A 54,933-nucleotide genomic window follows, 5' to 3' on the forward strand; every position below is an offset into this window, starting at 1 on the left:
CGCCCGAGACGGGGCCGCTTCACTCCGCGCTGCCTCCAAGGGTGTCCGCGCGGACGCCCGAGCCTATAACGCAAGGCCCGGCGACAGACAAGGCGCGCACACCGCTTGAACGAAAACGCCCGCCGCTTCGCTCGGGAAGGGCGGGCGTCGGATGCTGGGGGCGGGTATCAGCCGCCGAAGATCGCTTCCAGCAGACCAGGCTGACGGACCGGGCCGATCTCGGCATACACGTTGCGCGCGCCGCGGCCGTCCGGTCCGATGACGACGACCTTCGAGCCGACCGGGACGCGGCCGTAGAGATGCTCGACGTCTTCGTTCATCATGCGGATGCAGCCCGACGACATCATCTGTCCGATGGTCCAGGGCTGGTTGGTGCCGTGAATGCGGAACATCGAATCACGGCCGCCGCGGAAGAGATACATGGCGCGCGCGCCGAGCGGATTGCCGGGACCGCCTTCCATGTAGGCCGGCAGCTCGCGGCCCTTGGCGCGCTCGCGCTTGACCATGGCCGCCGGCGGCGTCCAGCCGGGCCATTCGGCCTTGCGTCCGACCTTCATCGTGCCCGACCAGCCGAAGCCTTCCTTGCCGACGCCGACGCCATAGCGCGTCGCCATGCCGTTGCCCTCGACGAAATAGAGGTAGCGCCGGCTGGAATCGACGATGACCGTGCCGGGCTTCTCGTCGGTCTGGATGCGCACCTCGCGGCGCATGAATTCGGCCGCCGGCTTGCGGGCGAGAACCTGCCGCATCCGCGCCGAGGGCGCATTCGCGTCGACCTCTTCCCAGGAAAAGGTCGCGTAATTGTAGCGGCGGACCGTCTCCGCCGAGGCCTCGGCAGCGAGGGACGCCACCATGCCGGCCGCCGCCAGGCCCAGGACGAGCTTGTTCAGGGTTTTCATCGATTTCTCTCCAGCCGTATCGCCCGCTCGACCGGCGGGCTTTTCAGTTGTCTCGGCCACGGTCGTTGCCGGTGGCCCGCATTCGGAGATCGGTGCTTTCGGCCGATCGGCCGGCCCTTCCGGGCCGGCGATCCGCGTCATCGCACGACCATGTTTTCGCCATGTTTCAAATGCGCATCGTCGATGGTTCGATCCAAGCCGAAGTGGTCCCGGGTCATAACATTTTCGTGAGCTCGGGGCGCCGCGCCGTCGGTTCCGGGCCGGCGCCTCTGCCCGCATGCATGCGACCCCAACGGAGCGATGCTTCAGAGGACGACTACTTTCGTTCCCACCGGAACCCGTCCGTAGAGGTCCGTGACGTCTTCGTTGCGCATGCGGATGCAGCCCGAGGAGACGTTGCGGCCGATCGTCCAGGGCTGGTTCGTGCCGTGGATGCGATAGAGCGTCGAGCCGAGATACATCGCCCTTGCGCCGAGCGGATTGGCCGGGCCGCCGGGCATGTGGGCGGGCAGGATGCGGCCCTTCTTCTTCTCGCGGGCGATCATCTGGGCGGGCGGCGTCCAGCCCGGCCACTCGGCCTTGCGGCTGACGCGATGGGTGCCGGACCAGCCGAAGCCCTCCTTGCCGGTGCCGACGCCGTAGCGACGGGCGGTGCCTTTCTCGCCGACGAGGTAGAGGAAGTGCGATCTCGAATCGATGACGATGGTGCCGGGTTTCTCGTGGCCTGTGTAGGCGACGTCCTGGGGCAGGAATTTCGGGTCGATGGCGTGGCGGGGATCGACCGTGCGGGCGCTCGTGCCGGGTTGAGCTGCAAGGGCAGCCGACTGGAGCCCGGCCGAACCGTCCGGCGTGCGGGCGCCGAGCACCACGCCGCTGGGTGAGCCGAATTCCATCACCCAGGGGCCGCCGACGCCAGGGGCGATGCGCACGGCGGGACGCCAGCCGTTTCGCTCCTGCGCGCCGGCAGAAACCATGCAGAACGCCAGGCTCGTGCCGACGGCGAGGGCGGCGAGGGCTGCTTTTGAAAGCATCGGTGTCTCCTCATGTGACGATCGGCCGCGTCTCATGCGACCGCTTCGACTTCGGAGGCTCGCGCGAAAGACCGAGCGATTGGTTAACCGCAAGCGCCTGACCGCTAACGATCTTTCGAAACCGTTCCCTAGGGTTAACGAGGGGTTGTCGCGCCTCTGTCGCCCTCTCGCGGGCGCCGGCGAGGCAGCGGCAGCCTCGTGCAAGCAATCGATGAAACCATAGGCAATATGAAAATAGCCCAATTCGAGGGCATTGTGCAATGCAGCAGAGCTGCTAGCATAGTCGTGCCTGCCGGTTCCACTGGCATGGCCAAGGCCGCCAAGGCCACGCGACGCCGGCCCATCCGAGGCCGGCAGATCTGGGAAGCGTTCGACAGGGTCATGTCCGGCCAAGGGGACGGACCACCATTCACCACGCCGCCAGGGAGGAGCGGCCCAGCACGCGGAGCCGATCGATGATCGCCCTCACCTTGATCATGTGCCTGAATGCCCAGCCCGCCAACTGCCACTCGGAGGACGTCGCCTTCGACGGCTCGATCATGCAATGCGCCATGTTCGGCCAGGCGGTCGCCGCCAACTACATGAACGGCCGCCCGAAATGGTCGCTGCAGCGCTACCGCTGCTCGTCGCGGCGGCTGAAGGACGCCTGAGACCGGCAGGCGGAAGCACCGGCATTCCTGCCGCCGGCCCGAACTCGGCGGCAGTGCGGGCGCTTGCCAGCCGCCGCGCCGACTGACATGAACTGTCGGCCATGAAAGCCGATCACGACATCGCAGACGGCCCCATCCCAGACGGATTGATCCGCCGGGACGACGGCTCGCTCGCCTGCGCCTGGCATGGGGCCGATCCGCTCTATCGCCGCTATCACGACGAGGAGTGGGGCCGGCCCACGGCCGACGACGACCGTCTGTACGAAAAGCTCTGCCTGGAAGGTTTCCAGGCCGGGCTCTCCTGGCTGACGATCCTGAGGAAGCGCGAGGCTTTCCGCGCGGGGTTCGAAGGCTTCTCCATCGCGCGCGTCGCGCGGATGGGCGAGGCCGATGTCGAGCGTCTGGTGAAGGATCCCGGCATCGTCCGCCACCGCGGCAAGATCGTTTCGGCGATCAACAATGCGAGGCGCGCCGCGGCGATCCAGAAGAGCCATGGCTCGCTGGCGGCGTTCCTCTGGTCCTTCGAGCCCGAGGCGCGCGAGCGCCCCGAGACCGTGACGGTGGATTTCATCCGCGCGACGCCTTCGAGTGCGGCCTCCACCCGCCTGTCGAAAGCCTTGAAGAAACAGGGTTTCAGTTTCGTCGGTGCCACCACCGTCTACGCCTTCATGCAGTCCATGGGCTTCGTCGACGACCACGTCGAGGGATGTTCCGTCCGGGCGGACTGCGAGGCGGCGCGGGCGGCGTTCGAGCGGCCACGCTGAAGCGGACGCGCCGGGGCGGGCGGCAAGGGATCGGCATCGAGCCGTTCGACGCAAACTCACGAGGGCCGGTTGACGGAACCGAAGCCCTCGAACAACAGATGGATCCGAGCCGTTTCGCAAAAGGGCAGGAGCCGGCCGTCGGTCGGGCATCCTGCGGCTCGTCGGCACCTGGATGCGACCGCATATGCCCATAGGCGCCAAGCGCCTTCGGGATGACTGAAACGTGGAGGGGAAGATGGACGCAGCACGGACGAAGCGGCTGTTGGAGGAGATCTTCGGTGCCTGCGTCGCCGCCGCGCATCCGGCGAAGATCCTGGCGGCGCATCTGCCCGAGCCGCCGCAAGGCCGGATCGTCGTGCTCGCAGCCGGCAAGGCGGCGGCGTCGATGGCGTCGGCCGCCTTCGAACATTACAGCAACGCCTGCGGCCTCGACCCCGCCCGGATCACCGGCGTCGCCGTGACGCGCGAGGGGTACGCTTTGCCGGCCGGGCCGATTCGCGTCGTCGAGGCGGGCCATCCGCTGCCGAACGAGGCGGGCCTTACGGCGACCGAGGAGGTGCTGGAGCTGGCGGCCGGCGCAGGGCCGGACGATCTGGTGTTGGCGCTGATCTCCGGCGGCGGCTCGGCCAACTGGCTGGCGCCGGCTGCCGGGGTTTCGCTCGCCGACAAGCAGGCCGTGACCAGGGCGCTGCTGCGCAGCGGCGCCGGGATCGGCGAGATCAATACGGTGCGCAAGCATCTGTCGCGGATCAAGGGTGGGCGGCTCGCCGCCGCCGCGCGGGCGAACGGGGCGCGGCTGGTGACGCTGGCGATCTCGGACGTTCCGGGCGACGATCCGAGCGTCATCGCCTCCGGCCCGACGGTGCCGGATGCGTCGACGCTCGCCGAGGCGCGCGCGATCGTCGAAGGGCGCGGCATCACGTTGCCGGAAAGCTGCCGCGCGGCGCTGAACGACCCCGCTAACGAAAGCCCGAAGCCGGGCGATTCAGCCTTCGAAGGCGCCGAGTTTCACATCGTCGCGACACCGGCCGAGGCGCTCGCTTCCGCCGCGCAGACGGCCGAAGCGGCCGGCTACAGGGTCGACAATCTCGGCGCCGACGTCGAGGGCGAAGCGCGCGACGTCGCGGCCGAGCATGCGCGGCTCGCCTTCGAGGCCAAGGCGCGCGGCGAAAAGCTCGCGATCCTCTCCGGCGGCGAACTCACCGTGACGATCCGCGGCGAGGGGAAGGGCGGCCCGAACCAGGAATATGCCCTGGCGCTCGCCGTCGCCCTCGACGGCGCCGCCGGCATCGCCGCGCTCTCCGGCGACACCGACGGCACCGACGGCGGCACGGGCCTCGCCACCGACCCGGCCGGCGCCTTCGTCCTGCCATCCACCCTGGAGCGGGCGCGAGCAGCCGGCCTCGATCCGGCGGCGGCGCTGGCAAACAACGATTCGACAGGCTTCTTCACGGCGATCGGCGACCTTCTGGAGCCGGGGCCGACGCATACCAACGTCAACGACTGCCGGGTGATCTTGGTGGGGTAGTCAGGACGAGCAGCCGGTGTCTTCTCAGTGCCGCGACCGGGCTTGTGAAGGAATTTGATCGTCACTACAAATAAAGTGATGATGCGCCTCGGCTATGACCCCGCCAAGCGTGAAATTACGCTCGACAATCGCGGCCTCGACTTCGAGGATGCAGTCGAGGTTTTCGCCGGCATCACCTTCGATCGACGCGACGACCGACGCGATTACGGCGAAGATCGGTTTGTGACCGTCGGATGGTTGCGAGGCAGAATGGTCGTCCTGGTTTGGACGCCCCGTGGCGAAACGCGCCACATCATTTCGATGAGGAAGGCCAATGAGCGCGAACAGGCCCGATACCGGACCCATCTGGACTGATCCCGACGACGCCCCCGAGCTGACCGACGAGTGGTTTGCCGGAGCGACCGTCCACAAGGGCGGTGTCGTCAAGCGGCTTCCAGGCAAGCGCGGGCGCGGGCGAAAGCCGGCAAAGGAGTCCGTGACGCTGCGCCTCGATCCTGAGGTTCTGGCGTTTTTCAGAAACACCGGACCCGGCTGGCAGACCCGCCTGAACGAGGCGCTGAAGGGCTTCGTGAGCGAAACTTCAAAGGGACGCCATTGAAGACCTCCGCTCGGGTCAACGGCAGAATGCCGATCTTTCGAGCGTCGTTCGACTCGGATCGATGTCTTTCGCGCAGTCATCGGGGGCATTTTTCGATCGCGCCAGTCCCGAAGATGGCGAGGCTGGCCCGTCGGGGAGATTGCTTCTTGCGCGCTTGCGGAATTTCGAGACCGGCCCGTCCGGCCCTCGCGGAAGACTGCAGCGACGCTTCGCGATCCTGTGGAAAGCCGAACCTGCGGCCGTCATGTGACACCCCGGCGTGCTAGTCTGACCCGCGGTGCCGGTCGCCCTCTGGCAGTCCTCGCGCCGCCCCGCCGAACCTTCGTCCGATCCACCCGAAAGGCAGATGATGACCGTCGCCGTCGATCTCGGCACGACCCAGAACGGGGAGCCGGCCGAACTCGATCTCGAAGAGCTCCTGTCGACGCGCCTGCTCGTCCAGGGCAATTCCGGCTCCGGCAAGTCGCATCTCCTGCGCCGTCTGCTCGAGCGCAGCGCCGGCCACGTCCAGCAGGCGATCGTCGACCCCGAGGGCGACTTCGTCACGCTGGCCGAGCGCTACGGTCATGTCGTCGTCGACGCCAACCGCACGCCGGCCGAGCTGACGCGCATCGCCGGCCGCATCCGCCAGCATCGCGCCTCCGTCGTCCTCAACCTCGAAGGTCTCGACGCCGAGGTGCAGATGCTGTGTTCGGCGGCCTTCCTCAACGGGCTCTTCGAGGCGGATCGGGCGTTCTGGTTCCCCATGCTGATCGCCGTCGACGAGGCGCATCTCTTCGCGCCCTCGATGTCCGGCGAACATTCCGAAGAGGCGCGCAAGGCCTCGCTCGGGGCGATGACCAACCTGATGTGCCGCGGCCGCAAGCGGGGGCTCGCCGGCGTCATCGCCACCCAGCGCCTCGCCAAGCTCGCCAAGAACGTCGCGGCGGAAGCCTCCAACTTCCTGATGGGCCGGACCTTCCTCGACATCGACATGGCTCGCGCCGCCGACCTCCTCGGCATGGACCGGCGTGCCGCCGAGCGGTTCCGCGATCTCAATACCGGCGAGTTCGTCGCCCTCGGGCCGGCGCTCTACCGCCGCCCGGTGCCGATCCGGATCGGCACGACCGAGACCCATTCGAAGGCCGGGCGGCCGACGCTGGCGCCGCTGCCCGAACTCGCGCCGGAAGACCTCGCCGATCTGGTCTTCACCGCGACGCCGGAGGAGCAGGAAGCCGAGCGCCGCCAGTCGCGGCGCCAGACGCCGGGCTTCCCCCCACCGTCCGCCCCGGCGCGCGTCGAGCCGGCGGATGGGGTGGTGCCGACCCGGGCGATCCTCGAACGGGTCAGCCAGAGCCCCTCGGTCTCCGAGCCCGTCGAGGACGAGGATCCGCGGTCGGCCGAGGAGCGGGCCGCCGCGGTCGATGCGATCTTTGCCGAAATGCTCGATGATCCGGAAGCCGCCTTCCGGCCGGTGCCGGTGCTCTATCAGGAATTCCTGACTCACTGCCGGCTGAAGCGGATATCCGGCGCGGCGACCGACATGACGGCCTTCCGCCGCCGCTTGTCGCTGGCGCGGGCGGGGATCGGCGAGGCCACCGACGACCCCGAATGGCAGGCGGTGATCGAACGCGCCGGCGAGCTGCCGGAAGAGATGCAGGGCGTCTTCATGATGCTGGCGAGAGCCGCGCGGGACGAGGCCGAATGCCCCTCGGACGAGGCGCTCGCTCGAGCATACGGCAGCCATTCCCCGTCGCGCGGCCGATTCCTGCTGTCGTTCATGGACGAACGCGGGCTGATCAAGGCCGACCGGGACTTCCGCGGCAACCGGGTCGTGACGATCGCCGGCACCGACTGGCGGACCAAGCTGCCGGAGGTGAGGCTCGACAGCATCGACGAGGCGCGGGCGAGAAGGGCGGCCCGGCTGGCGCGGCAGGGCGGCTGAGGCCGCTCCGTCCTCAGCCCCGGAAGAGTTTCAGCGTTCCGAGCACGAAGCCGTCGCCGATGACGAGTTCGATCGTGAGATCGAGCGCCACGGCCAGAATGACGGTCGCTCGGGCCGGAAGTTTCGCCGCAACGAAGAAGCCGGCGAGGACGAACAGCGTGTCGCCGCTCGCATTGAGGATGGAGTCGCCGAAATAGTCCGGCGAGTTGGGCGAGCGGCTGAAGGTCGCGATGAGGAGCGGGGTATTTTCCATCGCCTCCCAGGCAGCGCTCGAAAGCACCGCGAGAACGGCGCGCTTGGCGAGCGGCCAGCGCGGCGCCATCGCCGCCACGAAACCGTAGAGCGCCATGCCGAAGATCAGATGGAGGCCGGAGTACCAGTCGGAGAACTGCTGGCTGTTCTGCTCCTGCGTCAACCCGCCGTTCCAGATCTCGACGGTTCCACAAGGGCAGATCCAGGGGCGACCGAGGATGCGCAGCCACAGGACGAGACCGACAAACACGGCGGTGCCGGCGAACAGGCTGACGGCAAGGGAGCGGAAGATCGATGCTTCCTCCGACAACCGGCGCGGCGCGCGGTGCCGCCCATCGATGGACCGCACCGGCCCCGGACGAGGGATCGGCTCGCTGGTGGCCGCAAGGGAAATGTCGTCGGTAGGAACGGACAAGGTCGGTGGCTGGAGCGGCAGAGCGGAAGGGATGAGAATGGCGCCCACGAGAGGCATCGCCTAAGGATGAGCTTCCGTCCAGGCGTTTCAAGCCATGTCCGTCCCCAACTTCGTGCCCGATGACCGAAATCGCCGTCGTCTGCCCGCCCTATTACAGCCATCTGCGCCTCTTCGAAGCCCTGGCGGAAGAGTTGCGAGGCCGCGGCCATGGCGTTCACTTCATCGTCAATGCCGGCGCAGCCGGGATGATCACTGCCGGCGGCGAGGGGATCTTCGTCCACGAGGTCGGCCGGCGATCGCGCCATGATCTCGACCGGTTGATCACCCGCGCGGCCGGCGGCGGTACGCCCCTGTCGGTGCTGAGGACGGTGCGCGACGCTGCAAGGCTGACGGAGGATCTCTGCCGCGAGGCTCCGGCGCTGTGCCGCGATCTGCGGATCGGGGCGATGGTCGGTGATCAGATGGAACCGGCCGCCGGCCTGATTGCCCGCCATCTCGGCCTGCCATTCGTCTCGGTCGCCTCGGCGCTGCCTGTTCATGACGATCCGACGGTGCCGCTGCCTTTCCTCGGCTGGCCCTACGATCCGAGCGAGGCGGGGCTGAAGCGCAACAGGGGCGGGGTGACGGTGGCCGGGCTGCTGCTGGCCCGGCAGAGGAAGACGATCGCCCGATGGGCCGATGAATTCGATCTGCCGAACCTCGCGACGCTCGCCGGTTGCCTGTCCACCACCTGCCAGATCAGCCAGCTCACCTGGAGCTTCGACTTCCCGCGCGAGCCCTCGCCGATCCGCCATGCCGTCGGGCCGATCCGCCGCCGAGGCCGCGACGAGGCGGCGCCGGCGATCCGGCGCGATCCCGGTCGCCCTCTCGTCTTCGCCTCCTTCGGCACGTTGCAGGGGCATCGGCTGCGGCTGTTCCGCAGGATCGCCAGGGCCTGCGAGCGCATCGGCGCGGACTGCGTCGTCGCCCATTGCGGCGGGTTGACGGAAGCCGAGGCATCGACGATCGGCGCCCGCCACGTCACCGATTTCGTGCCGCAGCGCGCGATGCTCGCCGAAGCCGACCTCTGCGTCACCCATGCGGGGATGAACACCGTCCTCGACGCGCTGGAGGCGGGAACGCCCATGCTGGCAATCCCGATGGCCTTCGACCAGCCGGGCGTCGCCGCCCGCATCGTCCATCACGGTGTCGGCGAGAGGCTCACGCGCGGCCATTTGTCCACGCGATCCATCGCCACTCGTCTTGAGCGATTGCTGGGAACGTCTAGTTTCACTGACAATGCATCGCGCATCGGGCGCGACATTCAAGGGTCTGGCGGAGCGAAGTTGGCGGGAGACATCATCGAGCGGGCATTGGCAGCGTCTGGCGACTTCGAGCGACCGGCCGGACGGGACGGCCATGGCCCGACCTGAACGCCTCGACATCGCGCTCGTCGGAGGTGGGCTCGCCAACGGCCTCATCGCTTGGCGTCTGTCGGAGCTGCGGCCGGATCTCAGCTTCCGGCTGATCGAGGCGGGGCCGGACGTCGGCGGCAACCATACCTGGTCGTTTCACCAGGGCGACCTGACGGCGAGCGAACACGGCTGGATGGCACCGTTCGTGACCTATCGCTGGAGCGACAACGAGGTACGGTTTCCCAACCGGCGCAAACGCCTCGGCACCGGCTATTGCAGCGTCTCCTCGGAGCGGTTTCGGGACTTGCTGACGGGGCGGCTCGGGGAGCGGATCCTCTGCAATGCGCCCGCGCGGGCCGTGACGCCGACGCGTGTCGTTCTCCAGGACGGCGCCGAGATCGAGGCCTCATGCGTCGTCGACGGGCGCGGACACGCGCCGAGCCGGCACATGCGGCTCGGCTTCCAGAAATTCCTCGGCCAGGAGATCGAGATGACGGCGGCCCACGGGGTGGACCGGCCGGTGATCATGGACGCGACGGTGCCGCAGTCGGACGGCTACCGCTTCGTCTATCTCCTGCCGCTGACGGCGACGCGGCTGTTGATCGAGGATACCTACTATGCCGACGGAGCCGATCTCGATCGCGCGCGTCTCGCCGCCTCGATCCGGCAATACATGAACGACCACGGCTGGACGGCCGGAGAGATCGTCCGGGAGGAGGAGGGCATCCTGCCGATCGCCATCGACGGCGACATCGAGGCATTCTGGGACGAGAAGGCGGGCGTCGCCGCGTCCGGCCTCGCAGCCGGGCTGTTTCACCCGACGACCGGCTATTCGCTGCCGGACGCGGTGAAGCTCGCCGACCGGCTGGCCCGGCTGCCGGATCTCGGCGCGGCCGCCGTCTACGCCGAGACGCGCGCCCACTCCGTCTCGACCTGGAAGGAGCGCGGCTTCTTCCGCATGCTCAATCGGCTTCTCTACTTCGCCGGCGACGCCTCGCAGCGCTACCGCATCCTCGAACATTTCTACCGGCTCGACGCGCCGCTGGTCGCGCGGTTCTATGCCGCCCGGCTGAAGACGCGGGACAAGCTGCGCATCCTCACCGGCAAGCCGCCCGTTCCCTTCGGCAGCGCCATTCGCGTCCTGGCCCGCCACCGGCTGACGGGAGATCTCGCATGAGCGCCGCGACCGACGTCAGGGGAGCGGAGACGGCGGCTGGCGGGCGCCGGGCCGTGGTCGTCGGCGCAGGGTTCGGCGGCCTCGCGCTCGCCATCCGCCTGCAGGCTGCGGGCATCGAGACGGTCCTCGTCGAGAAGCGCGACAAGCCCGGTGGCCGGGCCTACGTCTATCAGGATGCCGGCTACACCTTCGACGCCGGGCCGACGGTGATCACCGACCCGACGGCGCTCGAAGAGCTGTTCTCCGCGGCCGGCCGCAGGATGGCCGACTATGTCGAGCTCCTACCGGTCTCGCCCTTCTACCGGCTCTGCTGGGAAGACGGCCGCTCCTTCGACTACGTCAACGACCAGGCCGAACTCGACCGGCAGATCCGCGACTTCGAGCCGGCCGACGTCGAAGGCTATCGCCGCTTCCTGGCCTATTCGAAAGACGTGTTCCGGGAGGGCTACGAGAAGCTCGGCACCGTGCCCTTCCTCAATTTCCGCGACATGGTCCGCGCCGGACCGCAACTGGCGCGGCTGCAGGCCTGGCGCAGCGTCTATTCCAAGGTCGCCGACTTCATCAAGGACGAGCATCTGCGCCAGACCTTCTCTTTCCACTCGCTGCTGGTCGGCGGCAATCCGTTCGCCACCTCCTCGATCTACGCCCTCATCCACGCGCTCGAACGGGAATGGGGTGTCTGGTTCGCGCGCGGCGGCACCGGGGCGCTGGTCAACGGGCTCGTAAAGCTCTTCACCGACATCGGCGGGCGGATCGAACTCTCCGCCGAGGTCGCCGAGATCGAGATGGCGGGCGGCCTCGCCCGCGCCGTGCGGCTGAAGGACGGGCGCCGGTTCGCGGCCGACATGGTCGCATCGAATGCCGACGTCGTTCACACTTACGGCCGGCTGCTCGGCGCCAGCGCCCGCGGCGCATCGCAGGCCAGGCGGCTGGCGAAGAAGCGCTTTTCCATGTCGCTCTTCGTCATCTATTTCGGGCTTAAGACCCACCGGCCGGACATCCGCCACCACACCGTCTGCTTCGGCGCGCGCTATCGCGAGCTGATCTCCGAGATCTTCAACGGCCGGGACCTGCCCGGCGACTTCTCGCTCTATCTGCACAACCCTTGCGTCACCGACCCCTCGCTGGCGCCGGACGGGGCCGGCGCCTTCTACGTCCTGTCGCCGGTGCCGCATCTCGGCAATGCCGACATCGACTGGGAAAAGGAGGGACCGGTCTATCGCGACAGGATCCTCGCCTATCTGGAGGAGCGTTACATTCCCGGCCTTCGGGGCGATCTCGCCACCTGCCGGATCTTCACCCCGGCCGACTTCAAGTCGGAGCTGAACGCCCATCTCGGCTCGGCCTTCTCGCTCGATCCGGTGCTCACCCAGAGCGCCTGGTTCCGGCCCCACAACCGCGACGACGAGATTGCGAACCTCTATTTCGTCGGCGCGGGGACGCATCCCGGCGCCGGCGTGCCCGGGGTCGTCGGCTCGGCCAAGGCGACGGCCGGCCTGATGATCGCGGATGGTGCGGGCTGAGGCGATGTCGATTGCCAGCGAACCGATGCCGCCGCCGCTCGCCCGCACCGACAGAGCCGAACTCGCCGCCCTTGCCGAGGACACGATCGCCAGGGGCTCCAAGAGCTTTGCGGCGGCGGCCAAGCTCTTCGCGCCCGAGGTCCGCGAGAGCGCCATGATGCTCTATGCGTGGTGCCGGCACTGCGACGACGTCATCGATGGCCAGCATCTCGGCCTCTCCAGGCGGCCCGCCGTCGAAGAGCCGGAGCCGATGCAGCGGCTGAACCATCTCCTCGTCGAAACCCTGCGGGCCCTCGACGGCGAGGAAGCGGTGGATCCCCCGTTCCTGTCGATGGCCGAAGTCGCCCGTCGGCACCGCCTGCCGACGCGGCTCTTCGTCGAGCATCTCGAAGGCTACCGCATGGACGTCGGCGATGAGCATTACGAGACGATCGAGGACACGCTGTCCTACTGCTATCGCGTCGCCGGCGTCGTCGGGGTGATGATGGCGACGATCATGGGGGCGAAGGGCGAGCGGACGCTGGACCGGGCGAGCGATCTCGGCATGGCCTTCCAGCTCACCAACATCGCCCGCGACATCGTCGAGGACGCCCGCAACGGCCGCGTCTACGTTCCTGCCGCATGGCTCGCCGAAGCGCGGCTGGAGGCAAAGGACCTCACGGATCCTGCCAGGCGCGAAGAGGTCGCGGCCCTGGCGGGGCGGCTGGTCGATTTCGCCGAGCCCTATTATCGCTCGGCCTTCGTCGGCTTGAGCGCGCTTCCCGCCCGGTCGGCCTGGGCGGTGGCGACGGCGCACGGCGTCTATCGGCAGATCGGCCTCGACATCAGGGCGCGGGGTGCCGGCGCCTACGGCCAGCGGGTCTCGACCAGCCGGGCGGCGAAGCTGCGCCATGTCGGTCTCGGCGCCCTCAAGGTCGCCGCGACGCGCATTCCCTGGCCGGTCGGGCGCTCGCCGAAGCTCTGGACGCGACCGCGCGGGGGACCGACCGGTGCCGAGCGGAGCTCAGGAGACCGACGCACGCGTCTCTGACGGCTCGGCCTTCTGCGCCTGCCGCTCGGCCGCGACCGTTCCGCGGCGCCGCAGCTCCGAGGAGAGTTGCTCCACCGGCGGCGCGTAGAGGAACCCGAAGGAGACGCAGCCCTGCTTGCCCTCGACGGCGTGATGCAGCCGGTGCGCCTGGACGAGCCGCTTGGCATAACCCTTGTGCGGAATGTGCCGGAACGGCCAGCGCTGATGAACGAGACCGTCGTGGACGACGAAATAGAAGACGCCGTACATGGTGATCCCGACCGCGACGGCGAACACCACCGGATGGCCGTTGGAGCCGACGACGAAGAGGGCGATGGCGAGAACCGAGAACACCACGGCGTAAAGATCGTTCTTTTCGAACACGCCCTCGGTCTCTTCGTGATGGGACTTGTGCCACCCCCAGCCGAAGCCGTGCATGATGTATTTGTGCGCCGCCCAGGCGACGCCCTCCATGATCAGCAAGACGACGAGCGCCACTGCCGCGAGGCCGAGAAATTCGATCGTCGTCATCACCTTCTCCATCGCCGGCGGATCGTCTGTCGCGCCGTCCTCCGCACGCCCGCGCCCTTGGCGTGGTGTCGCCGCGGCGCCGCGTCCGGCCTATTTCGCGCCCACGTCCGCGGGGGTCTTCCCTGCACGCGCGGCGGGCATCGCCTCTGCGAAGATGACGTCGACGCAGCCGTGCATCAAGCTCTCCGGGCCGACCGATTCGTCGAGGAGGGCGTGCGCCCTCGCCACGTGAGCGCCGATGCGACCGATCACCGAATCGCTGCCGATGACCGAACCGATGGTCGACTTGCCAACGTCCTTGCCGACGTCCTTGCCCGTGCGGCCGGCGTTGACGTCCTCGTCGAGCAGGTCGTCGAGGAGCTGAAAAGCGTGGCCGAGTTCGGTCGCGAAGTTGCGAAGCGAGATCCGCACCCGGTGGTCGGCGCCGGCGACGGCCGCGCCGATTTCCACCGCGGCGGAAAACAGCGAGCCGGTTTTCAGGCTGTTGGTCGCGGCGATGTCGGTCACGTCGCGCTGATGGGCGCCGTCGCGCAGATCGGCGAGCTGGCCGGCGACGAGGCCGGAGACGCCGACGGCACGGGTGAGGATCGCGACGCTTTCCGCCCGCACCTTGTCGCTCGTGCCGGAGAGTTTCGCCAGCGTCTCGAAGGCGCCCGAAAGCGCGGCGATCGCGGCGAGGATGGCGACATCCTCGCCATAGGCGGCATGGACGGCGGGCCGGCCGCGCCGCATCGTCGCGTCGTCCATCGACGGCAGGTCGTCGAGGGTGAGCGAGGCGGCATGCACCATCTCGACCGCGCAGCCGGCGTCGACCGCGGTCTCGACGTCGCCGCCGAGATCCATGGCGACGAGGACGGTCATCATCGGCCGCAGCCGCTTGCCGGGCGCAAGGACGCTCGCCGCGATGGCCTCGTCGAGCGCGGTCTGGCCGGGCAAAGCACGGGGAACCAGGGATCGAAGCCGCTGATCGATCAGATCGCGCTGCCTGGTCAGATCACGGAGCAGTTCAGGCGACATGGCCACCTAGACATCTCGAAGAGCCGGCCGGGGGGAGGGCGGCCGAAGGAGGGGGCGCGAAATCTGCGAGCATTGCTATCGTCTTGAACTCCATACCGCATCGGCAATCGGCGACGTTCGACTGAATCATTAACCGGAAAACGACCTTGTCGACAGTCTTTGCTCGCCGTAAACGCGTTGTATGTGCGGCGCTTTCCCGTCTGCGGCGATGATCATCGTCGCAAACGAATCCGCCGAGGACAATAGCCGCATCGGCAGGCCGCGAAAGCGTTTGCCCCGAGGCTGCGACGATAGGACCAGCGCCCTTGACGAAGCGACGAGAGCCCGGCGACGGCCCGGGGGCGCAAGGCGGCGACATCGCCGGCCGCAAGAGCGACCACATCGACATCGTGCTCGCCGCCGGCCCCTCGGGGGGCGGCCGGATCGCCTCGGGGCTCGATGCCGTCCGTTTCGAGCATTGCGCGCTTCCCGAGCTGTCGTTGGCCGAAATCGATCTTTCGGCGGCGTTTTTCGGCAAGCGGCTGAAGGCGCCGCTGCTGATCTCCTCGATGACCGGCGGGCCGGAGCGGGCGGCCCGGATCAACGCCCATCTGGCGGAAGCCGCCGAGGACCTCGGTATCGCGCTCGCCGTCGGCTCCCAGCGCATCGCCATCGAGGGGCGCGCCAGCGGCGGGCTCGACGCCTCGCTGCGTCGCCTTGCGCCCTCGATCCCGATCCTGGCGAACATCGGCGCCGCGCAGCTCGGCCTCGGCTATGGCCGGGACCAGGCGATGCGGGCCGTCGAGATGATCGGCGCCGACGCGCTGATCGTCCATCTCAACCCCCTGCAGGAGGCCGTCCAGGCCGGCGGCGACACGGACTGGCGGGGGATCCTCGACAGGATCGGGGCGCTGGCGCGAGACCTGCCGGTGCCGCTGGTCGTCAAGGAAGTCGGTGCCGGGATCTCGGCATCGCTCGCCCGGCGGCTCGTCGACCTCGGCGCCGCGGCCATCGACGTCGCCGGCGCGGGGGGGACGAGCTGGGCGGCGGTCGAAGCCGAGCGGGCGGAGGACGCGCGGCTGAAGAAGACCGCGATGGTCTTCGCCGACTGGGGCATCCCGACGGCGCGGGCGATCGTCGACGTGCGGGCCGCATGCCCGGATACCATGGTGATCGGCTCGGGCGGCCTGAGGACCGGTCTCGACGTCGCCAGGGCGATTCGCCTCGGCGCCGACGTCGGCGGCCAGGCGGCGGCCTCGCTGGCGGCGGCGGACCGTTCGACCGAGGCGGTGGCGGCGCATTTCGCCGGCGTCGTCCAGGAATTGCGGATCGCCTGCTTCTGCACCGGCTCGGCCGATCTCGCGGCGCTGAAACGGGCGCCGCTGATCGATGCGGGCGGGGCGTGACGCCGGATCGTCATTGGCGCAGGCGTCGCGCCAAGGGGCCAAGGACGATGCAGCGCCGAACTGGATGGGCCTCGATTTCATGCGCGGCGGACGACAGCGCCCGGGTATGGCGCAGCGATTGCCGAGGGATGCGCCGCGTCGCCTCGTGGCACAGCTCTTACTGGGCCTCGATCGTCTCTGCCGGATAAAGCCGGTCGAGCAGCGGCAGGTGCTTCGCCCCCCGTTCCACCAGAAACTGCTTGAAGGCCCGCTCCGCCGGGGCGGCGATGCGCTCCTTGCGGCAGACGGCGAACCATTTTCGCCGGATCGGCATGTCGGCGACGTCGAGCACGGCGAGCCGGCCCATCTCCACCTCGAAGGCGATCGTGTGGGCCGAGATGAAGGCGATGCCGAGCCCGGCCATCACCGCCTGCTTGATCGTCTCGTTGGAGCCCATCTCGACGCTCCGCTCGGCCAGCCGATCGGGATGCTCGGCGAAGAAGCCTTCGAGCGCCGCCCGCGTCCCCGAACCCTGTTCGCGGATGATGATCGTCTCGGCGAGAAGCCGGTCGCGCCCGATTTCCCGCTGGCGCACCAGCGGATGGGCCGGGTGGGCGATGATCACCAGCGGATGGTCGCCGAAGAAGGTGGATTCGACCGGAAACTCGATCGGCGGGCGGCCCATCAGCGCGATGTCGAGCTTGTAGTCCTTGAGGTCGGCGATGATGTCGTGTCGATTGCCGACCTTGAGCTTCACCTCGATCTGGGGATAGGCCTCGCGGAAGGAGGCGATCAGGCGCGGCGCGAAATATTTCGCCGTCGAGACCACGCCGAGATGAATGGTGCCGGACCTGACGCCCTTGATCGAATCGATTTCCTCGGAGAGCCCCTTCAGCGTCGTCTCGATGGCGTTGGCGGCGGCCAGCACGGCGACGCCGGCCATCGTCAGCCGCATGCCGTCGCTCGTTCGGTCGAACAGAGCGAGTCCGACGTCGTCCTCCATCTGTTTCACCTGTAAGGTCACCGCCGGCGCCGTCAGCCCTAATTGTCTGGCGGCCGCGGCGATGGTGCCGTGCCGGCTGATCGCCTGGACCGACCGCAATTGGCGCAAAGTGAGGTTCCGCATGACCCCTTAGTTATTTTGATTTACGGCTTGCGTAAAGATAATAAATTTTACTTACCCGTCCCGGGTGCCCATGCTGCCTCCATCAGAGCCAGCCGGGCGAAGAACCCGGCAGCTCCATGGAGGAAAGCATGGCATCGTCCCTCGACGCTCATCTCGAATCGCAATGCGGCAACGACCCGCTGAAGCGTCAGGTCGGCACCACGATCCGCAATCTCGCGACCGCCGCGGTCAAGCTTCGCAACAAGATCACCGCCGGCGGCGAGGGCCTCGGCCAGGCGAAGGGCGGCACGAACGCCGGTGGCGACGTGCAGAAGGAGCTCGACGTCGTCGCCGACAAGATCTTCATGGAGGCCGCCGAGGCCTCGCCGCTCGCCTTCTTCGGCTCCGAGGAGCAGGACGATGCGGTGCTCCTGAAGCCGGACGCCGGGCTGGCGATGGCGATCGATCCGCTCGACGGTTCGTCCAACATCGAGACCGACGTCACGATCGGGACGATCTTCTCGATCCTGCCGGTCGAGGAGGAGCACCGGGCGGACCCGTCGAAGGTCTTCCGTCAGAAGGGCTCGCGGCAGCTCGGGGCCGGGTTCTTCGTCTACGGCCCGCAGCTGCTTCTCGTCATGTCGATGGGCAACGGCACCCACGTCTTCATCTTCTCGCCGGGCTTCGGCGGTTTCGTCGAACTGAACGCGTCGATCGCGATCGCCGACAAGGCGAACGAGTTCGCCATCAACGCTTCGAACTACCGCCACTGGGACCAGCCGATCCGCAGCTACATCGACGATCTGCTGGCCGGCAGCGAAGGCCCGCGCGAGCGCGACTTCAACATGCGCTGGGTCGGGTCGCTGGTCGCCGACTGCTACCGCATCCTCTTGCGCGGCGGCATCTTCCTTTATCCGGGCGACGGCCGGAAGAACTATGCCAAGGGCCGGCTGCGGCTGGTCTACGAGGCCAACCCCGTCGCCTTCTGCGTCGAAAATGCCGGCGGCAGGGCGACCGACGGGACGACGCCGATCCTCGACATCGAGCCGGAGGGCCTGCACGACCGCACGCCGCTGGTCTTCGGGTCCGGGCGCGAGGTCGAACGGGTCGCGCGCTACATCGCCGATCCCTCGGCGCTCGCCGAGCGCTCGCCGCTGTTCGGCAAGAGGAGCCTGTTCAGGGCGTGAAGACGGTCGGCCCGTTGCGTGGGGAGGCGCATCGGGCTTCGGGAGGAAAACGAGATGTCCGCCAAGCATCCGATCATCGCCATCACCGGCTCGTCCGGGGCCGGCACGACATCCGTCAAGAAGATCTTCGACCAGATCTTCCGCCGCGAGCACGTCCGGGCCGCCTTCATCGAGGGCGACGCCTTCCACCGCTACGACCGCCGGGCGATGAAGGCCAAGATGCTGGAGGAGGAGGCGAACGGCAATCGCGACTTCTCCCACTTCAGCCCGGAGGCCAACATCCTGGAAAGGCTGCAGGAAGTCTTCCAGGACTTCGGCCGCAAGGGCAGGGGGGAGACGCGCCACTACATCCACGACCAGGACGAGGCGCAGCTCTACGGCGGCGAGCCCGGCACCTTTTCCGACTGGGCGCCGCTGGAGGAGAGCGACCTGCTCTTCTACGAAGGCCTGCACGGCTGCGTGAAGACCGAAACGGTCGATCTCGCGCCGCTGGTGGATCTCAAGATCGGCGTCGTGCCGGTGATCAATCTCGAATGGATCCAGAAGATCCACCGGGACAAGGCGACGAGAGGCTATTCGACCGAGGCGGTGATGGACACGATCCTGAGGCGCATGCCCGACTACGTGAAATACATCTGCCCGCAATTCGCCCGCACCGACATCAACTTCCAGCGCGTGCCGATCGTCGACACCTCCGACCCGTTCATCGCCCGCTGGATCCCGACGCCGGACGAATCGATGATCGTCATCCGCTTTGCGAAGCCCCGCGGCATCGATTTTCCCTATCTTCTGTCTATGATCCACGGGAGCTTCATGTCTCGCGCCAACTCGATCGTTGCGCCGGGCAACAAGCTCGACATAGCCATGCAGCTCATCCTGACGCCGCTGATCCTCCAGCTGATGGAAAAGAAACGCCGGGCGTCCTGAGCTCGAACTTAAATTCCAAGGAAGACATCATGTCTCAATCCGCCGAACAAATGCCCCACGAGATGGCGGGCGTCTCCCTCCGCGACATGGCGAACGCCATCCGCGCCCTGTCGATGGACGCCGTCCAGAAGGCGAATTCGGGCCATCCCGGCATGCCGATGGGCATGGCCGACGTCGCGGCCGTCCTGTTCTCGAAGTTCCTGCGCGTCGATCCCTCGAAGCCGGACTGGCCGAACCGCGACCGCTTCGTCCTGTCGAACGGCCACGGCTCGATGCTGCAATACTCCGTCATGCATCTCCTCGGCTTCCCGGAGATGACGATCGAGGAGATCGAGAACTTCCGGCAGCTCGGCAGCCGCACCGCCGGCCATCCGGAATACGGCCATGCCGCCGGCATCGAGGCGACCACCGGCCCGCTCGGCCAGGGCATCACCATGTCGGTCGGCATGGCGCTGGCCGAACGGATGCTCGCGGCCCGCTTCGGCGAGGATCTCGTCGATCATTACACCTACGTGTTCTGCGGCGACGGCTGCCTGATGGAGGGCATCTCCCACGAGGCGATCGACCTTGCCGGCCATCTGAAGCTGAACAAGCTGATCTACTTCTTCGACGACAACCACATCTCGATCGACGGCGACACCAAGCTCGCCACCTCGATCGACCAGCGCGAGCGTTTCGAGGCCCATGGCTGGAACACCTGGGCGGTCGACGGCCACGATCCGGAGGCGATCGAGAAGGTGATCGAAGAGGCCCGGGCGAGCGATAAGCCCGCCTTCATCGCCTGCCGCACCATCATCGGCTACGGCGCGCCGAACCTGCAGGGCACCGACAAGGTGCACGGCAACGCGCTGGGCAAGGACGAGGTCGCGGCGACGCGCAAGCATCTCGGCTGGACGTCCGAGGCCTTCGTCATTCCCGACGCGATCACCGAGGCCTGGCACGCGGCGGCGCAGAAGGGGCGCGAGGCGCGCGAGGCCTGGGAGAAGACCCGCGACGCCGCGCCGAAGCGGGCCGAGTTCGAGGCGCAATATGCGACGACGCTGCCGGAGAACCTCGCCGAGCTGATGGCCAAGGCGCGGGCCGACGTCGTCACCGACAAGCCGAACGTCGCCACCCGCAAGGCGTCCGAAATGGCGCTCGAGGTGATCAACGGGGCGAGCGAACTGACCATCGGCGGTTCGGCGGATCTGACGCCCTCGAACAACACCAAGACCAAGGGCCTGAAGGACGTCGCCCCCGGCGATTTCGCCGGCCGCTACGTCCGCTACGGCGTGCGCGAGCACGGCATGGCCGCGGTGATGAACGGCCTGGCGCTGCATGGCGGCTTCATCCCCTATGGCGGCACCTTCATGTGCTTCACCGACTATGCGCGCGGGGCGATCCGCCTGTCGGCGCTGATGGGGATCCGGGTCGTCTACGTCATGACCCACGATTCCATCGGCCTCGGCGAGGACGGCCCGACGCACCAGCCGATCGAGCATCTGGCGATCCACCGCGCGACCCCCAATCTCCTCCTGTTCCGGCCGGCCGATGCGGTCGAGACCAACGAGGCCTGGGAAATCGCCCTGGGCGAGTTGAAGCGCCCGTCGGTGATGGCGCTGTCGCGCCAGGGCGTGCCGACGGTGCGCTCCGGTTCGGTCTCGGAGAACAAGACCCGCAAGGGCGCCTATGTGCTCAAGGATACCGACGGCCCGCGGGACTTCACGCTCCTTTCGACCGGCACCGAAGTCTCGCTCGCCCTCGAAGCCGCCGAGAAGCTCAAGGAAAAGGGCCTGAAGGTCGCCGTCGTCTCGATGCCCTGCTGGGAGCTCTTCGAGGAGCAGGACGCGGCCTATCGCAAGTCCGTGCTCGGCAACGCGCCGCGCATCGCCATCGAGGCGGCGGCGCGGCTCGGCTGGGACCGCTGGCTCGGCGAGGACGGCCGCTTCATCGGCATGAACACCTTCGGCGCCTCGGCGCCGGCGCCGGAAGTCTACGCGAAGTTCGGCATCACCGCCGAGGCGGTGGTTGCCGCGGCGGACGAGATGCTGAAGCAGTAAGCGCCGCCACGGCGCATGGGCCGGCCGGGGAGGCCGGCCCCCGATACCGAGTGACGGCATGGAGACGACATGGCGCGGGGAAACCCTTCCCCGCGCACGGGAAAGACGTGTGCGAAAGAGGAGGCCGCTGCGCCATGGCCAAGATCACGCTGAGACAGTTGCTCGATCACGCCGCCGACGGGGGTTATGGCGTGCCGGCGTTCAACATCAACAACATGGAGCAGGGTCTGGCGATCATGGAGGCGGCCGCCAGGAGCGACGCGCCGGTCATCATGCAGGCCTCGCGCGGGGCGCGGTCCTACGCCAGGGACATCATGCTGGAAAAGATGATGGACGCGCTCGTCGAGATGTTTCCGCAGATCCCGGTCTGCATCCATCAGGACCACGGCAACAACGAGCAGACCTGTCTCACCGCCATTCGCCACGGCTTCACCTCGGTGATGATGGACGGCTCGCTCGAAGCCGACATGAAGACGCCGGCCTCCTACGACTACAACGTCACCATCACCGAACGGGTGACCCGCATGGCCCACTGGGTGGGCGCGTCGGTGGAGGGCGAGCTCGGCGTCCTCGGCTCGCTGGAGACCGGCGAGGGCGAGAAGGAGGACGGCGTCGGCTTCGAGGGCAAGCTGTCCCACGACAGGCTGCTCACCGATCCGGATCAGGCGGTCGATTTCGTCCGCCGGACCAAGGTCGACGCGCTGGCGATCGCCATGGGTACCTCCCACGGCGCCTACAAGTTCACCCGCAAGCCGGACGGCGAGATCCTCGCGATGCATGTGATCGAGGAGATCCACGCCAAGCTGCCGAACACGCATCTCGTGATGCACGGCTCCTCCTCGGTGCCGGAGGATCTCCAGGAGCTGATCAACCGCTATGGCGGCAGGATGCGGGAGACCTATGGGGTGCCGGTCGAGGAGATCGTCCGCGGCATCCGGCACGGCGTCCGCAAGGTCAACATCGACACCGACTGCCGGATGGCGATGACGGCGCAGTTCCGCAAGGTGGCAATGGAAAAGCCGGAGGAGTTCGATCCGCGCAAGTTCCTGACGCCGGCGATGGACGCTCTGAAGAAGCTCTGCCTCGAACGCTACGAAGCCTTCGGCTGCGCCGGGCAGGCGGCGAAGATCAGGCCGCTGCCGCTCGACCAGATGGCGGCGCGATACCAGTCGGGCGAACTCGAACCGCGCATCGAGGTCACCGCCGCCGCGGCCGCATAGGCGGGCGATGAATCCGGCTCGAAAGAGCCGGGACGAAACGACGACAGACCAGAACGGCGACGACGCGAGGCGAGGCTTTGCGGCGACGGGGAAGACTTTGTCCGCACTCCGGGTCCGGGGCGATCGGGCGAAGCCGGAATTCACGAAGAGGAGAAGGCAAGATGGACACGGGATCGCAGACCGTCACCGGCAAGGAGCGCTACAAGTCCGGCGTCATGGAATACAAGAAGATGGGCTACTGGGAGCCCGACTACCAGCCGAAGGAGACCGACGTCATCGCCTGTTTCCGGATCACGCCGCAGGACGGCGTCGATCCGATCGAGGCGGCGGCGGCGGTCGCCGGCGAGAGTTCGACGGCGACCTGGACGGTGGTCTGGACGGATCGCCTCACCGCGGCCGAAAAATACCGTGCGAAGGCCTACCGGGTCGACAAGGTGCCGAACACCACCGACCAGTATTTCGCCTACATCGCCTATGATCTCGACCTGTTCGAGCCCGGCTCGATCGCCAACCTCACCGCCTCGATCATCGGCAACGTCTTCGGCTTCAAGCCGCTGAAGGGACTCCGCCTCGAGGACATGCGGCTGCCGACCGCCTATGTGAAGACTTTTCAGGGACCGGCGACCGGCATCGTCGTCGAGCGCGAGCGCCTGGACAAGTTCGGCCGGCCGCTGCTCGGCGCGACGGTCAAGCCCAAGCTCGGCCTGTCGGGCCGCAACTACGGCCGCGTCGTCTACGAGGCGCTGAAGGGCGGGCTCGACTTCACCAAGGACGACGAAAACATCAACTCGCAGCCCTTCATGGATTGGCGCGAGCGCTTCCTCTACTGCATGGAGGCGGTGAACAAGGCGCAGGCCGCCACCGGCGAGATCAAGGGCACCTATCTCAACGTCACCGCCGCCACCATGGAGGACATGTACGAGCGGGCGGAATTCGCCGCCGAACTCGGCTCGAACATCGTCATGATCGACCTCGTCATCGGCTGGACGGCGATGCAGTCTATGGCGAAGTGGGCGCGCAAAAAGAACATGATCCTGCATCTCCACCGGGCGGGTCACTCCACCTACACCCGCCAGAAGACCCATGGCGTCTCCTTCCGCGTCATCGCCAAATGGGCACGTCTCGCCGGCGTCGACCACATCCATGCCGGCACGGTGGTCGGCAAGCTGGAAGGCGATCCGGCGACGACGCGGGGCTATTACGACATCTGCCGCAACGAGTTCACCGAGCAGCGGCTCGAAAACGGCATCTTCTTCGACCAGCCCTGGGCCTCGCTCAACAAGATGATGCCGGTCGCCTCCGGCGGCATCCATGCCGGCCAGATGCATCAGCTGATCGACCTCCTCGCCGAAGACGTCGTCCTGCAGTTCGGCGGCGGCACGATCGGCCATCCGATGGGGATCGCCGCGGGCGCGACCGCCAATCGCGTGGCGCTCGAATGCATGATCCTCGCCCGCAACGAGGGCCGGGACATCGTCCGGGAGGGGCCGGACATCCTCAACGAGGCCGCCAAGACGTGCTCGCCGCTGAAGGCGGCCCTCGATACGTGGAAGGACGTCACCTTCAACTACACCTCGACCGACTCGCCGGACTACGCGGTGACGGCCACGGCTGCCTGAGCCGTGGCGTGAGGGCCGGGGCGGGTTTTCCTCCCAAGGCCCGTCCCGGCCGCTTCACGCCGCCGCTTCAACCTTCTCAGAGGAATCGACGCCATGCGCATGACCCAAGGAACGTTCTCATTCCTGCCCGATCTCACCGACGAGCAGATCGGCCGGCAGATCCAGTACTGCCTCGACAACGGCTGGGCGGTGAATCTCGAATACACCGACGATCCGCATCCCCGGAACACCTATTGGGAGATGTGGGGCCAGCCGATGTTCGACATCGCCGATGCCGCCGGCATCATGATGGAGCTCCAGAGCTGCCGGAAGGCCTATGGCGACCGCTACATCCGCCTGTCGGCCTTCGATTCCACCCATGGCTGGGAGTCTGTGAAGCTCTCCTTCATCGTCAACCGGCCGAAGGAGGAGCCGGGCTTCCGCCTCCGCCGCCAGGAGGGCAACGGCCGCAACATGCGCTACACCACCGAGCCCTACGCCGACGCCAGGCCGGAGGGCGAGCGCTACGCGGTGTGAGGCCAGATCTGTGAGGTCGGCGCCGAGGGGGTATCGCGGGCGAGGCGTCGACCCTGCAACCATTCAGCGAGAGGTCATTCGATGAGTTATCTCGATCAGTTGGGCAAAGGTGCCACGCCTGAGAAAGCGGCCGGACAGCCACAGCCGGCAGCAGCCTTCCCTACCAATCAGGACGAGAATCCGGTCGCTGACGAAGTCGCCTCGGCGCCCCCCACCACCGTCGACCTCCGGCGCGAATACGAAGACGCCGGCGTGCGCGAGGTGCTGGAGGAACTCGACCGCGAGCTCGTCGGCCTGAAGCCGGTCAAGAAGCGGATCCGGGAGACGGCGGCGCTCTTGCTCGTCGAGCGGGCGCGGCGGCGGCTCGGCCTCGCCCACGAGACGCCGACGCTGCACATGAGCTTCACCGGCAATCCCGGCACCGGCAAGACGACCGTCGCCCTGAAGATGGCGAACCTCCTCCACCGGCTCGGCTACATCCGCAAGGGCCATCTCGTCTCGGTCACCCGCGACGATCTCGTCGGCCAGTATATCGGCCATACGGCGCCGAAGACCAAAGACATCCTGAAGAAAGCGATGGGCGGCGTGTTGTTCATCGACGAGGCCTACTACCTCTACCGACCCGAGAACGAGCGGGACTATGGCCAGGAGGCGATCGAGATCCTCCTCCAGGTGATGGAGAACCAGCGCGACGATCTCGTCGTCATCCTCGCCGGCTATGCCGACCGGATGGACAGGTTCTTCGAATCCAATCCGGGTTTCCGCTCGCGCATCGCCCACCACATCGACTTTCCGGACTATTCCAACGACGAACTCCACAAGATCGCCGTCGGCATGCTGGAGCGCCAGAACTATCATCTGACCGAGGATGCGACGGCGATGCTGTCGCGCTATATCGAGCACCGCCGCGGCCAGCCGCATTTCGCCAATGCCCGCTCGATCCGCAACGCGCTGGACCGGGCGCGGCTTCGGCAGGCGAACCGGCTGTTCGAAGCCGAGACCGGCCCGCTCGATGCGGCCGCCTTATCCGAGATCGCGGCGGAAGACATTGCGGCGAGCCGGGTGTTCCTGCAAAAGCCCGGTCGGAACGCCGAATACGTGCACCCCGAATCCGAGCGCGGCGACGTCGCGGCCTTCGGCAACGGGGAAGAGGAGACCCGTCCATGACACGCCCGATCGTCATCGCCCCGTCCATTCTGTCGTCGGACTTCTCCCGCCTCGGCGAGGAGGTCGCGGCGGTCGACCGGATGGGGGCGGACTGGATCCATCTCGACGTCATGGACGGGCATTTCGTACCGAACATCACCTTCGGTCCGCCCATCGTCAAAGCCGTGCGCGGAGCGTCGGCGAAGGTGTTCGACTGCCATCTGATGATTACGCCCTGCGACCCCTACATCGAGGCCTTCGCCGAGGCCGGCTGCGACGTCATCACCGTCCATGCCGAGGCGACGACCCATCTCGACCGCTCGCTCCAGGCAATCAAGGCGACCGGCAAGAAGGCCGGCGTCGCGCTCAATCCGTCGACGCCGGAGGACGCCATCGCCTACGTGCTCGACCGGCTCGACCTGGTTCTCCTGATGACCGTCAATCCCGGCTTCGGCGGCCAGGCCTTCATTCCGGCGGTCGTCGACAAGATCCGCAGGGTCAAGGCGATGATCGGCGACCGGCCGATCGACATCGAGGTGGACGGCGGCGTGACGCCCGAGACGGCGCCCCGGGTGATTGCGGCCGGGGCCAACGCTCTCGTCGCCGGCTCGGCGGTGTTCAAGGGCGGGACGCCGGAGCACTACGAGCGGAACATCGCCGCCATCCGCGATGCTGCGGAAGGTGCTGCGGCAAAGGCGACGTGAGCTGCGTATCCAAAAGGGGGCCGGCGAGAGGTCGCGCAGCCCTTGGGATATTCTGGTCGGGACAGTTGATGCGGGATCAGCTCTCGCCGTCGCTGACCCGTTTGCTCTCACCCTGCAGAAGGTCGATCAGCTTCGAAGCGTCGGCCTTGTTGAGGCTCTCGTCGAACGGGTGACCGGTCTCTTCGCACAAGGTCTTCAGATAGGAGGCCTGCGCCCCGGTCATCGGCTCGCCGCCGGTGGTCCAGTCGGACGGGTCCTTCTCGGTGTTGGAGGCATCTTGGGTCTTGGCGTCGAGATTGCTCATGGATCGTCTCCGGAACGGTGGTTTCGTTCTTGAAATGTTCCGTTTGCGGATTGGTTCCGATCACATAGCCGGGCGACATGTCGCTCGCAGCAAAGACTGCGATGCATTTTTAGAAAACCACTGGCTCGGCCCACCTCGCCACATGGGCTCCATGACATCTGCAAACATGAATGCACGCATTTATCGCTTCGTCATTCGCGGGCCCCGTTTCTCCCGCATTCACACGTCCCATCCCGGTCCAGCGATCAGCGGATCGCGCGGCGCATCGACCTTGCAGAATGGGTGGAGGCATCAAGACCTCGTCATCCCGGCCTCCGAGCCGGGATCCATTCCAAATCGTTGCCGTCGTTGTGGCGGCCGTTCCGAAAGCATTGTTTTATCTGCATCGAACAGGCCGCTTCACCGCTGAGGAATGGATCCCGGCTCGGAGGCCGGGATGACGAGGCTTCAATCTTGGCGACCGCTCCTCCACGCCGAGAAAGTCCATCCAAATGCGTGAATCTCGTTGGCCTCCATGCCGAGGATCTGCAGACAAATGCCACGGCATCGGCCGCTTCTGCTCCCTGCAGCTTTCGTCGATAGAGTTCCACGATCCCTGGAGTCTCGGGACGGAGCCCGAGAAAGACGAGGTGGTGGGGGCGGCGCCATCCAATCCGGCGCCGCGAACTCCCGACGCAAAACCCGCCCCGTCGCAAGCCTCAGCCCTTCATCGCCTTTTTCGGATCGACACCGCTCATCTCGCAGACATGGGCGAACTCCGCCTCGGTCACCGGCTGCACCGACAGGCGGGAGTTGTTGACCAGCACCATGTCCTTCAGCGCCGGCTCGCCCTTGATCCGGTCGAGCGACACCGGTTCCGGGACGTCCATCACCGCCTTGATGTCGACGCACTCCCACTTCGGGTCGTCGGCGGTGGAATCGGGGTGAACCTCCTTCACCACCTCGACGATGCCGACGACTTCCTTGCCCTCGTTGGAGTGGTAGAAGAAGCCGCGGTCGCCGCGCTTCATCTCGCGCATGAAGTTGCGGGCCTGGTAGTTGCGCACGCCCGTCCATTCCTCGCCGACCTCGCCCTTCGCCTTCTGCTGGTCCCAGGACCAGGTGGCGGGCTCGGACTTGTAGAGCCAGTATCGCATCTCACGCGGCGTCCGGGTTCTTGACCGACCAGTTCCAGCGCCTCACCGTCACGCTCTCGAAGAGCCCGGCCCTGGCATAGGGATCTTCGGCGGCGAGCGCCTTCGCGGCATCGAGCGATTCCGCGTCGATCATGACGAGGCTGCCGTTCGGCTTCTCGTCGTCGCCGAGGAACGGGCCGGCGAATTTCAGCTTGTCGCCGAGGGAATTGAGAAACTTCAGATGCTCCGGACGATTGTCCAGACGGACCTGGAGATGATCCGGCTTGTCGGTGCAGAGGATGGCGAACAGCATGGACGTTTCCCGAAGGTTGGTCGGCGCCTGAGACGCGGCGGCGACGGACGGCAAAGGCTTTCCGGGCGAGGAGCTATCGCGGGAACGCCCGGCTTTCAACCGACTTCGCGCTTCAACGGGCGCATCAGGAGGCGCTGGGCCGCCTCGTCCACCGAAAGCTCGCCCGAGAGAAGTTCCGCAACCGTCTCGACGATCGGCGCCTCGATGCCGCTTTCGCCGGCCAGTCTCGCCGCGATCGCCGCGGTGAAGACGCCTTCGGCGAGCTTCAGGCCGGACAGATCCTCGCCCCGTCCGAGCGCCGCGCCATAGGCGAAGTTGCGCGACTGCGGCGAGGAGCAGGTGAGGATCAGGTCGCCGAGGCCGGAAAGGCCCATCAGCGTTTCCGGCCGCCCGCCCAGGGCCTCGCCGAGCCTGCGCAACTCGACGAAGCCGCGGGTGACGAGCGCCGCCTGAGCGGATGCGCCGAGGCCGCGGCCGATCACCACGCCCGCGGCGAGCGCCAGCACGTTCTTCAAGGCGCCGCCCGCCTCGACGCCGCGCAGGTCGTCGCTCGCATAGCAGCGGAAGCTCTCGGTCGACAGACGCCGGGCGAGCGCGTCGGCGGCCTCGCCGTCACTCGCGGCCACGGTCACCGCGGTCGGCAGGCCGCGGGCGACGTCCGACGCGAAGCTCGGCCCGGACAGGACGCCGACGAGCCGGTCGGGCAGGGCGTCGGCGACGATGTCGGACATGAAGCGGCCGGTGCGCCGCTCGATCCCCTTGGCGCAGAGGACGAGCGTCGCATCGGCCGGCAGGGCTTCGGCGAGCGTGGCCGCGAGCCCGGCGAGGCTCTGCGCCGGAACCACCAGGAGGACGACGTTCGCTCCCGCGAGCGCTTCGCCGGCGTCGGTCGTGGGACGGATCGACGGAGGCAAGGGGATGCCCGGCAGATAGCGCGGATTCTCGTGGCGCGTTTCGATCGCGGCGATGGTTTCGGCGTCCCGGCCAAAGAGGCGGACGGGCGCTCCGCCCCGGGCATGGAGCGCGGCGAGCGCCGTGCCCCAGGCGCCGGCGCCGAGGACGGCGATCGCGCTCATGCCTTGGCTCCCCGCCTGCCATGGCCGACGAGCGGCGCCGATCTTTCGTCGAGCGGCCAGCGCGAGCGCACGGGTGCATCCAGCCGATCGGTCCGCCCGGCTTCGAGGCGTTCGAGGCCGGCATAGGCGATCATCGCGCCGTTGTCCGAGCACAGTTTCAGCGGCGGGGCGACCAGCCTTGCGCCTGCGGCCTCGCATTCGGCCAGCAGCGCGTCGCGGATCGCCTGATTGGCGCCGACGCCGCCCGCGACTCCGAGGACGGGATCGGCGAGGGCCGGGAAGGTCTCGCGGAAGCGGATCAAGGCGCGCCGGACCCGGTCGGCGACCGTCTCGGCGGCGGCGCGCTGGAAGCTGGCGCAGAGATCGGCGACGTCGTCGTCCGAAAGCGGGGCATGGGCCTCCGCGACCAGCCGCACCGCGGTCTTCAGCCCCGAAAACGAGAAGTCGAGCCGCGCTTCTCCCTTCATCGGCCGGGGGAGGGCGAAGCGCTTCGGATCGCCTCTCGCCGCCATCGTCTCGACGTTCGGCCCGCCGGGATGGGGCAAAGACAGGAGCTTCGCCGTCTTGTCGAAGGCCTCGCCCAGCGCGTCGTCGATGGTCGAACCCCAGCGCTCGTAGTCACCGAGCGCCCGGACCAGCAGGATCTGGCTGTGGCCGCCCGACACCAGGAGCAGGAGGTAGGGATAGGCGACGCCGTCCGACAGCCGGGGCGAGAGGGCGTGGCCTTCGAGATGGTTGATGGCGAGGAAGGGCAGGCCCCGTGCGGCGGCGATCGCCTTGCCGGTCATCGCTCCGACGAGCAGCCCGCCGACGAGGCCGGGCCCGACCGTCGCCGCGACCGCGTCGATGTCCGCAAGGGTCATGCCGGCCTCGATCAGGGCCACTTTGACGATGCCGTCGAGGGCTTCGACATGGGCCCGCGCGGCGATCTCCGGCACGACGCCCCCGAAGGCCGCATGTTCCTCGATCTGCGACAGGACGACGTTGGACAGGATCTCCGCCGCGCCCGACGGCGACCGGCGGACCACGGCCGCGGCGGTCTCGTCGCAGCTCGTCTCGATGCCGAGGACCACGGCGCGGTCGCCGGCGAGGGGGGTGCCGGGCATCGGTATCGTTTCGCTCGACGTTTCGCTCGAAGACAAGGGGCGCCCGTTCGCTGGCTGAGGCAACTCGCTTCAGATAGGCGAAAGCGCCTGCCGATGCCAACCGGGCGGTCTGCCGCTCGGCTCTCTCGAGCCCGGCCGCCGTGGCTGTGGTTCGAACGGGAATGGGGGAACGGCGAACGAGCCTCCGGCGGCCTTCGTCAAAAAAGGCAAGGCGGATGGTTCCGGTCGGCGGTCGCGCGACTTAAGTTGCGGCGTCGACGAGAAACGTATTCAGGGGCGGAAAAGCAGGCGATGGCGAGCGACAGGACCATCCGGATCGGGACGCGCGGCAGCCAGCTCGCGCTGGCGCAGGCGAGCGAGGTGCGGGCCCGGCTGATGGCGGCCCATCGGTTGCCGGAGGATGCCTTTGCGATCGAGGTGATCTCGACCTCGGGCGACCGCATCCTCGACCGTCCCCTGTCGGAGGTCGGCGGCAAGGGTCTGTTCACCAAGGAAATCGAACTGGCGCTGATCGAAGACCGGATCGACCTCGCCGTTCATTCCTCCAAGGACATGGCCACCGCGCTGCCCGACGGGCTGGAGATTTCGGCCTTCCTGCCGCGCGAGGACGTTCGCGACGTCTTCATCGGCCGGGCGGCGCCGACCATCGCGGAGCTTCCCTCGGGCGCGGTCGTCGGGACCGCGTCGCTGCGGCGCCAGGCGATCCTCAAGCGCATGCGGCCGGATCTCGAGGTCGTCATCTTCCGCGGCAACGTCCAGACGCGGCTGCGCAAGCTGGGCGAGGGACAGGCCGACGGCACGCTGCTCGCCATGGCCGGCCTCAACCGGATGGAGATGGCAGCCGTCGCGACGGAGATCCTCGATCCGGGCGTCTTTCCGCCGGCGCCGGGGCAGGGCGCCATCTGCATCGAAAGCCGCCGGGGAGACGAGCGGACCCGACGCCTCGTCGCCGCCATCGCCGATCGGCCGACCACCGTCGCGCTCCTCGCCGAACGGGCCTTCCTCGCCGAACTCGACGGCTCCTGCCGCACGCCGATCGCCGCCCATGCCACGGTGAAGGGCGATGGCACGATCGCTCTTCACGGCATGATCCTGAAGCCCGACGGCAGCGAGATGCACCAGACCCGCCGGGAAGGCGTCGCCGAGGATGCCGAACTGATCGGCCGGCTCGCCGGCCGCACGGTGCTCGAAGCGGCCGGCCCCGGCTTCTTCGACGGCTGGGCGACCTGACGCGAGCGGCCGTGGGACACGCGCGCGTCCTCATCCTGCGCGAGGCGGGCGAAGCGGAGCGGACCGCCCGGCAGATCGCCGAGCGCGGCCATCGACCGCTGGTCCTGCCGCTGGAGCGAAGCGTCGAACTCGATATGCCGGCCGGAGCGGTGGAAGAAGGCGCGGCGCCGGCCGGCTTCGCGCTGACCAGCGCGAGAGCGGTTCCGCCTCTTGTCCGGCGTTTTCCACGCGATTTGCGGCCGGTGTTCTGCGTCGGCGGTACGACGGGCGATGCGGCGAAAGAGGCGGGGTTTGCCAATGTCCACGTCGCCGAAGGCGCGGCGGCGGAGATGGGACGCCTGGCGCTCGCGGCCGGCATCGGGCCGGGCGAGACCCTGCTCTATGCCGCTGGCCGACGGCGCACCGGAACGCTCGAACGCGCGCTGTCTGCGGCCGGCATCGCCTGCCGGATCTTGGAGGTCTACGACGTCGTGCCGGTGGCGTGGTCCACGCCGATGGTCGGGAGCGTTCTCGTCGGTGGCCCGCCGGATGCGGTGCTGATCCTGTCGGTCGGCCAGGCCGAGGGCTACCGGCGCCTGTTCGAGGCGATGCCGCAGCTGTTCGATCCGCCGCCACGGCTTCTGACGCTGTCGGCCCGCATCGCCGACGCTTTGCCGCAAGGATTGCGGGCGACCACGCATATTGCGGCGGAGCGGAACCTCGCCTCGCTTTTCGAATGTCTCGGCTAACCTACATCACGATCCAATGTGTACTCGACGCTTGCGCCATGCGCGCGAATGAAGGACCAATGAGCCAGGAATATCGCGCCGGGGGTGATCCCGACCCATGGCCGCGACCCGCGAGCATGGAGCCGACGCTATGACCAACCGTCCCCGGCGATCAAGACCGACCAAGCCGCGCAGCCAGACGATCGATCTCAAGGCGGAAAAGAAAACGACAGTGAGCGAAGGCGACAAGACCAAGGCGGCGACGTCCGCCAATCCCGGCGATGCAGCCACGCCCGCCGGCGATCCGGCGACGAGAGCGCAGGCCGCGACGTCGGCAGCCGGCGCCGCTGTGGCACAGCCTGCGGCCCCGTTGAAGAGCGGCGCTCCGACGAAGAGCGGGGCGAGCGAATCGCGTTCCGGCGCCACCTCGACCGGCGGCACGTCGTCCGCGACGACGCCGGCGACCGGCGGCAGCGCGGCTGCCACCGCGAGTGGTGCGGCGAACGCCGCTTCGTCGGCCGAAAGCGCCTCGAAGGCCGGGATCGCCAGCGCTGCCGGCAATCCGGCGAAGATCGCAGCGGGCAGTTCGCCGAAGGCGGCGTCCCCGGAGACCGGCAAGCCGAGCGGCAGCCCCGCCGCGGCGCCGTCGGCGGGGACGACCGCTGCCAGGGGTTCGACGCCGACGAGCGGGGCGACGCCCTCCACTTCGTCGTCGAAACCGGCCTCGGGCGCTGCGGCAGGCGCCGCTTCCACCGCCGGAACCGCCGGCGCAACCAGCGGGACGAAACCTGCGGACACTTCCGCGGGGCGGTCCCACGCGTCGTCCGGCTCCACGAGCGGCACGAGCGGTATGGCCCGCAGCGAAACCGGGCGGGCATCGCCGCCGCCGCCGAGCCGTTCCGGCGGCGTCGGCGCCGGCGGGGTGATCGGCGCCGCGCTGCTCGGCGCGGTGTTGGCACTCGGCGGTGCCTGGGTCCTTGCCGCCAACGGCGTGCTGCCGGGCTTCAGTGCCGCCCCGCAGGCTGAAGATGGCGACTACGCGACCACAGACGCGCTGAATGGCGTCAACGAGGAAGTCGCCAGGCTGCGCGACCAACTCGCGGCAGGAGAGTCCGGTGAAGCGGCCCCGGCGGTCGATCTCGCGCCCCTCGAACAAAGGATCACGGCGCTCGAAAATTCGACCGCCGATCTGACGTCCCTCAGGCAGTCGGCCGAGGAGGCCAGCCGGACGGCGACCACCGCGCAAGAGGGCGTTCAGGGGGCGACGGAGGCGAGTGAGCGGAGCTCCCGCGATGCCGCCGACGCGCTGAAACAGGCGTCCGCGGCGAACCAGACCGCCGGCGCGGCCCAGCAGGCGGCGACCAACGCGCAGCAGACCGCCAATTCCGCCCAGTCGACGGCGCAGTCGGCGCTGGAAGCCGCCGAGTCCGCCGCCGAGAATGCAACGTCCGCGAACGAAGCGGCCTCCGCGGCGAGCTCCAAGGTCGACGGCGCGGTGACGGATCTCGGGCAGCGGCTCGCGGCGGTCGAGGAGGCCAACAAGCGGGCGGCGACCGCGCTCGCCGCCGCCAATCTGAAGTCGGCGATCGACGCCGGCGGTCCTTTCGCCGAGCAGCTCGAAACCTATGCCACGACTGCGGGCGCCGGCGAGGCGACCGAGAGCCTCAGGACATTCGCCGCCGAGGGCGTCCCGTCGGAGCGGCAGATCGCCCAGCAGTGGCCGGAGGTCGAGAGCAGGATTTCCGCGGCGCTCTCGCCGCCGAGGCCGAATGCGCCGGTGGGCGATCAGTTCATGGCGGGGCTGCGGTCGCTGGTGAACGTGCGCTCCTCCGACACGCCGCCGCCGGCCGACCAGAGCGACAGCGCCGTCCTCGCCCGCCTCGATGCGGCGATCCGTTCGGGAGACCTCGAGGGCTTCGTGTCGGAGTGGGACGAACTCCCGGAGAATGCCAAAGAGGCCAGCGCCGACTTCGCCGACAACGTCAAGGCGAGGCTGACGGCCCAGCAGATCGTCTCGTCCACGCTGCAGGACGCGATCACGGGTTCCGAGCCGGCCTCGACGGACGCGCCCACCACCGCCGAACCCGCCAACCAGGGCTAGCCCGGGAAAGACTCAATGCTGCGAATCCTCGCCTTCCTCCTCGTCATTCTGGCGCTCTCCCTGGGCTTCGGCTGGCTGGCGGACAACCCGGGCTCGGTCACCTTCGACTGGCAGGGACAGACCGTCCAGACCAGCCTGATGGTCTTCCTGCTCGCACTCGTCGTCGTCATCGCGGCGGTCATGCTCGTCGTCTGGCTGATTTCCGCCTTCTTCCGGACGCCCCACACGATCAACAGCTACTTCGCGGCTCGGCGCCGCGACAAGGGCTACGCGGCGTTGTCGAACGGCATCATCGCCGCCGGCGCCGGCGACGCGATCGAGGCGCGGCGGATGACCAAGCGCAGCCAGAAGCTGCTCGACAGGCGCAGGGAGCCGCTGATCCGCTTCCTCGATGCCCAGACGGCGATGATCGAGGGCGACCATGCCCACGCCCGCTCGGTGTTCCAGAGCATGGAGGGCGATCCCGAGACGCGTCTCCTCGCCATGCGCGGCCTCTATCTCGAGGCGGAGCGGGTCGGCGACGAGGATGCCGCCCGTTTCTATGCCGAACGGGCGGCCCGCCTGGCACCGCACGTTCCCTGGGCCGGCGGCGCGGTGCTCGAAGGCAAGTCGCTTGCCGGGGACTGGGACGGCGCGATGCACGTTCTCGAAGCCCAGAAGAACACCCGGCTGATCGATCGCGACGAATCCAAGCGTCGCCGCGCCGTGCTTCTGACCGCCAAGGCGATGGAACGTGCCGAGGCGGACCCGAAGACGGCCAAGGCGGCGGCCCTCGAAGCCCATAATCTCGCGCCGGAACTGGTTCCCGCCGCGCTCGTCGCGGCGCAGGCCTGCATTCGTCTCGGCGATCTGCGCAAGGCCGTTAAGGTGCTGGAAAAGAGCTGGACCTACGGCCCGCATCCGGAGGTCGCCGATGCCTATGTCTCGGCACGGGCCGGCGATTCCGTCGAGGACCGGCTGAAGCGGGCGCGCCATCTGGCCAGCCTTCGTCCGGGCCACGTCGAATCGGCGATCTGCCTCGCCCGTGCGGCGCTCGACGCCCGCGATCTGAAACTCGCTCGCAAGTCGGCGCTCGAAGCGGCGGAGATCGAGCCGCGCGAGAGCATCTATCTCCTCCTCGCCGACATCGAGGAAGAGGACACCGGCGAGGTCGGGCGGGTTCGCGAATGGATGGCCAAGGCGATCCGCGCGCCGCGCGATCCGGCCTGGACGGCGGACGGCGTCGTCTCCGAGCACTGGGCCCCGCTGTCCCCGGTCACCGGGCATCTCGATGCGTTCGAGTGGAAATCGCCGCCGCATCGGGTGATTGCGGCGCAGGCGCACGTCCTCGACGAGACCAGGGTGGTTTCGGGTTCGACGGGGGAACCATCCGGGACGAAAGCGGCCTCGCATCCGGGCAAGGGTGAAGGCGGTGCGACCGCCGAGCCCGTCGCAGAAAGCCGACAGTCCGATACGGCCCGGCCGGCGGGGTCGCGACTGGAACCGTCCGCGACCAAACCGGCAGACGCGCCGGTGAACGGTAGCACTGCGGCATCGCCGAAGAAAGCCGAGATCGGCAAGCCTGCTCCGACGCCCAAAGCGGAATTCGGTCCCAGCAGCCCTGAGCGCAAGGAAGCGCGGTTCGGCTGATCCGCCGGACTGCAGGAGCGTCGCGGCCGAGCGGACCGCTTCGAAAACGCCCGTGCGGGCTGGCCACGACGACGAGGACGCATGTTCGAGCAGATCAAAGAGTTCTTCCGCTCCGTTGCCGCCGGCGAGGAGAGCGGCGAAGACGGTCGCGAGCATCAGGTTCGCGTGGCGAGCGCGGCGCTGCTCTTCCACATCATCGAGGCCGACGGCATCGTCACCGACGATGAGCGCCGGCGTCTGATCGGCGTCCTCGGCGAGGAGTTCGGCCTTTCGGTCGCGGAGGCCGAGCGCCTGGCGGGGGAGGGCAAGCGGGCCGACCAGCAGTCCGTCGACCTCTACCAGTTCACCTCGGTCCTCAAGCGCGAGCTGGGCGAAGACCACCGCATCCGCTTCGTCGAACTCTTGTGGGAAGTCACCTATGCCGACGGCGAGGTGCACGAGCTCGAGGACAACCTCATCTGGCGGATCTCCGAACTGCTCGGCGTGTCGACCCGCGAGCGCATGCTGATGAAGCGCGAGGCCGCCGGCCGCCGGGGCGGATAGGCCCGGCGCGCGGAGGCACTGCGGGGAGCATGACAACGGCATGCGGCTTGCTTACCTTGTCGTGGAGTTCTTCGCGCGCCAGCCCGAAGGACGCTGAAACCGTCTCCTTCCGACGCAACGACCGGGTTGCAGCACAGAGCCATGGCATTTCATCAGAATTCGTCGGCCAATGATTCGGCGCCGAGCCCGAATTTGGGTCAACCGGACTACGTCCTCGATGCGGCCGACGCCCGGCCGGTGCTGATCGTGCTGCATCAGGAAACCTCGACTCCGGGCCGCGTCGGCCAGGTTCTGCAGCGTCATGGCGTCGCGCTCGACATCCGCCGGCCGGTGCTCGGCGACGCGCTGCCGGAAAGTCTCGACGACCATCGCGGCGCCATCGTCTTCGGCGGGCCGCCGAGCGCCAACGATGCGCACGACTACATCAAGGCCGAGCTCGAATGGATGAAGGTGCCCCTCGCGGAGGAGCGACCGTTCCTCGGCATCTGCCTCGGGGCCCAGATGCTGGCGAAGCATCTCGGTGCCGGCGTCGCTTCCCATCCGGAGGGGTTCGCCGAGGTCGGCTACTATCCGCTGCGCGTCACGCCGCACGGCCGTCAGGTCCTGCGGCACTGGCCGGAGATGGTCTATCAGTGGCACCGGGAAGGCTTCGATCTGCCGCGCGGCGCCAGGCTGCTCGCCGAAGGCGACTGGTATCCCAACCAGGCGTTCCAGTACGGGCCGGCAGCTTTTGGCGTGCAGTTCCACGCCGAACTGACGCTCGCGATGATGCATCGCTGGACGACCCGCGGACATGAGCGACTGCGCCTGCCGGGCGCCCAGGGGCGCCGCGCCCATTTCGATGGCCGCGGCATCTACGACGCGCCGATCCTCCGATGGCTGGAGGCCTTCCTGGCCCGCAGTTTCGGCCGCCCGGTCGAGGCCGGAAAGCCGGGCTGAGGCCCTGCGGTTTGCCGGCCCGGCAAGCCGAAGCCGCTTCAGGGCAGCGAAGACGACGGCTCAGCTTCTGGCGTTCGCCGCGATGATCTCGGCCGCGCGCAGCAGCGCGAAATCATAGCCCTTCGTGCCGAAACCGGCGATCACGCCCTCTGCCCGCCCCGAGACGAAGGAATGATGGCGGAATTCCTCGCGCCTGTGGATGTTCGAGATGTGGACCTCGAAGACGAGGCCGTCATAGGCGTTGAGCGCGTCGAGGATCGCGATCGAGGTGTGGCTGAAGGCGCCGGGGTTGATCAGGATCGCCCCTGCCGTCTCGCGGGCCTCGTGGATCCAGTCGATGATCTCGTATTCCCGGTTGGACTGGTGGCACCGCAGCTCGTGGCCGACTTCGCCCGCAATCCGCTGCAGCCGCGCCTCGACGTCGGCGAGCGTTTCGCGGCCGTAGACCTCGGGCTGACGCTTGCCGAGAAGGTTGAGGTTCGGTCCGTTGATGCAGAAGATCGTTGCCATGGAGGCGGGTTACCGGTCGTGCGGGTCGATTGCAAGGCTGGGGCCGCCCCGCGCGGCTTCGAAGATCGGCAGACCGGTCACCCGGCCGAAGGGGCAGTCTCGGCCCACCGGCATCATCGCCGCGACAGCGTGTCCCCCAGCCATTCGCGGGCGATCCTGGCGAGGTTCCGCGAGCGGCTGCCGCGGGCGATCCCCTTCACGGCCGCTTCCACCGCCTTTTCGCTGCCGGGACGAAGGCCGACGACGTGGGTGGCGATCGGCAGGCGCTCCGGCCAGAAGCGGTTCATCACCAGATTGTCGGGCATCGCGCAGGAATCGGCGGCCTTGATGGCCGGATCGGCGACCAGGGCGCGGGTCGTCTCGTCGATCAGTTGCTGGCCCGGCGAAGCCTTGGCGAAGGTCTCGTCATAGGCCATTTTCCAGGCAAAGGCCTGGCCCGCCTGGATCAGGACGACGAGGCTCGCCACCGGCCGCGTCCCGGCGAGCAGCGTATAGATCCGGGCCCGCCCGTCGGCGGCGATCTCATTGACGGACTCCCGCGCGAAGGCTGCGCGATAGCGGTCGAGCACCATCGCGCTTCGCGCCTTGCCCTTCCAGCCGCTGGCTTCGAGCGAGAGAAACTCCTCGAGCGCGGCTCTGACGCATGGTGCGTCGCGCGATACGCGCAGGCTGATCGGGCCATGCGTCTCGAGGAGGCGGCGCTGACGCTGCAATTCGCGCCGGCGGCGGGGCGAAACCGACGACGACAGATAGTCGGCCGCCTCACGCTTCACCAGGCCCGCGCGCTCGTAGGCATCGACCGTCGTCAGCGGAAGACCCGCCGTCCGGGCGGCGTTTCGAAGAGCCTCGGCGAACCGCCCGTCGCTGCGGGTTTCCGGCAGGACGAGCACGCCCGGCAGGCCCGTGGCGGGATCGGAGAGCATTTCGAAGAAGCCGAGCAGCGTCTCCTCCGGATCGTCGCCGTCGAGCGGCAGGGTGCCGAGCCGGCCGAAGGGATGCACCCAGGCCCGGATCGTCCAGACGCCCCGCAGCGGCGAGGTCCGCTCGACGGTGTAGGGCATCAGGAGACGCAGCCGGCTGCGCGCCGGTCCTTCGTCGCGAAGCACCATCAGGCGGACGTTGCGATCGTCGAGCCGGGGCATGGCCGGCACGAAGAATCGCGGATCGAAAAAGACGTTCGGCTCGATCGAGCGGCGCGACAGATGCTGCAGTTCCTCGATCAGCCCGAAGGCCTGCTCCGGACGATAGATCGTGAATCGCCGCGCGCCGCCGCTTCGGGCGACCGCGACGTCGATCTCCGCAGGCAACGCACGTTCGCCCCGCTGCTCCTTCGAGCGAGGCGCGCGCGGATCCGTCTGCCCCGCCTCGAGGCCGGAAGCGGTGCCCCGAGATGGCTCGGAAGGCAGGTCGTCGAACCCGATGGGGGTGCTCTCCATGCTCGGCATCTTCGCAAACACGCTCGTTGGGACGCCGTCGTCGGTGTCACGAGCCGTCAGTTTCGCAAAGAGATTTTAACAATTCGTCGAAGTGTCGATGAAGGATGTCCCGTTGCGCCCGCCCGGGCGCAAGGCAGTCTCGCGTCGACGAGGTCGGGTGGCCCGTCCCGGAAGTGCCGGAGTGCAGGAAAGTCCGGTCAACCGGCAAACCCGCCCTCGGCGAGATAGGCCTTTTCGGCTTCGCTCGGCTCGCGGCCGAGAACGGCGTTTCGATGCGGAAAACGGCCGAATCGGACAATGATGTCGCGGTGCTCCTCCGCGGCGCGGGCATTGTCCTCGTCGCCGATCCGTTCCATCCAGGCGACGCACTCCTCCTGATCGGCATGGGCCTCGGAATGCATCAGAGGCATCGCCAGAAACTGGTTGACGTCCTCCGCCACGACTTCGTGATCGCCGCGCTCCAGCGCGGTCCGGGCGATCGCCAGCGCCTTGCCGTCCGTCGCGAAGGCCAGCGGACTGCCACGAAACATGTTGCGCGGAAACTGATCGAGAAGGATGATCAGGGCGAGGGCGCCATTGGCGTTTTCGGCCCAATGGTCGAGCTCGCCGCGCGCCGCCATTTCGTAGAGGTCGCCGTAGCGCTGCCGGATCGTCTCGTCGAAGGCCTCGTCCTTCCCGAACCATCGGCCCGGGCCGGCCTCGCGCCAGAAGTCGACGATCGTCTGGGGGTCGACAGAGGATGCGTGCGGCATGGTCGGGACTCTCCGGCGAAAGCAACGGGTCCGATACGGTCGGACCCAAGCGGCAGAGATAGGAAGCGAGGGGCGAGCGTCACAGTGGACGAGATGGGGAAAAGCGTAACGGCCGACATGGCGGAGACGCCGTTGGAACTGGATCTCAGGGGGCTGCGATGCCCGCTGCCGGTGCTCCACACGCAAAAGCGCCTGAAGATGCTGCGCCGCGGCGATCGTCTGCGCGTCCTCGCCGACGACCCGCTTGCGGCCCTCGACATCGCCAATCTCTGCCGCGAGGACGGTCATCGGCTGGTCGAAAGCCGCAGCCTCGGCGCGGCGACGCGGTTCGAGATCGTCGCTGCCGGCGAAGGCTGACATCGATGTCGTCGAAAGGTCGGCAGGCGGCCTTTCAGCGGCCGAAGCCGACGCCGGGGATGGCGAGGGGATTGTCCTCGATCGCCGTGCGGTCCGCGGCATCGGGTGCGATGCCGCCGGTGAAGGCCGAGAACAGGTCGCGCGCATAGCGCTCGTCGAGGCCCTGGCCGATCAGGACGATGCGCGTGATCGGCGGCCCCGGCCACGCCGGCAACTGCGCCGGCGGGTGCATGAACCCCTGGACGCCGTGGAGGACCAGGGGGCGACCGGGATTTTCGGCGAGGAGCACGATGCCCTTCATCCTGAGAATGCGCTTGCCGGCGGTCTCGGCGAGAATCTGCAGGAAGCCTGCAATGGCGTCGAAGGCAACCGGGCGGTCGGTCTCGAGCGAAAACGATCGGATGCCGTCACGGCGATGCTGGTGATCGTGCGGACGGTCGTGCCCATGGGCGTGGTCGCGGTGGAGGGCATGGTGATGCCCGGCGTGCGGCTCGGATCGGTTCGGATCGTCCTCGCCGCTTTGCCGGCCGGCTGGCGAGGCGGCGCCATGTGCGTCGGCGGCCGCCCCGAGCCATGCGGAGATGCCTTCGCCCCTCGACAAGGCGTCCGAGAGCCCGCAGCCGACGAGAATGCCCGTGGCGCCTTCGATCGTCGCCGCATCGACGATGGGCGCACGCGGATTCAGCCGCCCGACGGCGCGTCGCGTCCCCGTAAGGCCATCGGGGGAGGCAAGATCCGACTTGGTCAGGACGATACGGTCGGCGACGGCCACCTGCCGCCGGCTGTCCTCATGCTCGGCGAGCGTCCGGGCGCCGTTTTCGCCGTCGACGACCGTGACGACGCCGTCCAGCGCATAGACCTGCGACAGCACCGGATGGGACATCAGCGCGGAGAGGATCGGCGCCGGATCGGCAAGGCCCGTGGTCTCGACGACGACCCGTTCCGGCGGCGCGCGCTCGGGAACCGTCCCGGTTCCCTCGGCGAGATCGACGAGCGTATCGACGAGTTCGCCGCGCACCGTGCAGCAGAGGCAGCCGTTCGACAGCGAGATCACGCCGTTGCTCGACACCGCCTCGATCAGCAGCGGATCGATCGCCGCCTCGCCGAATTCGTTGACGACGACGGCGGCATTGGCCAGCGCCGCATCGCCGATCAGGCGGTTGAGGAGGGTCGTCTTGCCCGCCCCGAGGAAGCCGGTGAGAAGTGTGAGCTTGACGGGGGAGCGGGACGCCGGACCGGACGGGATCATCGCCCCGCCTCAGTTCGTCGCATGTTCGGGCTGCGATCCGCTCGATCCGAAGGCGGCGGGCCGGAGGTCGAGGCGGCTTTCGGTGTCGAGACGCGGGCCGCGCTTTGCCATCGGGCTGCGCACGCCGAGCGGGAACCGCAAATGGCTCTCGCTGCCGCTGTAGGAGTTGACGGCCGAGGGTTTTTCCGCCGGTGCGTCCGCCGTCGGCACGGCCGGAGCCTGGGAAGGCGCGGCCTTCGTCCCCCCATCGGCGGCAGGCACCGTCTCCTCGGCCGAAGAGGCCTCCTCCGGCGTCTCGGCGCTGACGCTTTCGACCGCGGGCGGCGTCGGGCGGGGCGTCGGGATCGGGATGCCGTAATTGGCGATGATCGACACGCCGGGATCGACGCGGTCGTTGCCGCTGGCGCCGCCGAGCCCGACCTTCACCGTCACCGGCGGCCGCTTCATCTCGGTCAGATAGGGCGAGCCGAACATTTCCTCCCGGTCGTTCTCCTCGACGCGCTCGTTGGCGCGCGCCGTGCGGCCGGCCTGCGAGCAGATGTAGTCCGAGACGTCGAGCGGTGCGCCGGGCGAGGCCGGCAGATCCTCGACCGTCACCTCTTTGGTGGCGGGATCGGTCTCGAAGCCGGCCTGAAGGATCGCCGCCGAAAGACGCTCGCGCTCGATCGTGCCGTTGGCGCCGAGGACGACGGCGACGAGCGTGCGCCCGTCCCGCGTCGCCGAGGAGACGAGGTTGAAGCCGGACGCGCAGATATAGCCGGTCTTCATGCCGTCCGCTCCCGCGAACCGGCCGAGCAGCTTGTTGCCGTTCTTCATCAGCGACTTGCCGTTGCTGATCGCCTCGATGTCGAAATAGCCGGAAAAGGCCGGGAATTCCCGGCGGATCCGGACGGCGAGGATGGCGAGGTCCTTGGCGCTCGAATGCTGCCCGTCGCCGGGAAGGCCGTTCGGGTTGATGTAGCGCGTGTCCTTCATGCCGAGCCTTGCGGCTTCGGCATTCATCATTTCGACGAAGCCTTCCTCCGAGCCGTCGGCGAGGCTCTGGCCGATCGCCATGGCGATGTCGTTCGCCGATTTCACCAGCATCATCTTCAAGGCATTGTCGAGGCGGATGACCGAACCGGCGGGATAGCCCATCTTGCTCGGCGCCTGGTTCGCGGCCAGACGGGTGACGACGACCGGTGAATCGAGCTGGACCTTGCCGTCGCGCAGCGCTCCGAGGGCGAGATAGGCGGTCATCAGCTTGGTGGTCGAGGCCGGATAGCGGCGCTCGGTGGCGCTTTGTTGTGACAGAACCTTGCCCGTCGCGACGTCGACGACGATGCTCGACATCGGCTCTGCGGCGGGTTTCGCCTCGGCGGCCGGCACGGGCGTCTCGGCGGCCTCGGCATCGGCGTCCGCCTCGGTCGGCGCCGCAGGCGTCTCGGCCTTAGCCGCGTCCGCCGGGGCCGGTGCGGTATTGGCCGCAGGCGCGGTCTCGGGCGCCGCCTCGCTCGTTGCGGCCTTTTCGGCGGAAGGCTTGGGCGTCGGCACGGCGATGGCCGCCGGCTGCCTGGCAGAGGCCGGAGCACCCATGCATACGAGCGAAAGGGCAAGGGCCGCGCCGCAGAACAGACGCTGCAAGAGGGGCAGACTCACCACGCATTTCTCCTGTACTCGTCCTCGTCGAAGCAACTTAGCCGACGCGGTGTCGGTTGACAGGCCGTGGCCTGCGTGTCGCACTGCGAAAGACCGCATGGAAGCGCCATGCCGGCGATCGCGGTCCGTGCCGTGCGTGTTATCAGGGGCATGGACCACCCTTCGGCGGTCCGTCCGCCACGCACACGAAACGCCTGCAAAGTGACGTCCTTCGCCGGACCCTGCCTCGAACGGAAACGGATCATGCCCGTCAGTAACCGAATCGCCGCCCTAAGGCCAGAGATCGAAGCATGGCGCCGGATGCTGCATGCCGAGCCGGAACTGCTCTACGAGGTCGGCGACACGGCCGCCTTCGTCGCCGCGCGCCTCGAGGAGTTCGGCTGCGACGACGTCGTCACCGGCATCGGACGGACGGGCGTCGTCGGCCTCATCCATGGCCGCGACGGTCCCGGCGGACGGATGATCGGCCTTCGCGCCGACATGGACGCGCTGCCGATCGTCGAGGAGACGGGCGTTCCCCACGCCTCGAGGCGTCCGGGCGCGATGCATGCCTGCGGCCATGACGGCCACATGGCGATGCTGCTCGGCGCGGCCAAGAGCCTCTCGGAGACCCGGGGCTTTTCCGGCACCGTGGCGCTGATCTTCCAGCCGGCGGAGGAGGGCGGCGCCGGCGGCAAGGCGATGATCGACGACGGGCTGTTCGCACGGTTCCCCGTCGAGAAGGTCTATGGCATGCACAATCTGCCCGGCATGCCCGTCGGCAAATTCGGCATGCGCCATGGCGCCATCATGGCCTCGACCGACGAATTCGCCATCACGCTGAAGGGCCGCGGCAGCCATGCGGCGATGCCGCACCGCTCGGCCGATCCGATTCTCGCCGGCGCCGTGCTGGTCCAGGCGCTGCAGGCGATCGTTTCGCGCAACACCGATCCCCTGAAATCGCTCGTGGTCTCGGTGACGCAGTTCCACGGCGGCTACGCCCACAACGTCATTCCCGATACCGCCGAGGTCTCCGGCACGGTCCGGGCGCTCGGCACCGACACGCGCGACCTCGCCGAGCGACGCATCCGCGAGATCGCCGCCGGCATCGCCGCCGCGCACGACCTCGAAGCCGTGATCGACTGGGACCGCAACTATCCGGTCACCGTCAACGACGCCGCCGAGAGCGATTTCTGCGCCGAGGTGGCGATGGACGTCGTCGGCCCCGCCAACGTCGACCCCGCCGCCGCGCCGCTGCTCGCCGGCGAGGACTTCTCCTACATGCTGGAGGAAAAGCCCGGCGCCTACGTCTTCATCGGCAACGGCGATTCTTCGGGGTTGCATACGGCGACGTATGACTTCGCCGACGACGCGCTGACCTTCGGCACGAGCTACTGGGTGCGGCTGGTGGAGAGGGCGTTGCCGGCGGGGTGAGGGGCCGCCGCCTCACCGCACGATCAGCGTCCCCGCCCCGTGCTCGGTCAGAAGCTCGAGCAGCACCGAGTGCCGGGTCTTGCCGTTGAGGATGACGACGCCCTCGACGCCGCGCTCGATCGCCTCGATGCAGGTCTCGACCTTGGGGATCATCCCGCCGGAGATGGTGCCGTTGCGGATGAGGTTCTTGGCTTCGGAGACCGACAGTTCCTTGATCAACTCGCCCGACTTGTCGAGGACGCCGGGAACGTCGGTGAGGAAGAGGAGGCGCGAGGCCTCCAGCGCGCCGGCGATGGCGCCGGCGAAGGTATCGGCGTTGATGTTGTAGGTGGCGCCGTCGCGGCCGGGGGCGACGGGGGCGATGACCGGGATCATCTCCGAACGGGCGAGGAGGTCGAGCAGCGTGCGGTCGACCTCGACGGGCTCGCCGACGAAGCCGAGATCTAGCACCCGCTCGATGTTCGAGTCCGGGTCGACGACGGTCTTGTTGGCCTTCTCGGCGAAGACCATGTTGCCGTCCTTGCCGCAGAGGCCGATCGCCCATTCGCCTTCGGCATTGATCAGGCGGACGATTTCCTTGTTGATCGAGCCGGCGAGAACCATCTCGACGATCTTCACCGTCTCCTCGTCGGTGACGCGCAGGCCCCCCTCGAAGCGCGACTCGATGCCCATCTGGGCGAGCATCTTGCCGATCTGCGGGCCGCCGCCATGGACGACGATCGGATTGACGCCGGACTGCTTCAACAGCGCGATGTCGCGGGCGAAGGCCTGGCCGAGTTCGGTGTCGCCCATGGCGTGGCCGCCATATTTCACGACGACGGTCTTGTTCTCGTAGGCCTGCATGAAGGGCAGCGCTTCGGCGAGCACCCGGGCTCTGGTCTCGCCGGTGTCGCTGTCGGGGGATTGGCTCATGGGGCGCTCCGAAGGCGTCGAAGAAGGATCGTCGGGCTTCTAGCGTGAAAAGATCGCAAGCGGAACCGGTCTCGAGCGGCGTGACGACGCGAAGAAGAGGGGCGATCACGCGCGCTTTCACGCGATCGTTGTCGGCGGGTGGTTGGCCATCGCGGCGCCCTGCGCAAGTTGCACCATGCGGCGGCGCCGGATGGCACGGGACGGAGGACTTCGATGACAAAGCGTCGGACGGGGAGGATTGCGGCGGCGGTCGTTGCGGCCGTCGTGGCCGCACCCGCGGCGGCACAGGACGCCTGGGACGCCGCCCGCGCCGAGGGCACCCATCTCCTGATGCGCCACGCCGTCGCGCCGGGCACCGGCGACCCGAAGAACTTTACCCTCGGCGACTGTTCGACCCAGCGCAACCTGTCGGAGGCCGGGCGCGAGCAGGCGGAGCGCATCGGTCGGAAGCTGAAGGACAACGGTGTGACGATCGACGTCGTCCTCACCAGCCAGTGGTGCCGGGCGCGTGATACGGCGGAGCGGCTGGGGTTGCCAGCGGTCGAGGACGAACCGGCGCTGAATTCGTTCTTCGCCGGCAGGGGCGAGCGCGAGGCGCAGACCGAGGCGCTGAAGCGGCGGCTCGCCGAACTCGACGCGGCGGGAAAGAAGGCGGCGCTGGTCAGCCACCAGGTCAACGTCACGGCGCTCACCGGCGTCTACCCCGCATCGGGCGAGATCGTGGTGATCAGGCTCGGCGGGGATGGTAGGATCAGCGTGGAAGGGCAAATTCGAACGGATTGAGGGTCTGCCGTCCCTCAATCTCTCGAAGGTCGATGGCGGCGGTCGTCACGCCAGATCGGTCTTGGCGAAGTCGTTGCCGATGTAAAGCAGCGGAACGTCGAGCGCCTTGGCCGATGCGTAGACCAGGCAGTCACCAAAATTGAGATCGGCAGCATGCCCCACGGCTTTGCCGTAGATTGCGGCAGCCTCGACCGCTGCGGTGACGATTGCAGCATCCACCGCCTTTTCGCGGATGTCGTTGGCTTTCAGGAAAGCCAGAACGACGCGCAGTGCCCGATGGATTTCTGCCTGTTCGGGTCTGGGCTGGTAGTATCGTCCAACGGGACTCTTGGCGCGGGCGAGCGCAAGCGTTGCTTCGAAGATCGTGATCGAGCAGACGTAGAGAGTCGAGGTTGCTGCGCTCAGTCTCCGCCGGACCTCGTCCGCCCCGGCCTCCCGCGCCAAAAGTGCGACGATGGCCGAGGCATCGACAAGCATCAGCGCCCGGCCCACATCGCGTCGCTGAACGACTTCAAATCGAATTGCGGATCGGTCTCGCCCAGAGCGTCGGCCATTGCCATGACCTCGGCGTTCCGCTCCTCGAAAGAGCGCTGGCGCTGGAGGCGTTCGAGTTCATGCCTGAGCGCCAGCTTGATGGCCTCCGTCGCGCTTTCGGCATTCGTCGCCCGGCGGACTTCTTCGGCAAGTGCCTCGACGGCCGGATCGTTGATGGTGGGAGACATGACCGGCTCTCTGGCTTCCTCGAATGACGGAGCGGCAACGTCACCGCTCGCGCCATTCTAGCAAAAGCGACGGAGCCTCTCCACAGGCTTGCGGCTATCGCGCCCCGTTCGCAACGATCGCCCTGATTTCGTCGATCGCCGCCGGGTCCTCGATGGTCGCGGGGGTCTCGAAGGGCTTGTCGTCGACGATCGCCTTGATGGTCCGCCTGAGGATCTTGCCGGAGCGCGTCTTCGGCAGCCGGTCGACGACGAGCACCCGGCGGAAGGCGGCGACGGGGCCGATCTGATCGCGGACGATGGTGATCAGCTCCCTTTCGATCGCCGATCGCTCCATCTCTGCGCCCTTCTTCAGGACGACGAAGCCGCAGGGGATCTCGCCCTTCAATTCGTCGTGCATGCCGATGACGGCGCATTCGGCGACGGCCGGGTGACTGCCGACGGCCTCCTCCATCTCGCCGGTCGACAGACGGTGGCCGGCGACGTTGATGACGTCGTCGGTGCGCCCCATCACGTAGAGATAGCCCTCGTCGTCGAGGAAGCCTGCGTCGGACGTCGAGTAATAGCCGGGAAATTCCGTCAGATAGCTCTGGCGAAAGCGCTCGTCGGCGTTCCACAGGGTCGGCAGGGCGCCCGGCGGAAGCGGCAGCTTCAGGGCGATGGCGCCCATCTCGTTCTTCGCGACGGGGCGTCCGAATGGGTCCAGCACCTCGACGTCGAAGCCGGGCATCGGCACCGTCGGGCTGCCGCGCTTGACCGGCAGAAGCCCGAGGCCGAGCGGGTTGGCGACCATCGGCCAGCCGGACTCGGTCTGCCACCAATGGTCGATCACCGGGCGATCGAGGGCGTTCTCGGCCCACAGGATGGTCTCAGGATCGGCGCGCTCGCCGGCGAGGAACAGTGCCTTGAACTCCGACAGGTCGTGGCGCTTCGGCATCTCGCCGCCGGGGTCCTCCTTGCGGATCGCCCGGATCGCCGTCGGTGCGGTGAACAGGATCCTGGCGCCGTGCTCGGCGACGATGCGCCAATAGGTGCCGGCGTCCGGCGTGCCGATCGGCTTGCCCTCGAACAGGATCGACGTCGCGCCGCGGATCAACGGGGCGTAGACGATGTAGCAGTGGCCGACCACCCAGCCGACGTCGGAAGCGCAGAAGAAGGTGTCGCCCGCGTCCGTGTCGAAGATGTTCTTCAGCGACCAGGCGAGCGAGACGGCATGGCCGCCATTGTCGCGCACGACGCCCTTCGGCTTGCCGGTGGAGCCGGAGGTGTAGATGACGTAGAGCGGATCGGTCGCCTTGACCGGGACGCAGGGGCTCTCCGCGCCCCCTTCGAGCCGTGCGACCGCGGCGGCGCGGGCCTCGTCCCAGTCGTGATCGCGGCCCTCGATCAGCGTGGCCGTCAGTTGCGGCCGCTGCTTGACGACGACGGCCTCCGGCTTGTGGGCGGACAGCTCGATCGCCCGGTCGAGCAGCGGCTTGTATTCGACGGTGCGGGCGGGCTCGATGCCGCAGCTTGCCGAGAGAACGAGCTTCGGCGCCGCATCGTCGATGCGCGCCGCCAGCTCCTTGGCGGCGAAGCCGCCGAAGACGACGGAATGGATCGCGCCGATCCGCGCGCAGGCGAGCATCGCGACGACCGCCTCGGGAATCATCGGCATGTAGACGATGACGCGGTCGCCTTTGGCGACGCCGAGATCGGTCAGCGTCAGGGCGAGGGCCTGCACCTCGCGCAAGAGCTCGGCATAGCCGATGCGGCGTTTCGTTCCGGTGACGGGCGAATCGTAGATGATCGCGGCGCGCTCGCCGTTGCCGCTCGCGACATGCCGGTCGACGGCGTTGTGGCAGGTGTTGAGCTCGCCGTCGGGAAACCAGCGGCCGTAGACCCCCGCCTCGGCATCGAAGGCCGTCTGAGGCGGCCGCGTCCAGTCGATTTCCCTGCTCGCTTCCAGCCAGAACCCGAACGGGTCTTCGCGCCACGCCTCGTGGACTTCCCGATAGCGGCTCGTCATCTCGTCCTCCCCGATCCGACATCTCCCTGGTGGCCTTTATAGCCGGTTTGCGGGAAATGTCGTCAGGGGCGGATGCGCCGGGCCGTCAGAGGGACGGCTTGGCCGGGGGCGCGTCCGGGGCCGCGAGCCCCAGCATCGTGCGGATCGACTCGGCGAGAAGATCCTCGTTGTAGGGCTTGGCCATGTAGAGCTCGAAGAGGCCTTCGCCGTCGCGGGGCAGCTGGTTGCGCGGGATGGCGGTCGTGACGATCGCCGGCACCGTGTGGCCTTCCTCCCGCAGCGCCGAGAGCATGGCGATCCCGTCCATCTCGGGCATCATGAAATCCGTCACGATGGCGTCGAGTTGCTCGCAGCGGGCGAGTTCCAGTCCCTTTCGGCCGTTGGCCGCCGAGAGCACCTCGTAACCGTGATCTTCGAGTGCGATCGAAGCGAGCATCAACAGCATCGCCTCGTCCTCGACGACGAGAATGCGCGCCATCATCCGGTCCCTTCGGTGCGGGCCGGCCTTGCGGGCACGGCATCCGTGGTCGGATGGACCTCGTCGTTCTCGATCGGCTCCAGCACGAGACCGTTCCTCGTGATGCGGTAGGCACAGCCCCGATGGTCGAAATCGCCGTCTCTGAGCTTGAGGAGCGTCGCCCGCCGCCGGACGACCGGTCCGTCGAGCAGATAATGCAGGAGCAGCGTATTGTCGACGAGGCCCGAGAACTGGCCGGAGCCCAGCACCTCAGGGAAGAACAGTTGCGGTACCTCGTAGGTGTAGACGACCGTCGCGCCGAGGGCGAGCAGACGGTCGTTGAGAGCCCGCAGGAAGAAGCGAAGTCGGGTCTCGTCGGCCATGGGTCGGCAGGCTGCAACGAGCCCGTCGAAGACCACTCGCTTGGCTCCCGTCGTCTCGACTTCGCGGATCGCCGTCCGGCCGATTTCGTCGATCAGGGTCTCAGCCGGCGGGAACCAGACCATCTTCGCCGCTCCGCTCTCGACCTGCGCTTCGAGGTCGAGCCCGATGCCGGCTGCCTTCCGCAAAAGCCGGGCGGGCTTCTCGTAAAAGCCGAAGAACAGGCTGGGCGCTTCCGGCGTCGCAGAGGCGGCGAAATGCAGCCCGACCGTGGTCTTGCCGCTTCCGGCCGGCCCCATCACCGCGGTGGCGGAATGCTCGGGAATGCCGCCGCCCGTCATCCGGTCGAGCCCCGGAATGCCGCTGCCGAGGCGCCGCGTCGAGGCTTCGTTCAGGTCCCGCGGGCGCGGCAGACTTTCCATCCGCGGATAGACTTCGAGGCCGGCATCGGAGATCCGATATTCGTGGCGCCCCCGCAGGATTGGACCGCCCCGCTGCTTGTGAACCAGGAGATGGCGGCTCGGATGGTGGGAGGCTGCGTCGTCGACGAGTTCGACCCAGCCGTCCACCACGGCATATTCGGGCGAAGAGGGGCGACGATCGGAGTTGGTCACCAGCACGATCGTCATGCCGTGCTGAGCGGCCAGCGCGGCCAGTTCGTTGAGAAAGCGCCGAAGCTCGGTCTCGCCGCCGCCCGCCCCGGAGAGCTCGCCGATGGCGAAGATGCCTTCGAACACGAGCACGCTCGGCCGACGCTTCCTGATCTCCTGTACGATCAGGTGCAGCAGAGCATCGAGACCCTCCTGCCGCAGGGTGGCATAGGCGCTGGCGTAGTAGATGTAGTCCGGCACCTTCGAGATGTCGAAGAAGTCGAGCGACTGCAGAAAGGCGAACATCTGCGAGAAGCTCTCGGACAGGAGCGTCATGTAGAGCGACTTCTGGCCGTTCGCCGCCCGGGCGAAGCAGATCTGATTGGCCAGGATCGTCTTGCCGGTGCCGGGGGCGCCCTGGATGATGTAGGAGCCGCCGGTGACGAGACCGCCACCGAGAATTTGATCGAGCTCCGGCAATCCGCTTTCGAAGCGGGTGAGGCCGGATTCGCTGGTGTCGGACGTCTCTGAAATCATCGGCTGCGGTCGATTGCCCTGTCTCGCCGGTCCGTGCCGGCGTTGCCCTCGGCTCGATCGAGCCTAAGTCCCGCCGACCTTGGCCACCGAGAATGCTGCCTTGTCATAGGGAAGGCGGCATTGGTCCGCAAGGCATACTCTTTTTGCGGCAGGTTTCACGCCGCCCGTTCGCTCTTGTCGAAACCGAAGGCGTGTCGCTCGGCAGCGATCGCCGGAAACGGAGAAATTGCGTCGATGCAGGACATGTCACCGCTCGCCGAGAGCCGACGCGACGACGGCGAGCGGATCGGCGAAGGCGGCAGGCTGGACCGCCTGATGCGCTCCGGCCTCCTCGACACGCAGGCGGAAGACGTCTTCGATCGGGGGGTGAGGCTGGCGACGAAGCTTCTCGGGACCCGCGTCGCTTTGCTCTCGCTCGTCGATCGCGACCGGCAATTCTTCAAGGCCCAGCACGGCCTGCCCGAGCCTCATTCGCAGAGGCGGGAAACGCCGCTCACCCATTCCTTCTGCAAGCACGTCGTCGAGACCGGCGACGTCCTGATGATCGACGATGCGAGACATCACCCTCTGGTTTCCGAAAACCCGGCCATCCGCGATTTCGACGTCATCGCCTATCTGGGCGTGCCGATCGTCACCGCGGACGGCTACGTCCTCGGCTCCTTCTGCGCCACCGATCCGCAACCGCGGACATGGACGGGCGACGACGTCGAGACGCTGCAGACGATCGCCAAGGGCGTGGAAAGCGAGATCCGGTTGAGGATCGAGGTCGACGAACGCCGTGCCCTCCAGGAGAAGGCCGACACGGATCGTGCCCGCCTGGCGCTCGTTCTCGAAACCACCGCCGACGGCATCGTCACGATCGATCGTCGGCTTGCGGTCATCTATGCCAATCGCGGGGCGAGAAGCCTCCTCGCCACGCGCGGAGAGTTGGACGGCAGGCCCCTCTGGGACGTGTTTCCGAAAGCTGCGGACGGCCAATTGGAAGCGATGGTCGACAGAGCCCTGTCGACGGGCGAGGCAGCGGAGGAGACGGCGTTCTGCGCCGGCCTCGGCCGATGGCTGGAGGCTCGGGCCGTGCCCGTCGGCGAGGAGGTGACGCTGTTCTTCCGCGACGTGTCCGCCCGCCAGCGGGCGCTGGAATCGCGCCAGATGCTGGTGCGCGAGTTGCACCACCGCATCAAGAACCTCTTCGCCATCGTCCGCGGCATGATCTCGATGGCGGCCCGTGGCGCTTCCGATCCGAGTGAGATGGCCGAGGCGCTGCAGGGGCGCCTGATCGCACTCGCCCGCGCCCACGACCTCATCCGCCCGGCGCTTTCGGTGAACGAGGAGAGCGACTATCAGGAGATATTCCTGGGCGAGCTCGTCAGGATTCTCGTCGAGCCCTATCGCAGGCAAGGCGCCGGCAGTCTGACGATCACCGGCCCGGATCTCAATCTCGGGGTGAATTCGACGACGCATGTGGCGCTTTTCATTCACGAACTCACCACCAACGCCAACAAGTACGGGTCCCTCTCGCGGGGCGGCGGCGCGCTTTCGATCGAATGGGCGATCGAAGGCGACGTCGTCGATTTCCGATGGAGCGAGACGGGCGGGCCGGAAATGTGCGGCGCACCGGTCGGGCACGGTTTCGGTTGCAAGCTCGTCAAACTCTGCATCGAGACCCAGCTGGAGGGTGATCTCTCCATCCGATGGCCGGTGAGCGGCATGAAACTCGATGCACGGATCCCGCTCCGCGTTCTTGCGCGGTGACATGCGGGCCTGAAGGTGGGGGACGACCCGGCTGGCCGGGCCGCAGCCTGCTCAGGCCGGCAGAGCCGGCAGGCCGCGCGCGGCGAGATCCCGGGCGAGCGTCTCCGCCGATACGAAATGAACGGCCTGCCAGCCGGCGGCACGCGCGCCTTCGACGTTCTTTTCCGAATCGTCGATGAACAGGCTCTTCGCCGGGTCGAGGCCGAAGCTCTCGACATGCGCGTCGTAGATCGCCCGGTCCGGCTTGATCTGCCCGATCACCCCCGACACCGTCACGCCGCGGGGTCGCTCGAGGAAGGGAAATATCTCCATCGCCTCGTCGAAGGTATCGGCGGCGAAGTTCGTCAGCATCGTCACGTCGACATCCGCCTCGATGAGCCCGAGCATGATCGCGACGCTGCCGTCATAGGCGTGCGGCACCATCTTGTGCCAGCGCTTGCGGAACGCGCGGATCTGTTCGGCCCGGTCCGGATGCCGGGCGATCGCCTCGGCCTCCGCCTCCGGCCAGGGTCGGCCGCGGTCCTGTTCGAGGTTCCATTCGTGGGAACAGACCTCGCTGAGGAAGAAGTGCCGCTCCTCGTCGTCCGGAATGAGGTCCCGATACGCCAGATGCGGGTCGTAATGGATGAGCACGCGGCCGATGTCGAAGACGACGTGCCGGGGTCTATCCTGTGCCATGAAGCCTCTTTCCTCTTGGTTGCGGCCCGGCGGATGGCCGCTTCGCCTCGCCCGATCCGATGTCGGCCGCCTTCAGCACCTTGCGCATGACGGTGGGCAGGGCTTCGGCGGCGATTTCCTCCGGCTTCGACCACCAGCCGTCGACGGCGGGATCGTTTTTCACGGTGGCGCACCAGACTTCGAGCGTCAGCCGAAAATGGGTGAAGCCGTGCTCGATCTCGCCGACCCGTCGCCAGTCGGCCGCAAAGGGCGCAGCGCCTTCGCCGAGGGCGCCGTCGGCGCGGGCGGACCAGCCGGTGGTCGGCGGTTCGCTCATGCCGCCGAGCATGCCGGAGCCGGGGCGCCTCCTCAGAAACACCGCGCCGTCGGGGCGCATCGCGACGAAGGCTGCGCCGCGCCGTTCCGGCACCGCGGCCTTCTTCGCCTTCACCGGGTAGCGCTCGGCCTCGGCGGTCTTCGTCGCCGTGCAGAAGGGGCGGACGGGGCAGATGGCGCAGGCGGGCCGCGTCGGCGTGCAGATCGTCGCGCCGAGATCCATCATCGCCTGGGCGAAGTCGCCGGGGCGCCGGTTCGGCGTCAGCGCCGCGACTTTCGCCTTGATCAGCGGTTTGGCGCCGGGCAACGGGGCTTCGATCGCCTCCAGCCGCGTCACCACCCGCTCGACGTTTCCGTCGACGACGGCCGCCGGCTCGTCGAAGGCGATGGCCGCGATGGCGGCGGAGGTGTAATCGCCGATGCCGGGCAGGGCCTTCAGGGCCGCCGCGGTCTCGGGAAAGCGGCCCCCGTGCTCGGTCTCGACGGCCTTGGCGCAGGCGTGGAGGTTACGGGCGCGGGCGTAGTAGCCGAGGCCGGCCCACTCGGCGAGGACGGCGCCCTCGGGCGCCGCCGCGAGATCGGAAACGCCGGGCCACCGAGCCAGGAACTTCGCATAATAAGCCTTCACGGCCGCGACGGTCGTCTGCTGCAGCATGATCTCGGACAGCCAGATGCGGTAGGGATCGGGCCTGGCGCCGGCGGCGCGCTGGCGCGGCGAGATCCGCCACGGCAGTTCCCGGTGATGGACGTCGTACCAGGCGAGGAGCGCGGCCGAAAACGCCGTCGGATCGATTGTCGACATGCGGAAGAAGCAAACTCGGCAGGCGGGATCTGAACGCCGGAT

The 54,933-nt window shown here is 67.9% G+C and carries 54 protein-coding genes; 29 read left to right on the forward strand and 25 right to left on the reverse strand.

The genetic code is table 11. The features are described 5' to 3' along the window. Positions 1–167 precede the first annotated feature (167 nt). Both LZD57_RS08035 and LZD57_RS08040 read right to left on the reverse strand, forming a co-directional pair. Positions 168–899 (reverse strand): L,D-transpeptidase, encoded by a 732-nt coding sequence (locus LZD57_RS08035; RefSeq protein ID WP_420844772.1) that lies wholly within the window; start codon positions 897–899, stop codon positions 168–170. Between the two features lie 305 nt (positions 900–1,204). Continuing rightward, positions 1,205–1,930 (reverse strand): L,D-transpeptidase, encoded by a 726-nt coding sequence (locus LZD57_RS08040; RefSeq protein WP_420844773.1) that lies wholly within the window; start codon positions 1,928–1,930, stop codon positions 1,205–1,207. A 455-nt stretch (positions 1,931–2,385) separates the two neighbouring features. Between LZD57_RS08040 and LZD57_RS08045 the strand changes: the two genes are divergently transcribed. The 6 genes from LZD57_RS08045 to LZD57_RS08070 all read left to right on the forward strand — a co-directional run bounded on the left by LZD57_RS08045 (position 2,386) and on the right by LZD57_RS08070 (position 7,394). After that, positions 2,386–2,580, forward strand: a complete 195-nt coding sequence (locus tag LZD57_RS08045) for a hypothetical protein (protein WP_233719098.1) — start codon at positions 2,386–2,388, stop codon at positions 2,578–2,580. 101 nt (positions 2,581–2,681) lie between these two features. Continuing rightward, the gene (locus LZD57_RS08050) at positions 2,682–3,344 is read left to right on the forward strand and encodes a DNA-3-methyladenine glycosylase I (protein ID WP_233719099.1); all 663 of its coding nucleotides are present in this window, start codon (positions 2,682–2,684) and stop codon (positions 3,342–3,344) included. 235 nt (positions 3,345–3,579) lie between these two features. Further along, positions 3,580–4,872 (forward strand): glycerate kinase type-2 family protein, encoded by a 1,293-nt coding sequence (locus LZD57_RS08055; RefSeq protein WP_233719100.1) that lies wholly within the window; start codon positions 3,580–3,582, stop codon positions 4,870–4,872. An 81-nt stretch (positions 4,873–4,953) separates the two neighbouring features. Beyond that, complete coding sequence (locus tag LZD57_RS08060; protein ID WP_233719271.1) at positions 4,954–5,226, forward strand: BrnT family toxin; 273 nt, start codon at positions 4,954–4,956, stop codon at positions 5,224–5,226. Beyond that, on the forward strand, positions 5,186–5,470 hold the full coding sequence (locus LZD57_RS08065; RefSeq protein ID WP_233719101.1) for a BrnA antitoxin family protein: 285 nt from the start codon (positions 5,186–5,188) through the stop codon (positions 5,468–5,470). The genes LZD57_RS08060 and LZD57_RS08065 overlap by 41 nt, the downstream gene beginning before the upstream one ends. Before the next feature lie 349 nt (positions 5,471–5,819). Beyond that, the gene (locus tag LZD57_RS08070; RefSeq protein WP_233719272.1) at positions 5,820–7,394 is read left to right on the forward strand and encodes an ATP-binding protein; all 1,575 of its coding nucleotides are present in this window, start codon (positions 5,820–5,822) and stop codon (positions 7,392–7,394) included. 13 nt (positions 7,395–7,407) lie between these two features. Here LZD57_RS08070 and LZD57_RS08075 read toward each other — a convergent pair whose 3' ends face one another. Beyond that, positions 7,408–7,956: a DUF2585 family protein gene (locus LZD57_RS08075; RefSeq protein ID WP_233719102.1), complete on the reverse strand. Its 549-nt coding sequence runs from the start codon at positions 7,954–7,956 to the stop codon at positions 7,408–7,410. Positions 7,957–8,180: 224 nt separating this feature from the next. On the opposite strand from LZD57_RS08075, the gene LZD57_RS08080 reads away from it, so the two are divergent. From LZD57_RS08080 to LZD57_RS08095, 4 genes are read left to right on the forward strand one after another with little or no spacing between them, the layout of a single operon-like run. Next, entirely contained in the window at positions 8,181–9,473 is a 1,293-nt protein-coding gene (locus tag LZD57_RS08080) for a glycosyltransferase (RefSeq protein WP_233719103.1), read from the forward strand. Beyond that, positions 9,460–10,632, forward strand: coding sequence for a lycopene beta-cyclase CrtY (gene crtY, locus LZD57_RS08085; RefSeq protein WP_233719104.1), 1,173 nt, complete (start codon positions 9,460–9,462; stop codon positions 10,630–10,632). The genes LZD57_RS08080 and crtY overlap by 14 nt, the downstream gene beginning before the upstream one ends. Then, entirely contained in the window at positions 10,629–12,155 is a 1,527-nt protein-coding gene (locus LZD57_RS08090; RefSeq protein ID WP_233719105.1) for a phytoene desaturase, read from the forward strand. Before crtY ends, LZD57_RS08090 begins: the two co-directional genes overlap by 4 nt. Continuing rightward, the gene (locus tag LZD57_RS08095) at positions 12,142–13,185 is read left to right on the forward strand and encodes a phytoene/squalene synthase family protein (protein WP_233719106.1); all 1,044 of its coding nucleotides are present in this window, start codon (positions 12,142–12,144) and stop codon (positions 13,183–13,185) included. Before LZD57_RS08090 ends, LZD57_RS08095 begins: the two co-directional genes overlap by 14 nt. Here LZD57_RS08095 and LZD57_RS08100 read toward each other — a convergent pair. Together LZD57_RS08100 and LZD57_RS08105 are read right to left on the reverse strand one after the other, a co-directional pair. Beyond that, positions 13,159–13,695 (reverse strand): sterol desaturase family protein, encoded by a 537-nt coding sequence (locus LZD57_RS08100; protein WP_233719107.1) that lies wholly within the window; start codon positions 13,693–13,695, stop codon positions 13,159–13,161. The genes LZD57_RS08095 and LZD57_RS08100 overlap by 27 nt on opposite strands. Positions 13,696–13,785: 90 nt before the next feature. Further along, the gene (locus LZD57_RS08105; protein WP_233719273.1) at positions 13,786–14,712 is read right to left on the reverse strand and encodes a polyprenyl synthetase family protein; all 927 of its coding nucleotides are present in this window, start codon (positions 14,710–14,712) and stop codon (positions 13,786–13,788) included. 305 nt (positions 14,713–15,017) lie between these two features. Between LZD57_RS08105 and fni the strand changes: the two genes are divergently transcribed. Then, complete coding sequence (fni, locus tag LZD57_RS08110) at positions 15,018–16,097, forward strand: type 2 isopentenyl-diphosphate Delta-isomerase (protein ID WP_233719108.1); 1,080 nt, start codon at positions 15,018–15,020, stop codon at positions 16,095–16,097. 157 nt (positions 16,098–16,254) lie between these two features. Here the strand turns inward: fni and LZD57_RS08115 are convergent, their stop codons facing one another. Beyond that, entirely contained in the window at positions 16,255–17,202 is a 948-nt protein-coding gene (locus tag LZD57_RS08115; RefSeq protein WP_233719109.1) for a LysR family transcriptional regulator, read from the reverse strand. A 128-nt stretch (positions 17,203–17,330) separates the two neighbouring features. Between LZD57_RS08115 and LZD57_RS08120 the strand changes: the two genes are divergently transcribed. The 8 genes from LZD57_RS08120 (at position 17,331) to rpe (ending at position 26,539) form a co-directional block, all read left to right on the forward strand. Further along, positions 17,331–18,368: a class 1 fructose-bisphosphatase gene (locus LZD57_RS08120; protein WP_233719110.1), complete on the forward strand. Its 1,038-nt coding sequence runs from the start codon at positions 17,331–17,333 to the stop codon at positions 18,366–18,368. 54 nt (positions 18,369–18,422) lie between these two features. Continuing rightward, entirely contained in the window at positions 18,423–19,295 is an 873-nt protein-coding gene (locus tag LZD57_RS08125) for a phosphoribulokinase (protein ID WP_233719111.1), read from the forward strand. A gap of 29 nt (positions 19,296–19,324) precedes the next feature. Next, the gene (gene tkt / locus LZD57_RS08130) at positions 19,325–21,334 is read left to right on the forward strand and encodes a transketolase (protein WP_233719112.1); all 2,010 of its coding nucleotides are present in this window, start codon (positions 19,325–19,327) and stop codon (positions 21,332–21,334) included. Between the two features lie 134 nt (positions 21,335–21,468). Next, complete coding sequence (gene fba / locus LZD57_RS08135) at positions 21,469–22,554, forward strand: class II fructose-bisphosphate aldolase (RefSeq protein WP_233719113.1); 1,086 nt, start codon at positions 21,469–21,471, stop codon at positions 22,552–22,554. A 161-nt stretch (positions 22,555–22,715) separates the two neighbouring features. After that, positions 22,716–24,173, forward strand: coding sequence for a form I ribulose bisphosphate carboxylase large subunit (locus LZD57_RS08140; RefSeq protein ID WP_233719114.1), 1,458 nt, complete (start codon positions 22,716–22,718; stop codon positions 24,171–24,173). Positions 24,174–24,266: 93 nt separating this feature from the next. Beyond that, entirely contained in the window at positions 24,267–24,689 is a 423-nt protein-coding gene (locus tag LZD57_RS08145; RefSeq protein WP_233719115.1) for a ribulose bisphosphate carboxylase small subunit, read from the forward strand. Between the two features lie 81 nt (positions 24,690–24,770). Continuing rightward, positions 24,771–25,856: a CbbX protein gene (gene cbbX / locus LZD57_RS08150; RefSeq protein WP_233719116.1), complete on the forward strand. Its 1,086-nt coding sequence runs from the start codon at positions 24,771–24,773 to the stop codon at positions 25,854–25,856. Beyond that, complete coding sequence (rpe, locus tag LZD57_RS08155; protein ID WP_233719117.1) at positions 25,853–26,539, forward strand: ribulose-phosphate 3-epimerase; 687 nt, start codon at positions 25,853–25,855, stop codon at positions 26,537–26,539. The genes cbbX and rpe overlap by 4 nt, the downstream gene beginning before the upstream one ends. 76 nt (positions 26,540–26,615) lie before the next feature. On the opposite strand, the gene LZD57_RS08160 is transcribed toward rpe, so the two are convergent. The 5 genes from LZD57_RS08160 to tsaD all read right to left on the reverse strand — a co-directional run bounded on the left by LZD57_RS08160 (position 26,616) and on the right by tsaD (position 30,453). After that, a complete protein-coding gene (locus LZD57_RS08160; protein WP_233719118.1) occupies positions 26,616–26,843 on the reverse strand; it encodes a DUF3072 domain-containing protein in 228 nt (75 codons plus the stop codon). Positions 26,844–27,541: 698 nt separating this feature from the next. Further along, positions 27,542–27,979: an EVE domain-containing protein gene (locus LZD57_RS08165; protein WP_233719119.1), complete on the reverse strand. Its 438-nt coding sequence runs from the start codon at positions 27,977–27,979 to the stop codon at positions 27,542–27,544. Between the two features lies 1 nt (position 27,980). Then, a complete protein-coding gene (locus LZD57_RS08170) occupies positions 27,981–28,271 on the reverse strand; it encodes a YciI-like protein (protein WP_233719120.1) in 291 nt (96 codons plus the stop codon). Between the two features lie 95 nt (positions 28,272–28,366). After that, positions 28,367–29,347 (reverse strand): NAD(P)H-dependent glycerol-3-phosphate dehydrogenase, encoded by a 981-nt coding sequence (locus LZD57_RS08175; RefSeq protein ID WP_233719121.1) that lies wholly within the window; start codon positions 29,345–29,347, stop codon positions 28,367–28,369. Beyond that, on the reverse strand, positions 29,344–30,453 hold the full coding sequence (gene tsaD, locus LZD57_RS08180) for a tRNA (adenosine(37)-N6)-threonylcarbamoyltransferase complex transferase subunit TsaD (protein WP_233719122.1): 1,110 nt from the start codon (positions 30,451–30,453) through the stop codon (positions 29,344–29,346). The genes LZD57_RS08175 and tsaD overlap by 4 nt, the downstream gene beginning before the upstream one ends. Positions 30,454–30,744: 291 nt before the next feature. On the opposite strand from tsaD, the gene hemC reads away from it, so the two are divergent. Continuing rightward, on the forward strand, positions 30,745–31,683 hold the full coding sequence (hemC, locus tag LZD57_RS08185; RefSeq protein ID WP_233719123.1) for a hydroxymethylbilane synthase: 939 nt from the start codon (positions 30,745–30,747) through the stop codon (positions 31,681–31,683). Positions 31,684–31,694: 11 nt separating this feature from the next. Next, entirely contained in the window at positions 31,695–32,411 is a 717-nt protein-coding gene (locus LZD57_RS08190) for a uroporphyrinogen-III synthase (protein WP_233719124.1), read from the forward strand. Between the two features lie 6 nt (positions 32,412–32,417). Here LZD57_RS08190 and LZD57_RS08195 read toward each other — a convergent pair whose 3' ends face one another. Next, on the reverse strand, positions 32,418–33,224 hold the full coding sequence (locus LZD57_RS08195; protein ID WP_233719125.1) for a hypothetical protein: 807 nt from the start codon (positions 33,222–33,224) through the stop codon (positions 32,418–32,420). A gap of 16 nt (positions 33,225–33,240) precedes the next feature. Between LZD57_RS08195 and LZD57_RS08200 the strand changes: the two genes are divergently transcribed. The 4 genes from LZD57_RS08200 to LZD57_RS08215 all read left to right on the forward strand — a co-directional run bounded on the left by LZD57_RS08200 (position 33,241) and on the right by LZD57_RS08215 (position 37,602). Continuing rightward, complete coding sequence (locus LZD57_RS08200) at positions 33,241–34,491, forward strand: COG4223 family protein (protein WP_233719126.1); 1,251 nt, start codon at positions 33,241–33,243, stop codon at positions 34,489–34,491. Between the two features lie 15 nt (positions 34,492–34,506). Further along, complete coding sequence (locus LZD57_RS08205) at positions 34,507–36,120, forward strand: heme biosynthesis protein HemY (RefSeq protein WP_233719127.1); 1,614 nt, start codon at positions 34,507–34,509, stop codon at positions 36,118–36,120. An 81-nt stretch (positions 36,121–36,201) separates the two neighbouring features. Next, positions 36,202–36,663 carry a tellurite resistance TerB family protein gene (locus LZD57_RS08210; RefSeq protein WP_233719128.1) on the forward strand — a complete coding sequence of 154 codons (462 nt, stop codon included), beginning with the start codon at positions 36,202–36,204 and terminating at the stop codon, positions 36,661–36,663. Positions 36,664–36,855: 192 nt separating this feature from the next. Next, entirely contained in the window at positions 36,856–37,602 is a 747-nt protein-coding gene (locus tag LZD57_RS08215) for a glutamine amidotransferase (RefSeq protein ID WP_233719129.1), read from the forward strand. A 60-nt stretch (positions 37,603–37,662) separates the two neighbouring features. Here LZD57_RS08215 and aroQ read toward each other — a convergent pair whose 3' ends face one another. The 3 genes from aroQ to LZD57_RS08230 all read right to left on the reverse strand — a co-directional run bounded on the left by aroQ (position 37,663) and on the right by LZD57_RS08230 (position 40,300). Then, complete coding sequence (gene aroQ / locus LZD57_RS08220) at positions 37,663–38,112, reverse strand: type II 3-dehydroquinate dehydratase (RefSeq protein ID WP_233719130.1); 450 nt, start codon at positions 38,110–38,112, stop codon at positions 37,663–37,665. Positions 38,113–38,225: 113 nt separating this feature from the next. Continuing rightward, positions 38,226–39,548 carry a GNAT family N-acetyltransferase gene (locus LZD57_RS08225; protein ID WP_233719131.1) on the reverse strand — a complete coding sequence of 441 codons (1,323 nt, stop codon included), beginning with the start codon at positions 39,546–39,548 and terminating at the stop codon, positions 38,226–38,228. A 197-nt stretch (positions 39,549–39,745) separates the two neighbouring features. Next, entirely contained in the window at positions 39,746–40,300 is a 555-nt protein-coding gene (locus tag LZD57_RS08230; RefSeq protein WP_233719132.1) for a DUF924 family protein, read from the reverse strand. A gap of 93 nt (positions 40,301–40,393) precedes the next feature. Here LZD57_RS08230 and LZD57_RS08235 point away from each other — a divergent pair, with 93 nt between their 5' ends. After that, positions 40,394–40,657 (forward strand): sulfurtransferase TusA family protein, encoded by a 264-nt coding sequence (locus tag LZD57_RS08235; RefSeq protein WP_420844774.1) that lies wholly within the window; start codon positions 40,394–40,396, stop codon positions 40,655–40,657. Between the two features lie 34 nt (positions 40,658–40,691). Here the strand turns inward: LZD57_RS08235 and LZD57_RS08240 are convergent, their stop codons facing one another. Further along, a complete protein-coding gene (locus LZD57_RS08240) occupies positions 40,692–41,906 on the reverse strand; it encodes a CobW family GTP-binding protein (RefSeq protein ID WP_233719133.1) in 1,215 nt (404 codons plus the stop codon). Between the two features lie 9 nt (positions 41,907–41,915). Beyond that, positions 41,916–43,547 (reverse strand): D-alanyl-D-alanine carboxypeptidase family protein, encoded by a 1,632-nt coding sequence (locus tag LZD57_RS08245; protein WP_233719134.1) that lies wholly within the window; start codon positions 43,545–43,547, stop codon positions 41,916–41,918. A 240-nt stretch (positions 43,548–43,787) separates the two neighbouring features. Between LZD57_RS08245 and LZD57_RS08250 the strand changes: the two genes are divergently transcribed. Beyond that, on the forward strand, positions 43,788–44,957 hold the full coding sequence (locus LZD57_RS08250; RefSeq protein WP_233719135.1) for a M20 aminoacylase family protein: 1,170 nt from the start codon (positions 43,788–43,790) through the stop codon (positions 44,955–44,957). A gap of 12 nt (positions 44,958–44,969) precedes the next feature. Here the strand turns inward: LZD57_RS08250 and argB are convergent, their stop codons facing one another. Next, positions 44,970–45,869, reverse strand: a complete 900-nt coding sequence (argB, locus tag LZD57_RS08255) for an acetylglutamate kinase (protein ID WP_233719136.1) — start codon at positions 45,867–45,869, stop codon at positions 44,970–44,972. A 213-nt stretch (positions 45,870–46,082) separates the two neighbouring features. Here argB and LZD57_RS08260 point away from each other — a divergent pair, with 213 nt between their 5' ends. Then, positions 46,083–46,652 carry a histidine phosphatase family protein gene (locus LZD57_RS08260; RefSeq protein WP_233719137.1) on the forward strand — a complete coding sequence of 190 codons (570 nt, stop codon included), beginning with the start codon at positions 46,083–46,085 and terminating at the stop codon, positions 46,650–46,652. A gap of 45 nt (positions 46,653–46,697) precedes the next feature. Here LZD57_RS08260 and LZD57_RS08265 read toward each other — a convergent pair whose 3' ends face one another. The 5 genes from LZD57_RS08265 to LZD57_RS08285 all read right to left on the reverse strand — a co-directional run bounded on the left by LZD57_RS08265 (position 46,698) and on the right by LZD57_RS08285 (position 51,344). Further along, a complete protein-coding gene (locus LZD57_RS08265; protein ID WP_233719138.1) occupies positions 46,698–47,129 on the reverse strand; it encodes a type II toxin-antitoxin system VapC family toxin in 432 nt (143 codons plus the stop codon). Beyond that, complete coding sequence (locus LZD57_RS08270) at positions 47,129–47,374, reverse strand: type II toxin-antitoxin system VapB family antitoxin (RefSeq protein WP_233719139.1); 246 nt, start codon at positions 47,372–47,374, stop codon at positions 47,129–47,131. The genes LZD57_RS08265 and LZD57_RS08270 overlap by 1 nt, the downstream gene beginning before the upstream one ends. A gap of 94 nt (positions 47,375–47,468) precedes the next feature. After that, complete coding sequence (locus LZD57_RS08275) at positions 47,469–49,379, reverse strand: propionyl-CoA synthetase (protein ID WP_233719140.1); 1,911 nt, start codon at positions 49,377–49,379, stop codon at positions 47,469–47,471. A gap of 85 nt (positions 49,380–49,464) precedes the next feature. Beyond that, positions 49,465–49,857: a response regulator transcription factor gene (locus LZD57_RS08280; RefSeq protein WP_233719141.1), complete on the reverse strand. Its 393-nt coding sequence runs from the start codon at positions 49,855–49,857 to the stop codon at positions 49,465–49,467. Continuing rightward, entirely contained in the window at positions 49,857–51,344 is a 1,488-nt protein-coding gene (locus tag LZD57_RS08285) for an ATPase domain-containing protein (RefSeq protein ID WP_233719142.1), read from the reverse strand. Before LZD57_RS08285 ends, LZD57_RS08280 begins: the two co-directional genes overlap by 1 nt. A gap of 234 nt (positions 51,345–51,578) precedes the next feature. Between LZD57_RS08285 and LZD57_RS08290 the strand changes: the two genes are divergently transcribed. Then, positions 51,579–53,096: a GAF domain-containing protein gene (locus LZD57_RS08290; protein WP_233719143.1), complete on the forward strand. Its 1,518-nt coding sequence runs from the start codon at positions 51,579–51,581 to the stop codon at positions 53,094–53,096. 51 nt (positions 53,097–53,147) lie between these two features. Here LZD57_RS08290 and LZD57_RS08295 read toward each other — a convergent pair whose 3' ends face one another. Both LZD57_RS08295 and mutY read right to left on the reverse strand, forming a co-directional pair. After that, on the reverse strand, positions 53,148–53,774 hold the full coding sequence (locus LZD57_RS08295) for an HAD family hydrolase (RefSeq protein ID WP_233719144.1): 627 nt from the start codon (positions 53,772–53,774) through the stop codon (positions 53,148–53,150). Next, positions 53,761–54,891, reverse strand: coding sequence for an A/G-specific adenine glycosylase (gene mutY / locus LZD57_RS08300; protein ID WP_233719145.1), 1,131 nt, complete (start codon positions 54,889–54,891; stop codon positions 53,761–53,763). Before mutY ends, LZD57_RS08295 begins: the two co-directional genes overlap by 14 nt. Between the last annotated feature and the right edge of the window lie 42 nt (positions 54,892–54,933).

The organism is Jiella avicenniae, from assembly GCF_021390325.1.
GTDB lineage: Bacteria > Pseudomonadota > Alphaproteobacteria > Rhizobiales > Rhizobiaceae > Jiella > Jiella avicenniae.

Bases quoted from the DNA above. Each gene is read 5' to 3' on its own strand.
- mutY (WP_233719145.1), bottom strand. From the start codon at position 54,891: ATGTCGACAATCGATCCGACGGCGTTTTCGGCCGCGCTCCTCGCCTGG.
- LZD57_RS08070 (WP_233719272.1), top strand. From the start codon at position 5,820: ATGACCGTCGCCGTCGATCTCGGCACGACCCAGAACGGGGAGCCGGCC.
- LZD57_RS08235 (WP_420844774.1), top strand. From the start codon at position 40,394: ATGGGGAAAAGCGTAACGGCCGACATGGCGGAGACGCCGTTGGAACTG.
- LZD57_RS08035 (WP_420844772.1), bottom strand. From the start codon at position 899: ATGAAAACCCTGAACAAGCTCGTCCTGGGCCTGGCGGCGGCCGGCATG.
- LZD57_RS08140 (WP_233719114.1), top strand. From the start codon at position 22,716: ATGGACACGGGATCGCAGACCGTCACCGGCAAGGAGCGCTACAAGTCC.
- LZD57_RS08260 (WP_233719137.1), top strand. From the start codon at position 46,083: ATGACAAAGCGTCGGACGGGGAGGATTGCGGCGGCGGTCGTTGCGGCC.
- LZD57_RS08275 (WP_233719140.1), bottom strand. From the start codon at position 49,379: ATGACGAGCCGCTATCGGGAAGTCCACGAGGCGTGGCGCGAAGACCCG.
- fba (WP_233719113.1), top strand. From the start codon at position 21,469: ATGGCCAAGATCACGCTGAGACAGTTGCTCGATCACGCCGCCGACGGG.
- LZD57_RS08065 (WP_233719101.1), top strand. From the start codon at position 5,186: ATGAGCGCGAACAGGCCCGATACCGGACCCATCTGGACTGATCCCGAC.
- cbbX (WP_233719116.1), top strand. From the start codon at position 24,771: ATGAGTTATCTCGATCAGTTGGGCAAAGGTGCCACGCCTGAGAAAGCG.
- aroQ (WP_233719130.1), bottom strand. From the start codon at position 38,112: ATGGCAACGATCTTCTGCATCAACGGACCGAACCTCAACCTTCTCGGC.
- LZD57_RS08055 (WP_233719100.1), top strand. From the start codon at position 3,580: ATGGACGCAGCACGGACGAAGCGGCTGTTGGAGGAGATCTTCGGTGCC.
- LZD57_RS08270 (WP_233719139.1), bottom strand. From the start codon at position 47,374: ATGTCTCCCACCATCAACGATCCGGCCGTCGAGGCACTTGCCGAAGAA.
- LZD57_RS08120 (WP_233719110.1), top strand. From the start codon at position 17,331: ATGGCATCGTCCCTCGACGCTCATCTCGAATCGCAATGCGGCAACGAC.
- LZD57_RS08240 (WP_233719133.1), bottom strand. From the start codon at position 41,906: ATGATCCCGTCCGGTCCGGCGTCCCGCTCCCCCGTCAAGCTCACACTT.
- LZD57_RS08295 (WP_233719144.1), bottom strand. From the start codon at position 53,774: ATGGCACAGGATAGACCCCGGCACGTCGTCTTCGACATCGGCCGCGTG.
- LZD57_RS08145 (WP_233719115.1), top strand. From the start codon at position 24,267: ATGCGCATGACCCAAGGAACGTTCTCATTCCTGCCCGATCTCACCGAC.
- LZD57_RS08125 (WP_233719111.1), top strand. From the start codon at position 18,423: ATGTCCGCCAAGCATCCGATCATCGCCATCACCGGCTCGTCCGGGGCC.
- LZD57_RS08105 (WP_233719273.1), bottom strand. From the start codon at position 14,712: ATGTCGCCTGAACTGCTCCGTGATCTGACCAGGCAGCGCGATCTGATC.
- LZD57_RS08100 (WP_233719107.1), bottom strand. From the start codon at position 13,695: ATGACGACGATCGAATTTCTCGGCCTCGCGGCAGTGGCGCTCGTCGTC.
- LZD57_RS08250 (WP_233719135.1), top strand. From the start codon at position 43,788: ATGCCCGTCAGTAACCGAATCGCCGCCCTAAGGCCAGAGATCGAAGCA.
- LZD57_RS08225 (WP_233719131.1), bottom strand. From the start codon at position 39,548: ATGGAGAGCACCCCCATCGGGTTCGACGACCTGCCTTCCGAGCCATCT.
- LZD57_RS08210 (WP_233719128.1), top strand. From the start codon at position 36,202: ATGTTCGAGCAGATCAAAGAGTTCTTCCGCTCCGTTGCCGCCGGCGAG.
- LZD57_RS08115 (WP_233719109.1), bottom strand. From the start codon at position 17,202: ATGCGGAACCTCACTTTGCGCCAATTGCGGTCGGTCCAGGCGATCAGC.
- LZD57_RS08160 (WP_233719118.1), bottom strand. From the start codon at position 26,843: ATGAGCAATCTCGACGCCAAGACCCAAGATGCCTCCAACACCGAGAAG.
- LZD57_RS08080 (WP_233719103.1), top strand. From the start codon at position 8,181: ATGACCGAAATCGCCGTCGTCTGCCCGCCCTATTACAGCCATCTGCGC.
- LZD57_RS08060 (WP_233719271.1), top strand. From the start codon at position 4,954: ATGCGCCTCGGCTATGACCCCGCCAAGCGTGAAATTACGCTCGACAAT.
- LZD57_RS08090 (WP_233719105.1), top strand. From the start codon at position 10,629: ATGAGCGCCGCGACCGACGTCAGGGGAGCGGAGACGGCGGCTGGCGGG.
- LZD57_RS08230 (WP_233719132.1), bottom strand. From the start codon at position 40,300: ATGCCGCACGCATCCTCTGTCGACCCCCAGACGATCGTCGACTTCTGG.
- LZD57_RS08285 (WP_233719142.1), bottom strand. From the start codon at position 51,344: ATGATTTCAGAGACGTCCGACACCAGCGAATCCGGCCTCACCCGCTTC.
- tkt (WP_233719112.1), top strand. From the start codon at position 19,325: ATGTCTCAATCCGCCGAACAAATGCCCCACGAGATGGCGGGCGTCTCC.
- rpe (WP_233719117.1), top strand. From the start codon at position 25,853: ATGACACGCCCGATCGTCATCGCCCCGTCCATTCTGTCGTCGGACTTC.
- argB (WP_233719136.1), bottom strand. From the start codon at position 45,869: ATGAGCCAATCCCCCGACAGCGACACCGGCGAGACCAGAGCCCGGGTG.
- crtY (WP_233719104.1), top strand. From the start codon at position 9,460: ATGGCCCGACCTGAACGCCTCGACATCGCGCTCGTCGGAGGTGGGCTC.
- LZD57_RS08280 (WP_233719141.1), bottom strand. From the start codon at position 49,857: ATGGCGCGCATTCTCGTCGTCGAGGACGAGGCGATGCTGTTGATGCTC.
- LZD57_RS08045 (WP_233719098.1), top strand. From the start codon at position 2,386: ATGATCGCCCTCACCTTGATCATGTGCCTGAATGCCCAGCCCGCCAAC.
- LZD57_RS08200 (WP_233719126.1), top strand. From the start codon at position 33,241: ATGGCCCGCAGCGAAACCGGGCGGGCATCGCCGCCGCCGCCGAGCCGT.
- LZD57_RS08175 (WP_233719121.1), bottom strand. From the start codon at position 29,347: ATGAGCGCGATCGCCGTCCTCGGCGCCGGCGCCTGGGGCACGGCGCTC.
- LZD57_RS08165 (WP_233719119.1), bottom strand. From the start codon at position 27,979: ATGCGATACTGGCTCTACAAGTCCGAGCCCGCCACCTGGTCCTGGGAC.
- LZD57_RS08095 (WP_233719106.1), top strand. From the start codon at position 12,142: ATGGTGCGGGCTGAGGCGATGTCGATTGCCAGCGAACCGATGCCGCCG.
- LZD57_RS08290 (WP_233719143.1), top strand. From the start codon at position 51,579: ATGCAGGACATGTCACCGCTCGCCGAGAGCCGACGCGACGACGGCGAG.
- LZD57_RS08050 (WP_233719099.1), top strand. From the start codon at position 2,682: ATGAAAGCCGATCACGACATCGCAGACGGCCCCATCCCAGACGGATTG.
- LZD57_RS08205 (WP_233719127.1), top strand. From the start codon at position 34,507: ATGCTGCGAATCCTCGCCTTCCTCCTCGTCATTCTGGCGCTCTCCCTG.
- LZD57_RS08170 (WP_233719120.1), bottom strand. From the start codon at position 28,271: ATGCTGTTCGCCATCCTCTGCACCGACAAGCCGGATCATCTCCAGGTC.
- LZD57_RS08265 (WP_233719138.1), bottom strand. From the start codon at position 47,129: ATGCTTGTCGATGCCTCGGCCATCGTCGCACTTTTGGCGCGGGAGGCC.
- tsaD (WP_233719122.1), bottom strand. From the start codon at position 30,453: ATGCCCGGCACCCCCCTCGCCGGCGACCGCGCCGTGGTCCTCGGCATC.
- hemC (WP_233719123.1), top strand. From the start codon at position 30,745: ATGGCGAGCGACAGGACCATCCGGATCGGGACGCGCGGCAGCCAGCTC.
- LZD57_RS08040 (WP_420844773.1), bottom strand. From the start codon at position 1,930: ATGCTTTCAAAAGCAGCCCTCGCCGCCCTCGCCGTCGGCACGAGCCTG.